Origin of the sequence: Arthrobacter sp. NPDC056691 (genome assembly GCF_042791415.1) — a bacterium.
Taxonomy (GTDB): Bacteria; Actinomycetota; Actinomycetes; order Actinomycetales; family Micrococcaceae; genus Arthrobacter.
Genome location: NZ_JBHTXX010000013.1, coordinates 57,402 through 115,072 on the forward strand (window position 1 = coordinate 57,402; position 57,671 = coordinate 115,072).

The following is a 57,671-nucleotide window of genomic DNA, read 5'->3' on the forward strand; positions in this document are numbered from 1 at the left end:
TGATGCGGGACAAGAACGACAACGTGGTTGTCGTCTGCTCCATCGAGAACTTCGATCCCGTGGGCGTGCACACCGGCGACTCCATCACCGTGGCCCCGGCACTGACCCTCACCGACCGCGAGTACCAGCGGCTCCGCGACATCTCCATCGCGGTCATCCGTGAGGTGGGCGTGGACACCGGCGGCTGCAACATCCAGTTCGCCATCGAACCGGACACCGGACGCGTCGTCGTCATCGAAATGAACCCGCGCGTGTCCCGCTCCTCGGCGCTGGCATCGAAGGCCACGGGGTTTGCGATTGCCAAGATCGCCACCAAGCTCTCGCTCGGCTACACCCTGGACGAGATCCCGAACGACATCACCCAGAAGACCCCGGCCTCCTTCGAGCCCACGCTCGACTACGTGGTGGTCAAGGTCCCGCGGTTCGCGTTCGAGAAGTTCCCCGCCGCCGACAACACCCTCACCACCACCATGAAATCGGTGGGCGAGGCCATGGCCATGGGCCGCAACTTCACCGAAGCCCTGCAGAAGGCGCTGCGCTCCCTCGAACAGAAGGGCTCGCAGCTGGACTTCAGCTCCGTCCCCGAATGGGAAGTGCCGGAACTCATCGAGAAGGCCAAGCGCCCGACGACCGAACGCCTGCATCAGGTGCAGCGCGCCCTGCTCGGCGGCGCGAGCGTGGAGGAACTTTACGAGGCCACCAAGATCGACCCCTGGTTCCTGGACCAGCTCCAGCTGCTCAACGAGATCTCGCAGGAAATCCGCCGGTCCGGCGCCCTCACGCAGGACATGCTCCGCAACGCCAAGCGCCACGGCTTCTCCGACGAACAGATCGGCGCGCTGACCCACAACTCCGAGGCCGTCGTCCGCGGCGTCCGGCAGGCACTGGGCATCCGCCCGGTCTACAAGACCGTGGACACCTGCGCCGCCGAGTTCGCCGCCTACACGCCGTACCACTACTCGGCCTACGACGAGGAGGACGAGGTTGCGCTGCACTCCAAGCCGTCCATCCTCATCCTCGGCTCCGGGCCCAACCGCATCGGCCAGGGGATCGAGTTCGACTACTCCTGCGTCCACGCCTCGATGGCGCTGCGCAAGGCCGGCTACGAGACCGTCATGGTCAACTGCAACCCGGAAACCGTCTCCACCGACTACGACATCTCCACCCGGCTGTACTTCGAGCCGCTGACCCTTGAGGACGTCCTCGAAGTCATCGCGGCCGAGGAGCGCACCGGCGGCGTGATGGGCGTCTTCGTCCAGCTCGGCGGCCAGACCCCGCTGAAGCTGGCCCAGCAGCTGGCCGACGCCGGCGTGCCCATCCTGGGCACCTCGCCCGAGGCGATCGACCTCGCCGAGCACCGCGGCGCCTTCGCCCGGGTGCTGGACGAAGCCGGGCTGGTCTCACCGAAGAACGGCACCGCCGTCTCCTTCGAGGACGCCAAGAAGATCGCGGACGAGATCGGCTACCCGGTCCTGGTCCGCCCGTCCTACGTGCTCGGCGGCCGCGGCATGGAGATCGTCTACGACGAGCCGAACCTGTCCCGCTACATCGCCAACGCCACCGAAATCACCGCCGAGCACCCGGTGCTGATCGACCGGTTCCTTGAGGACGCGGTCGAGATCGACGTCGACGCCCTCTTCGACGGCACGGACATGTACCTGGGCGGCATCATGGAGCACATCGAGGAGGCCGGCGTTCACTCCGGCGACTCCGCCTGTGTCCTGCCGCCCATCACGCTGGGCAACAACGTGCTGGAACGCGTCCGCACCGCCACCCGGGCCATCGCCGAGGGCGTGGGCGTCCGCGGCCTGATTAACATCCAGTTCGCCCTGGCCTCCGACGTCCTCTACGTCCTGGAAGCCAACCCCCGCGCGTCCCGGACTGTGCCCTTCGTGTCCAAGGCCACCGGCGTGCAGATGGCCAAGGCCGCGGCCCTGATCGGCACCGGCGTGACCATCGGCCAGCTCCGCAGCGCCTACAAGATGCTGCCGGAAACCGGCGACGGTTCCACCCTGCCGCTGGACGCACCCGTCTCCGTCAAGGAAGCGGTCCTGCCGTTCAGCCGCTTCCGCACCCCGGAAGGCAAGGTCGTGGACTCGCTGCTCGGGCCGGAAATGCGCTCCACCGGCGAGGTCATGGGCATCGACAAGCACTTCGACACCGCCTTCGCCAAGAGCCAGGCGGGCGCCAACAACGCCCTGCCCACCGAAGGCAAGGTCTTCGTGTCCGTCGCCAACCGCGACAAGCGTTCGGTGATCATGGGCGTCAAGCGCCTCTCCGACCTCGGCTTCGAGATCGTCTCCACCGGCGGCACCGCCGACGTCCTGCGCCGCAACGGCATCCAGGCCACCCCGGTGCGCAAGGTCGCCGAGGGCAGCAGCGCCGAAGGTGAAGGCACCATCGCCGACCTCGTGGTCGCCGGCGAAATCGACATGGTGTTCAACACCCCGTCCGGCGGCGAGGCCCGCAGCGACGGATACGAACTCCGTGCCGCCGCCACGTCCATCGGCATCCCCTGCATCACCACCGTGGCCGAGTTCAACGCCGCCGTCCAGGCCATCGAGGCCCTGCGCACCTACGCCTGGTCCGTGACCAGCCTGCAGGAACACGCCGCAGCGCTCCTTGCGTCGCAGGAGGCGGCCCTGCAGAAGGCAGCCGCGAAGAGCCCGGCAGAGCAGAATGCCTGAGGCAACTGCGGGCGCAAATACTGCCGCAGGCGCCGGCCGGGAGTCGTTCGGCTCCCGGCTGGGCCGGGCCATGGCGGACCGCGGTCCGCTGTGCGTCGGGATTGATCCCCACCCCGCGCTGCTGGGCAGCTGGGGACTGAACGACGACGCCGCCGGCCTGAGGCGCTTTTCACTCACCGCCCTGGAGGCCGTGTCTTCGCTCGCTGCCGCGGTCAAGCCGCAGGTGGCGCTGTACGAACGGCACGGTTCAGCCGGCATGGCAGTCCTCGAAGAGGTTCTCGCTACTGCCCGGGACGAGGGCGTACTGACCATCGCCGACGCCAAGCGCGGCGACATCGGATCCACCATGGCCGCGTATGCCGACGCCTGGCTCAGTGATGGATCTGCCCTCGCCGCGGATTCGGTGACCCTGAGCCCCTACCTGGGCTTCGAGTCCCTGCGGCCGGCCTTGGATCTCGCCGCCGAGCAGGGCCGGGGCGTGTTTGTCCTGGCGCTGACCTCCAACCCGGAGGGCGCCTCAGTGCAGCACGTGGGCGGAAGCGATTCCGTGGCACGCCGGATTGTCCAGGCCGCCGCGGGGGAGAACGAACGGTACTCCGGGCCCCTCGGCTCGGTGGGCCTCGTGGTGGGAGCCACGGTGGGCACGGCACTGGCGGACCTGGAGCTTGACCTCGGGGCCGTCCGGGGGCCGATCCTCGCGCCCGGCCTGGGCGCACAGGGGGCCACACCGGCGGACCTGCGGAAGACCTTCGGTGCCGCCTACCCCCAGGTTCTGGGAACCTCCAGCCGGGACATCCTCAAGGCCGGCCCCGGCGTCCGGGAGCTGAGGGAGGCGGCGGAGCGCACCCTCGCGGGGCTCCGCTCCGAATAGTCCATTGATTTCTCCGGCCGGCAGGGAGTAGGTTCAGGACAAATCCGTGGCTGCTCCAACGCCGCCGGCCGCGGATCCGTTGGCTGACCCCAGGGGAATGACCGTGAGCTTGCGACCCTTGTCACCGCAGGAACGTTCCGACGCACTCAGGAAGGCCGCGGCGGCAAGGGCTGCCAGGGCCTCGGCCAAGGAACGGCTCAAAACGGGTGAGCTGACCGTGGCCCAGATCCTGGACTCCGGCGGCACCGAGGAGGCCATAGCGCGCATGCGCGTTTCGGAACTCCTCGAGGCCCTGCCGGGGATCGGGAAGGTCCGGGCCGCGGCCATCATGGACAGCCTCGGCATCGCCGCGTCCCGCAGGGTCCGTGGCCTGGGCATCCACCAGCGCCGGGCGCTGGTAGATTTTATGAACGAGAAATAGCTTCATCCGAACAGAGTCATCTGTAGACCGTCCAAAGGAATACGTGAGCAACAAACCCGGACTGACAGTCCTCGCTGGTCCTACGGCTGTTGGCAAAGGCACCGTGTCCACCTATATCCGCGACACCTACCCCGAGGTCTGGCTGTCCGTTTCGGCCACCACCCGGGCCCCGCGGCCCGGCGAGGTCGACGGTGTGCATTACTACTTCAAGTCCCAGGAAGAGTTCGAGTCCCTGGTGGCCGCCGGCGAATTCCTGGAGTGGGCCGTGGTGCACGGGCAGAACACCTACGGAACCCTGAAGAGCACCGTCAACCAGGCCATCGCCGAAGGCCGCTCCGTGCTACTGGAGATCGATCTGCAGGGGGCCCGCCAGGTGAAGCAGGCCGTTCCGGACGCCCAGTTCGTGTTCCTGGCACCGCCCAGCTGGGAAGAACTGGTGCGCCGGCTGGTGGGCCGGGGCACGGAATCGGCGGAGGAACAGCAGCGCCGGCTGGAAACCGGTAAAGTAGAGCTTGCTGCTGAACCGGAGTTCGACCACACCGTCATCAATGACGACGTCCGCCGGGCAGCGGACGAGCTTGTTTCACTCATGGGGCTCACGCCGCATCCGCGCCAGTCGCAGACGCCGTCGGCCCGCTAGAAATTTGGAGAATTCGTGTCCACGAACCTTGAAGGCATCATCAACCCGCCGATCGATTCGCTGCTCGAGGCAGCCGATTCCAAGTACGGCCTGGTGATCTTCGGTGCCAAGCGTGCACGCCAGATCAACGCCTACTACGCACAGCTGCACGAGGGCCTGTTCGAGTACGTCGGCCCGCTGGTTGACACCAAGCTGAACGAGAAGTCGCTGTCCATCGCCCTGCGCGAGATCAACGAGGGCAAGCTGGTTTCCACACCGATCGAAGCTGCAGAGTAAACTCCGCAGAGTAAACAGACTGCCTGCTGACGGAGTTCACGTGCGCATAGTCCTCGGAGTCGGGGGAGGGATCGCCGCCTACAAGGTGGCATCGCTCCTCCGGCTTTTTACTGAAGCCGGCCATGACGTCACCGTCATCCCCACGGAAGCAGCCACCCGCTTTGTCGGCGTCGCCACCTGGGAGGCCCTGTCCGGGAACCCGGTGACCAACAGCGTGTTCGACGACGTCGACCAGGTGAAGCACGTCCGGCTGGGCCACGAGGCAGACCTGATCGTGGTGGCCCCCGCGACGGCCGACCTCCTGGCCCGTGCCGCCACCGGCCAGGCCAATGACCTGCTCACCAACACGCTCCTCATGGCGAGCGGCCCGGTCCTGTTCGCCCCGGCCATGCACACGGAAATGTGGCAGCATGCGGCCACCCAGGCCAACGTCGAAACTCTGCGCAGCCGCGGCGTAACCGTCCTCGAACCCGCCAGCGGGCGGCTGACCGGCAGCGACTCCGGCCCCGGCCGGCTGCCCGAGCCCGAGGCCATCTTTGACGCCGCCATGGCACTTGCCCACGGCCTCCAGTCCGACGCCGGGCGGCTCCTTCCGCTGGCCGGCCGCAACGTTACCATCAGCGCCGGCGGCACCCGGGAGCCCCTGGACCCCGTCCGGTTCCTGGGCAACCGCTCCTCGGGCAAGCAGGGCGTGGCGCTGGCCGCCGCTGCCCGCGATGCCGGAGCCACCGTCCGGCTCGTGGCCGCCCATATGGAGGTGCCCGCACCTCCGGGCGTCGAACTCACCGCCGTCGAAACGGCCCTGCAGCTCCGCGAAGTCATGCTGGCAGCGGCAGCGGAGTCCGACGTCGTGATTATGGCGGCGGCAGTGGCCGATTTCCGGCCGGCGCAGGTGTCCGGCAGCAAGATCAAGAAGCGGGATGACACCGCGGACCCGGTGATCACGCTTGTCCGCAACCCCGATATCCTGCAGGAGCTTGTCGCGGTGCGCGACGCCGCCGGCAGCAGCCAGCTCGTGGTGGGCTTTGCCGCCGAGACCGGTGATGAACAGGGCGATGTGCTCTCCTACGCCGAGGCAAAGCTCAGGCGCAAGGGCTGCGACCTGCTGGTGGTGAACCATGTGGGCGCCGACAAGGTCTTCGGCCAGGACCACAACTCCGTGGTCATCCTCTCGCGGGCCGGCTCCGAGCCCCAGTCGGCCTCGGGCTCCAAGCAGGACGTCGCCGCCATTGTCATTGACCGCATCGGCTCCGAACTGAGCCGGGTCTTTCCGCGAACCTGAGGGGCGTAAGCAACGTCTCCTTAGCATGGGGACACACGCTGCCGCCCCTCCGTTTGCCAACCAGTAAGGTAGTTGAGTGACTTTACCGCTGCACATTCCAGAATCCCACGGGTCCGCACCCGCCGCTCTTCGGCTCTTCACCTCGGAGTCGGTAACTGAAGGGCACCCGGACAAGATCTGTGACCAGATCAGTGATGCGATCCTGGACGCCCTGCTGGCCAAGGACCCCGAGTCCCGCGTCGCCGTCGAGACCATGGCCACCACCGGCCTGGTCCACGTGGCCGGCGAAGTGACCACCGACGCGTATGTCGAAATCCCGCAGATCGTCCGCGAGACGATCCTGGGCATCGGCTACGACTCCTCCGCCAACGGCTTCGACGGCGCACGGTGTGGGGTTTCCGTGTCCATCGGACAGCAGTCCAACGACATTGCCGGCGGCGTCTTCAATTCCCTGGAAGCCCGCGAAGGCCGCCAGGAGGACGACTACGACCTTCAGGGCGCCGGCGACCAGGGCCTCATGTTCGGCTATGCCAGCGACGAGACCCCGTCCTACATGCCCGTGCCGATCTGGATCGCGCACCGCCTGTCGGAGCGGCTCACCGAGGTCCGCAAGAGCGGCCAGCTGTCCTACCTCCGCCCGGACGGCAAGACCCAGGCCACCATCGGGTACGACGGCGACCGGCCGGTTTCCGTGGAAACCATCGTGATCTCCAGCCAGCACGCCGACGGCTTCAGCCTCGACCAGCTGCGCGCCGACCTCGCGACGCACGTCATCGACCCCGTCCTCGCCCTCGCCGACCTGGACATTTCGCGCACCACCAACATTCTGAACCCTGCAGGCGCGTTCGTGATCGGCGGCCCGGTGGGCGACGCCGGGCTCACCGGCCGCAAGATCATCGTGGACACCTACGGCGGCATGGCCCGCCACGGCGGCGGCGCCTTCTCCGGCAAGGACCCGTCCAAGGTGGACCGCTCCGCGGCATACGCCATGCGCTGGGTTGCCAAAAACGTGGTTGCCGCGGGACTCGCCAAGCGCGCCGAGATCCAGATCGCTTACGCAATCGGCCAGGCGCGCCCCGTGGGAACCTACGTCGAGACGTTCGGCACCGAGACGGTGGACCCGGCAAAGATCAGCGCCGCGATTGCTGAGATCTTCGATCTGCGCCCCCGCGCCATCATCGACGCCCTGGACCTCAAGCGCCCCATCTATGCCAAGACGGCCGCTCACGGCCACTTCGGCCGCGACGATCCGGACTTCACCTGGGAGCGCCTGGACCGCGTGGACGACCTGAAGGCGTACTTCAACGCCTGAGCCGTCCCGTCCGCGGCCTGAGCCGTCCCGTCCGCGGCCGTCAGCAGCCGGGAATGTCAGACCCGTGTGATTGGCTGATGGGTAACCCAGGACGGAGGTAAGGCGCATGGCTCCAAACGGCGTGTCTTCGCAGTCAACGCCAGAACCCCTGCAGCTCTCACTGCTGCAGGGGTTCCCTGCCACGGCCAGGCCCGCAGGCGGTCCGGCGCTGGCCGCCGTCCGCCCGGTGGCGCGCGTGCTCATCGAGTCCCCGCTGCCGCACCTGGACCGGCCGTTCGACTACAGTGTGCCCGCCGAACTGGATGACGACGCCCAACCGGGCGTGCGGGTCCGGGTGAAGTTCAGCGGCCAGGAACTCGGCGGCTACATCCTGGACCGCGTTGCGGAGTCCGACGCCGGCCAGCCCCTCGTCCCGCTGCATAAGGTCGTCTCGCCGGTCGCCGTCCTGACCAAGGACCTGCAGGAGCTCGCCGGGCGCGTGGCCGCACGCTATGCAGGAACCGTCAGCGATGTGCTCCGCGTGGCCATCCCGCCGCGGGTGGTCAAGGTGGAGAAGGAGCTCGCCGGTGCCGAGCCGGCCGGGCCTCCCGCCCCCCACGACCTGTCCGGCTCCGGCTGGACCGCACCCTCCGGCTGGGACAGGTACCGGAACGGCGCCGCCTTCCTCCGCCATCTTGCGTCCGGAGGCTCGCCCCGGGCCGCCCTCAGCGCCCTGCAGGGATTCGGGCCGGACGGCTGGCCGCGGCTTATCGCGGAGGCCGTGGCGGCGGTCCGGCAGTCCGGACGCGGCGCGGTCGTCGTCGTTCCCGACTACCGCGACCTGGACCGCGTCCAGGCTGCGCTCGAGGACATCCTGCCCGCCGAAGACGTCGCGCGGCTGACGGCCGACGACGGCCAGACGCCCAGGTACCGCAGCTACCTCCGTGTCCTCAAGGGCTCCGCGGGCGTCGCCGTGGGCACCCGCTCGGCTGCCTACGCGCCGGTACACAATCTGGGACTCGTTGTTTGCTGGGACGACGGCGACGACCTCCATGTCGAACAGCGTTCCCCTTACGCCCACGCCCGCGAGGTGTTGCTGCTCCGTGCCGGGCAGGAGGGCGCGGCCTGCCTGCTGGCAGGGCACGCGCGCAGCACGGAGGTGCAAAGGCTGGTGGATGCCGGCTGGGCAATGCCCGTGGAAGCCGAACGCACGGTGCTCCGCCGCACGGTTCCCCGGGTCCTCAACACCGCCGACAGCTTTGAGCAGGAGCGCGACCCGCTCGCCCGGCTGGCAAGGCTGCCGGGTGCCGCGTGGCGAACGGCCAAGGAAGCACTGGAACGCGGCCCGGTCCTGGTGCAGGTTGCCCGGGCCGGGTACGCGCCGTCGCTGGCGTGCGAAACCTGCCGGGAACCCGCGCGCTGCCCGTCGTGCCAGGGGCCGCTCGCCATGGCCGGCAGCGCTGCCGTTCCCCAGTGCCGCTGGTGCTCGACGCCGGCACCGGCCTGGCGTTGCGGGCACTGCCAGGGCATCCGGCTGCGCCGGGGCGCAGCCGGCGTACTTCGCACAGCCGAGGAACTGGGCCGGGCGTTTCCCGGCAAGGCCGTGGTCACCTCCTCCGGCCAGAACGTCAAGGCCACGGTGCCGGATGCCTGTGCGCTGGTGGTGGCCACGGTGGGTGCCGAGCCTGTTGCTGCGGGCGGGTACGCGGCGGCGCTGCTGCTCGACGGCGATTCGCTGCTGCGCCGGGAGAACCTGCGCGCGGGCGAGGACGCCGTGCGCCGCTGGTTCAACGCCGCCGCCCTCGTCCGGCCTGCCACAGACGGCGGGATCGTCGTCATCACCGCCGACGACACCGCCGCCGTCGGCGCGCTGCTGCGGTGGGATCCGGCGGGCTATGCCCAGCGGGAACTGGGGCTGCGCGCGGAGCTGCAGCTGCCCCCGGCGGTGAGGGTGGCCGCCGTCACCGGCGGCAGCACCGCCGTCGGCCATTTCACGGCCTCAGCTACGAAGCTTCTTGCCGCCGAGGGAGTGGAACTGCGCGTCGCGGGACCGGCGCCGCTGCTGCAGACGGCAGGCACCCCGGCAGCCGGCAGCCAGCCAGCGGGCACGGAAGGTGTGGACGTGCGCACGCTGCTGTTCATCCCGTACGCGCAGGCCGCCACCGTGACCAGGGTTCTTCGGGCTACGAAGGCAGCAGGCGCGGCGAAACGCACCGAAGACCCGGTGCAGTTGCGGCTGGACGGCGTTGACGTGCTCTGACTGCCTGCAGTTGGCCGGCTACCGCCGGCGCAGTGCCATGACTTCTGCCGCTACGTCCACCAGCTGGCGGGCGGATTCGTCCCAGCTGAACTGCTCTGCGCGTGCCACGGAGCGCCGGGAGACATCCTGCCAGTGCTGCCCGTCCCCGAGGCTGCGGACGGCGGCAGTGAACTCCGGCGCTGACTCGGCAGCAACGTAGGTGGCGGCGTCCGCCCCCACCTCGCGGAAGATCGGGATGTCGCTGGCGATCACCGGTGTGCCCAGCGCCATGGCCTCCACCAGGGGCAGGCCATAGCCCTCGGCCTTGGACAGCGTGACCAGTGCGGTGGTGCGGTTCAGCAGTGCCGTGTATTCGTCGTCGGTCACGCCGTTATGGAAAACAACGTTTGCGCCGGACGGGATCTGCGCCTCAAGCTCGGCGCGGCGGTGCGGCGTGATCCGGCTGAGCAGATGCAGCGTGTAGTCAGGCAGGCCGGCCATCCCGGCGAGCAAGGTTTCGACGTTCTTGTAGGGCATGAACGATCCCATGTAGAGCAGTGTTTTCTCCGGGGCCGCTGCAGGGTCGCGGGGCTGCTGGGCCGGCTGTGGCGCGTTGCTGACGATGCGGACCGGACGGCTCGTCAGGCGGTACTTGGCCATCAGGGCCTCCGTGGTCCTGCTGATGGTGGCGACGACGTCGGCACGGTTGAGCAGGAGCCGCTGGGGCCAGAACGCCTTGTGGTACAGGCGCCACAGGATCCGGACCGGGGCCGGCAGGAAGCCCGGCGGTGCCGGGTGTTCGTAGTAGATGAGGTCGTGCAGGGTGAGCACCAGTCCGTACTTGCGTCCCCACGTGCCCATGGTCTGCATGGGGCACACCACCACGTCCGCCCCAAGCTGATTGACCTTCCTGGCCACGAAGAGCTCGGCAGGGGAGAGCGGGCTGCCGATGAGCGTGTAGGGGACGTCGGGGAGCAGGGCCAGTTGCCGAAAATCGCTGATGAGCATGGACACATCGGCGATCTTGGAGACGGCCGCAATGAGGCTGGAGCCGTAGCGGCTGATGCCGTCGTGGTGGTCCGTCCGGGTGAAACGGGCATCGATCACTATCTTCACGCGGGGTGGTCCTTAAGGAAGCGGCGGATGAATCCTGCGGCCGGCCCGGGCGTTTCGTAGTGGATCAGGTGGCCGACGCCCGGGATGACATCGAGCGTCGCGTCGGGCAGCAGCGCCGCAAGCCGGTGCTGGTCACGCAGTAAGGCGATTTCGTCCTTTTCGCCGGCGATCAGCAGCACGGGCAGGGTGAGCCCGGCCGCGACTTCGGCCACGTTGCTGCTGACGGAGGCGGTGAAGGATTCCATCAGGCTCTCGCGGTTGGCGAACGCACTGAAGTATGCGTGGTGCTGCCCGTGGATGAACCGCAGCAGGTCCTTGTCCTTCGTCTTCGCCATGGCGATGCTCATCACCCGCACGATGAGCGGGCTGCGGAGCAGGGCCAGGCCAAGTGGACGGGGGAGCCGTGCGGAAAGGCGGTAGTACAGCACGGCCAGCCGGGTCATGACGCCCTTGGGGCCCTCCAGGGCGGGCGCGGCGATGGGGTTGACCAGGATCAGCGGGCGGACCGCGTCCGGCTGGGCAGCGACGAAATGGGCGGCCAGGATGGAACCGAACGAATGCCCCAGCAGCACGGTGTCCGGTCCGAGTCCCAGGGCGGTCATGAAATCGTTGATGAACCGGCCGTAACGTTCCACGCTGTGTGCGCCGTCAGTGAACGCCGCGGAGCTGCCAAAGCCGGGAAGGTCCGGCATGATCAGGCGCATCTCGGGGAGCTGGTCGGCCACCCGGAGCAGGCCGTGGTGGTCGCCGCGGAAACCGTGGATGACCAGGATGGTGCGCGTTTCAGGCGTGGTCCTTGCAGGTTCGTAGACCCAGTAGGCAACGTTGCTGCCCGCCACCCGCACGGTGGCTGCACGGGTGCGGGCGGCGAGTCCGCTGCTGACGAAGGATGGTGTTGTGGCGGGCTCGGAGTCGGCTGTTCTCATCTGCTGGGGGAGTCCTAGTTAACGTTGTCGGGGTGGGAGCCGGTGCGGTGGCCGCGTTCCAGGGCTTCGATGTCCGCTATGTCCAGGGTTGAGAGCTCGAAGCCGAAGACGTCGAGGTTCTCCCGGATCCGGGCGGCGGAGCTAGCCTTGGGGATGGTGACATTGCCCAGCTGGATCTGCCAGCGGAGGACAATCTGGGCGGGGCTCACCTTGTGCTCGGCCGCAAGCGCGCCGATGACGGGATCCTCCAGCACCTGTCCGCGGCCCAGGGGGCTCCACGCCTCGGTGAGGATTCCCAGACCACGGTGCTTCTCCCGCAGCTCGGCCTGCTGCAGCCACGGATGCAGCTCGATCTGGTTGACGGCCGGCACCACCTCGGCTGTTTCCAGCAGCTGGTCCAGGTGCTGCGGCTGGAAATTGGACACGCCGATGGCCCGCACCTTGCCCTCGCGGTAGAGCGTCTCCAGGGCGCGGTAGGTCTCCTGGAACAGGTCCCGCTTCGCGCACGGCCAGTGGATCAGGTACATGTCCACGTATTCCAGGCCGAGGTTGATCATGGACGTGTCGAAGGCGCGCAGTGTCGCGTCATAGCCGTGGTCGTCATTCCACACCTTGGTGGTGATGAACAGGTCTTGCCGCGAGGTGCCGGGGGCGGCCTCACCCGAACCGCCGGCGGCGGTTTCCGTGGCGAACACCTCGACCAGGCCGCGCGCCACCCCGGATTCGTTCCCGTACATGGCAGCCGTGTCGAAATGGCGGTACCCGGCTTCCAGCGCGGTCGCCACCAGGTTGGCGGTGTCTTTCGGCGGAACCTTGTAAAGCCCGAAGCCCAACTGGTCGATCAGCACGCCGTTGTTCAGGCTGAGCCGGGGTGAGGTAGTCATGGATACGACTCTACCGATACCGCGCCGCGCCGCGTGTGACCGGCAGGTTCAGTTTCAGGCCAGGCCGCGGGTTCAGCCCCAGCAGAGGCAGAAGGGGTGGCCGGCAGGGTCCGCGTAAACCTGGAAGCCCTCGGTGGAGGTGATGTCCTCGGCCGGCTTCAGCAGGCGTGCACCGAGGGAGATCGCCTCATCGTGGGCGGATGCGACGTCCTCGACGTAGAGGTCAAGGTGGATCTGCTGCGGGTTGCCGTCAGGCCATTCCGGCGGCACGTGGTTCGGCGCGAGCTGAAAACCCAGACGCGGGTTCCCGCCGACGCTGACGGTGTGCCAGTCATCCTCGGCGTCCACGGTGCCGCCCAGCAGGCCCGCCCAGAAGGCACTCTCGGCAGGAAGGTCGGCGGCGTCGAACACAACGATCTGTCGGGTAATTTTCATGCGGTCATCCTTGCACGCCCACGGTGATTTTCCGAGAGCGTTGCACCGGTTTTCGGTTGTTCGGACGGTGACAGGCTTCTGGGCAGGGGCGGCAACTCCGCGCAAAAGCCTGCGGAGCCAACACGGCGCAGAGGGTGCGAAATAGCGTGATCCGGGCTCGCACCGGCATAGTTAAGCCCTTGGGCTTGCGCGTGTGGGTACAGTCACCGCATGAACGCAGGACGGAAACGAACAGGGGCTTGACTTGGCAGGGAATGCAACCTTCCGGCACAGCAACACCGCGCTGCTGTCGGTGAGCAGTGTCGAAGCTCCGAGGATCGTGAGTTCCACGGATTTCGATCGCAGGTTGGCTTCGACGCTGCAGCGGCTGAAGTTTCCGCCGCGGCTGCTGGAGCGCGTTTCCGGCATCACGCACCGCCGCTGGTGGGCCGCCGGGACATCGTTCGATGACGCCGCGGTCGAAGCCGGCGCGAAGGCCCTGGCCGAGGCTGGCGTCGAAGCGTCCGAAATCGGCCTGCTGATCAACACGTCGGTCACGCGGCGCAACCTGGAGCCGTCCGTCGCGGTGAAGATCCACCACGGACTCGGCCTGCCGTCGTCGGCCATGAACTTCGACCTGGCCAACGCCTGCCTCGGATTCGTCAACGGCCTGACCCTGGCGGCCAACATGATCGACTCCGGCCAGATCAAGTACGCCATGATCGTCAACGGCGAGGACGCCGAGGCAACGCAGGAGGCCACCCTGGCCCGGCTGCAGCGGCCCGAGACCACGCGCGAAGACTTCAGCCGGGAGTTCGCCACGCTCACTCTTGGATCCGGGGCTGCCGCCGCCGTCCTGGGCCCGGCGGACCAGCACCCCGGCGCGCACCGGATCGTCGGCGGCGTGATGCGGGCCGGCACCGAGCACCATGAACTGTGCGTGGGCGGCATCGACGGCATGGCAACGGACACGAGGGGCCTGCTCGACGGCGGCCTGCGGCTTGTGGTCGACGCCTGGCACGAGGCACAGCCGGAATGGAACTGGGGCTCGATGGACCGGTACGTCACGCACCAGGTGAGCAATGCCTACACGAAGGCCATCATTGACGCGATCGACCTGGACCCGGACAAGGTTCCCATCACGTTCCCGCACTGGGGCAATGTGGGCCCGGCCTCCCTCCCGATGACCCTGGCCGCAGAGGCGCAAACCCTCGAAACCGGGCACCGCGTGCTGTGCATGGGCGTCGGTTCCGGTCTTAACACCGCCATGATGGAAATCGTTTGGTAGCCGCCGACTGGCCCGGCGTCGACGCCGCATGGTCACGCGAAATCGATGTGGCCTCAACCTCCGCTGCCGATGAGCCCGGAACCGTTCGCCGCTGGCACCTGCTGGACAACGCTGCGCAGCTCTCCCGCCGCGGCCTGACTCCCGCCGGCACCCTGCTGTGCGTCCACGGGAACCCGACGTGGTCCTACCTGTGGCGGAGCCTGCTGGCCGCCGGATCCGACCCCGCGCATCCCTGGCGGGTGGTGGCGGTGGACCAGCTGGATATGGGGTTCAGCGAGCGCACCGGCGCCTTCCGGCGCCTTGCGGACCGGATCAACGACCTGGGTGACCTTACCGACGCGCTGGGCCTGGCCGGGCCGGTCGTTACGGTGGGCCACGACTGGGGCGGGGTGATCAGCCTGGGCTGGGCCCTGGCGCACCCGCAGCTGCTCGCCGGGGTGGTGCTGACCAACACCGCCGTCCACCAGCCCTCCGATTCGGGGATCCCGCCGGCCCTGCGGCTGGCCTTGCACCCCGCCGTGCACGGGTGGGGAACGACGACGTCGGACGCCTTTCTCCGGGTGACGCATTCCCTCGCCCACCCGCCGCTTCCCGCCGCCATCCGGAAGGCCTACATGGCCCCGTACCGCGGCGCCGGCCGGCGCGCCGGCGTAGGGAACTTCGTCGCGGACATTCCGGCCGACGCGTCCCATCCCAGCTTCCCTGCGCTTAGCGGCGTCGCCGAAGGGCTGCGCGGGCTGAAGGTTCCGGCCCTAATGCTCTGGGGACCGAGGGACCCGATCTTTTCCGACCGGTACCTCAAGGACCTCATCACTCGGCTGCCGCACGCGACAGTGCACCGCTTCGAGGGGGCCGGCCACCTGGTCGCGGAAGACCGGGACATCGCCACTCCCGTTTTCGAATGGCTCCCCGGGCCCGGCCGGGACAGTGGAACTGCCGTGCAGGAGATACAAGCCGAGGACGACGGCGTCCCGCCCCTTTGGGGGCCTCTCACCGAACTGGCGGCAGGAACCGCTCGCGGGGACACCGCCGTCGCGGAAATGGCCGCGGACGGCAGCGTCGCCCGCTGGCTCAGCTGGCAGGAGCTGGAAGGGAACGTCACCGCCGTCGCGGCGGGTCTGAGGGAGGCCGGCGTACGGCGCGGCAGCCGGGTGAGCCTGATGGTTCCGCCGGGCGTAGACCTGACCGTCGTCCTCTACGCCTGCCTGCGGCTCGGCGCGGTGGTGGTCGTGGCAGATGCCGGTCTGGGCACCCGCGGCCTGAGCCGCGCTGTGAAGGGCGCCACCCCGGATATCCTCATCGGGATCGACAAGGCGCTGGCAGCTGCCTCAGTCCTCGGCTGGTCGGGACGGCGCATCAGCGTGCAGGACCTGTCCGCCGCCCGCCGCCGCCTCCTCGGCGTCGAAACCTCCCTCGCCGCCCTCGCCCGGCGCGGAGCCGGACTCAGCCCGGAACCGCCGTCGGCGGGGCCGGACCCGGACGCCGACGCCGCCGTGCTCTTCACCTCCGGTTCCACCGGTCCGGCCAAGGGCGTGCTCTACACGCACCGGCAGCTGGCTGCGATGCGGGACACGGTGGCGGAAACGTTCGGGATCCGTTCCGGTGCCCGGCTGGTGGCGGCCTTCGCGCCGTTCGCCCTGCTGGGACCGGCGCTCGGGGCCGTCTCGGTGACGCCCGCCATGGACGTCACGCTGCCCCGAACCCTCACCGCCCACGCGCTGGCGGACGCCGCAGCGGCCATCAACGCCACAGTCGTCTTCGCCTCGCCGGCGGCGTTGCGCAACGTCATTGCCACCCGGGATGGCGTGAGTGAGGACCGGCATCAAGCCTTGGGACGCGTGGAGCTGCTTCTCTCCGCCGGGGCGCCCGTCCCCGAAGCCCTCCTCACCCGGGTGCAGCGGCTGCTGCCCCGGGCTTCGCTGCACACGCCGTACGGGATGACCGAGGCACTGCCCGTTACCGACATCAGCCTCGAACAGATCCGGACGGCGGAGGCTGACGCCGCCGCCGGTACAGTGCCGGGGGCCGGCAACGGCGTTTGCGTGGGCCGGCCGGTACACGGCGCCCGCGCGGCCGTCATCCCGCTTGCCGCAGACGGCACCGCACCCGGGAACGAGCCGGTCACGGAACCGGGAGTGACCGGCGAGATCCTCGTCAGCGCCCCGCATGTGAAGGAAGCCTACGACAGGCTCTGGCTGACCCAGCGCGAGAGCGTCCGAACGGCCGGGTGGCACCGCACCGGCGACGTGGGGCACTTCGACGCCGCCGGCCGGCTCTGGGTGGAGGGACGTCTCGCCCACATCGTGACGGCGCCCGGCGCCGTCGTGACGCCCGTGGGCACCGAACAGGCCATCGAACGCCTGGACAGCGTTGGCCAGGCCGCCGTCGTCGGCGTCGGTCCGCCGGGGACGCAGGCTGTGGTCGCCGTCGTCGAGACCGTGCCGCCCGCCCGCAAAGCCGGCCCGGCTGCGCCGCAGTTGGCCGGGCGCGTCCGCGGGGCGGCCCTCGAGGCGGGCGTCAACATCTCCGCCGTGCTTGCAGTCCCCGCACAGCCCACCGACATCCGGCACAACGCCAAGATCGACAGGACCCGCCTGGCCCGCTGGGCTTCACGCTTGCTGGCCGGCGGCCGTCCGGGAAAGCCATGAGGGTCCTCGTCACCGGCGCAAGCGGGCTGCTCGGACGGGAAGTGGCCCGGCTGCTGGTCCGCCAGGGCCATGCCGTGGCGACCTTCCAGCGCCGTCCTTCAGGAGTCGACGGCGCTGCGGACTTCTGCGGGTCCGTCACGGACGACGACGCCGTTCGCCGCGCCGTCGCCGGCGCCGAGGGCGTCATCCACCTGGCCGCGAAGGTTTCCTTTACTGGCCGCGCCGTGGAGTTCAACGAGGTGAACGTCGAAGGGACCCGCCAGCTGCTCCGCGCGGCCCGCGACGCCGGCGTACGGGACGTGGTGTTTGTCTCTTCCCCGTCCGTTGCCAACTCCGGTGCCGCCATCGCCGGGCTGGGTGCGGAGCCGGCTGACCCGGCGCACGCGCACAGCGACTACTCCCGCACCAAGGCCGAGGCGGAGCTGCTGGCGCTGGCCGCGGACGCTCCCGACTTCCGGGTCGCGGCGGTGCGCCCGCACGTCGTCTGGGGCCCCGGCGACACCCAGCTGGTGGAACGGGTCCTCGCACGGGCAGGCCGCAGCCGCCTGCCGCTCCTCGACGCCGGTGCTGCCCTGATCGACACCACCTACGTGGACAACGCCGCCTCGGCCATCGTCGCGGCGCTGCACCGCATGGAACACATCCACGGCAGGGCCCTGGTTGTCAGCAACGGCGAACCCCGCCCGGTCGGCGAGCTGCTGGCGGGCATATGTGCTGCCGGCGGCGTCCCTGTGCCGTCGTGGAGTGTGCCGGGCGGGGCGGCACGGGCGGTTGGAACGGTGGTGGAAATGGTGTGGACCTGGGCCGGGCGGAAAGAGGAGCCGCCGATGACCAGGTTCCTTGCGGAGCAGCTCTCCACTGCCCACTGGTTCGATCAGCGCGAGACCCGTGAGCTCCTCGACTGGACGCCCGCTGTCTCGCTTGATGACGGTCTGGCGAGACTGGCCCAGCACTATGGTTCCCTCAGAAGCTGACTGCCGCTTAAGTCCCGCCCTCGAAGCTGACCAGACGCCGGGCCGAGGCCTCATCGAGGATCAGGTCAGTGGCCAGCCCTGCCACCAGCGCCCCGCGCAGGCCGTTGATCTTGGACGCGCCGGATACCACGCAGATCCGCCGGCGCACCTGCCGGAGCTGGTCGAGCGAAGGTCCCGTGGAGCGTTCGTTCAGGGTGATGCCGTCGGAGGAGCCGTCGCCGCGGAAGAAGACAGTGGCCACGTCCCCGACGACGTCGGACTTTGCCAGGGTGACCAGGTCGTCCTCGTCGAGGTAGCCGCCGGCGTACACGTGGCTGGGGTAATCGGCGTCCACCGAGCCCACGCCAAAGATCGCGATGCTCATGCGGGACTGCAGGTCCAGGATGCGCTGCACGCTCCGCTCATTCCACATCGCGGTCTTCGTTGCCGCGTGGTCGAAGAAGGCCGGCACGGGAAACTGTTCAACCCGCGCCCCGTAGGCGCTGCCGAAGCGCCGCATGATGTCGCTCGCGTAGGTGATGCCGGTGGTCTGCATATTGCCCGCACCGTTCAGCTGCACCACCACGCTGTCGTGGGTGATCTTGCGCGTCAGGTGCCGGCTCACCGCGCTGAGAGTAGAGCCCCAGGCCACGCCGATGATGGCGTTGGAGTCCACCAGCGGGCCGATGGTGCGCGCTGCCTGCATGGCCACGCGGTCCAGCGTCTCGGCCTCATTCAGGGTGTCCAGGACGGGCACCACGTGCACATCCACCTTGTACTGCGCCCGGATCAGCCGCTCCAATTCAGGTCCCGTGTCGAGCGGACTCCGGATCTGGATCTGCACCAGGCCCGTTTCGCGGGCCGTTGAAAGCAGCCGGGAAACCGTGGAACGGGAGGTCCGCAATTCCCGGGCGATGGCGTCCATGGTGAGGTCCTGCATGTAGTACAGCTGGGCGGCGCGGAGCGCGTCGGAGTGCCGGGGGCGGGGCATGCAGCATTCCCTTCTGCACGTTTGTGCATAGTGCTTGACGTTATTTTCCAATAGTTCAAACAATAGTGGTGAACGGTCCCGCACCAATCGGTGCGCCGCCTGCAACAAGCCTTTCCGAACCAAACCCAAAGGAGCAGATTTGGGACTCAAGGATTCATCCGGCCATACCACCAGCGCCACCGTCCCCGGTGCGGAGCGCGCGTCCGTCTCCGGGCTGCGCCAGCGGCCCAACGCCCGGGTCCTGATCATCGGTGGCGGCATCAACGGCGTCGGAACATTCCGTGACCTCGCGCTGCAGGGCGTCGATGTGGCGCTGGTGGAACGCGGCGACTACTGCCAGGGCGCCAGCGGCGCCTCGTCGCACATGATCCACGGTGGCATCCGCTACCTGGAAAACGGCGAATTCCGGCTGGTCCGGGAATCTGTCGTTGAGCGCAACAGGCTCCTGCGGATCGCGCCCCATTACGTGAAGCCGCTGCAGACCACCATTCCGATCTTCAGCACATTCTCCGGCGTTCTGGCCGCACCCCTCCGGTTCCTGACGCACAAGCAGCAGGGCAGGCCCAAGGAGCGCGGCGCGTTCCTGATCAAGCTGGGACTCAGCCTCTATGACTCCTTCTCCCGCGACGGCGGCAGCGTCCCGCGCCACCAGTTCCGCTCACGGCACAAGGCGCTGGCCGAGCTCCCGATGCTGCACCCCGGCGTCAAATACACCGCGACGTACTTCGACGCGTCCGTGCACAACCCGGAGCGCCTCACTCTTGACGTCCTGCAGGACGGTGAGAAGGCGGGCGGACGGGCCAGCAACTACCTGTCCCTGATGTCCGTCAGGTCCAACGCGGACGGTTCCAGCACCGCGGTTCTCCGTGACCAACTCACTGGCGGGGAGTTCGGCTTCACCGCGGACGTCATCGTCAACACCACCGGCGCGTGGGTGGACCTCACCAACCAGGCCATGGGTACCCCCACCACCTTCATGGGCGGGACCAAGGGCTCACACATCGTCCTTGACAACCCTGGCCTGCTCGCTGCCTGCGACGGACGCGAGATCTTCTTCGAACACACCGACGGCCGGATCGTGCTGATCTATCCCATGGGTGACCGCGTGCTGGTAGGAACCACCGACGTCGACGCCGACATGTCGGAGGACGCCGTCTGCACGGACGAGGAAATCGACTACTTCTTCGACCTCATTGGCCACGTGTTCCCGGACATAGCCGTGAACCGCGGCCAGATCGTCTACACGTTCTCGGGCGTGCGTCCGCTCCCGCGGCACGACGCCACTCAGCCGGGGTTCGTTTCGCGGGACTACCGCATCGAGCGCCGCGCTGCCGAACCAGAGGCCCCGGAGGGCGGCGGCGCCGTCGTGCTCAGCCTGGTGGGCGGAAAATGGACCACGTTCCGTGCCCTCGCCGAACACCTGGCCGACGACGTCCTCGCTGAACTGGGAACGCAACGGAAAATTTCGACGGCGAAGCTCGCCATCGGCGGCGGCTCCGGGTTCCCGGAGGGCGAAGCCGGGATCCAGAAGTGGATCAAGGCGCACATGACAGCCACCCGCGACGCCGACCGGACGGCCGGCCTCCTCACCAGGTATGGCACCCGCGCCGAGGCCGTCATCAGCTATCTCGACGCCGGCCCCGACAGCCTGCTGCGCTCCACCCGTGAACTGAGCGTCAGGGAACTGCACTTCATGGCGTCCCACGAACAGATCGGCCACCTCGTGGACGTCCTGATCCGGCGTACATCGCTCGCCTTCCGCGGCCTGGTCACCGGGGAACTGCTGAACGAGGTTGCCGAGGCCTTGGCCGGCCCGCTCGGCTGGGATGCGGCAGGGGTTGCCGCCGAGATCAACCACGCGCAGGATGTGCTCAAGCGGTACCACGGCGTCGAAGTCCACAGCCTCGTCGCCTAGCGGGAAACCGTCCTTCAAACAAGCGAAGGACTGACAACAGAAAATAGAGGAGTCAAAGATGTCTCTTGGATTGGTTTTTCTTTCCGAAGTGTTCGGGACCGCGATGCTGACCCTGCTGGGTTGTGGCGTGGTGGCCAACGTTGCGCTCAAAGGCACGAAGGGCAACAACGGAGGATTCCTGATGGTCACCTGGGGATGGGGCATCGCCGTCTTCGCCGGTGTCTACGTCGCTGCCAGGTCCGGCTCGCACCTGAATCCGGCCGTCACGCTGGGGCTCCTGGTCAACGGCAAGGCCGAATACGCCCCCGGGGTTCCGGTGGACTTTGCCTCCACGCTGACATACTTCGGCGGCGAGCTCACCGGCGCATTCCTGGGCGCCGTGGTCACCTGGCTGGCGCACAAGCAGCACTTCGACGCCGAACCCGAGCCCGCGAACAAACTCGGCGTTTTCTCCACCGGCCCGGCGATCCGCTCCACGCCCTGGAACCTGATCACGGAGATCATCGGCACGTTTGTGCTGGTCTTCGTCATCCTCACCTTCGGCGGAACGCCGTCGGGGCTCGGCCCGCTGGCAGTGGCGCTCCTCGTCGTCGGCATCGGTGTCTCGCTGGGCGGACCCACCGGGTACGCCATCAACCCCGCGCGTGACCTCGGGCCGCGCATCGCCCACGCGGTCCTGCCCATCAAGGGCAAGGGATCCAGCGACTGGAGCTACTCCTGGATCCCGGTGGTCGGCCCGCTTATCGGCGGTACCCTGGCCGGCCTCGTGGGGCTGCTGCCCATCGTGTTCACTGCCGCCACCTGAGCCGCGGCACCGTTTTCGAAACCACATCCATAACCACATCTGTTCAAACGCAAGCACAACGACAAGGACGTCATCATGAGCCAATACGTAATCGCCGTCGACCAGGGCACCACCAGCACCCGCGCCATCGTCTTTGACCAGAGCGGCAGCATCGTCTCCTCAGGCCAGATGGAACACGAGCAGATTTTCCCGCAAGCCGGCTGGGTGGAGCACAATCCCACGGAGATCTGGGACAACACCCGCGAGGTCATCGGCTCCGCCCTGTCAAAGGCGAACCTGACCCGGCACGACATCGCCGCCGTCGGAATCACCAACCAGCGCGAGACGGCCGTGGTCTGGGACAAGACCACCGGCAAGCCGATCTACAACGCGATCGTGTGGCAGGACACCCGGACCCAGCCCATCGTCGACGAACTGGCGAAGGACGGGGGAGCGGACCGGTTCAAACAGAAGGTGGGGCTGCCGCTGGCCACGTACTTCTCCGGAACCAAAATCAAGTGGATCCTGGACAACGTCGACGGCGCGCGGGAAAAGGCCGAGGCCGGGGACCTGGTCTTCGGCAACACCGACTGCTGGGTGCTGTGGAACCTCACCGGTGGCGTGGACGGCGGCGTCCACGTCACCGACGTCACCAACGCCTCGAGGACCATGTTCATGGACCTCGACACGCTGCAGTGGGACGAGGAGATCCTGGGGATCTTTGGTGTTCCGGCGTCCATGATGCCCGCCATCAAGTCCTCCTCCGAGGTCTACGGCACGGTCCACACCTCGCAGCTGCTGCGGGAGGTTCCGGTGGCCGGCATCCTCGGCGACCAGCAGGCAGCCACCTTCGGCCAGGCGGCGTTCGAGACCGGTGAGGCGAAGAACACCTACGGCACCGGGTGCTTCCTCATCTTCAACACGGGCGAGGAGATCGTGCACTCCAAGAACGGCCTGCTGACCACCGTCGGCTACAAGCTGGGTGACGCGGCACCGCACTACGCGCTCGAAGGGTCGATCGCCGTCACCGGGTCGCTCATCCAGTGGCTGCGCGACAACCTGAACATGATCAGCAGCGCCCCCGAGGTGGAGTCGCTCGCCGCATCGGTCGAGGACAACGGCGGCGTGTATATCGTCCCGGCGTTTTCCGGGCTCTTCGCGCCGTACTGGCGCTCGGACGCGCGCGGCGCCATCGTGGGCCTGACCAGGTTCGTCAACAAGAGCCACATCGCCAGGGCCGCGCTCGAGGCCACCGCCTTCCAGACCCGCGAGGTGCTGGATGCCGTCAACGCCGACTCCGGCGTTCCGCTCACGGAACTGAAGGTCGACGGCGGCATGGTCGCCAACGATGCCCTCATGCAGTTCCAGGCGGACATCCTCGGCGTTCCGGTCATCCGTCCGAAGGTGGTGGAAACCACGGCGCTGGGCGCCGCGTACGCGGCCGGCCTCGCCGTCGGCTTCTGGAAGGACCTCGGCGAGCTGTCCGCCAACTGGTCCGAGGACAAGCGCTGGGAGCCGAACCTGGATTCGGGGGAGCGGGAACGGCAGCTGCGGCTCTGGAAGAAGGCCGTCACCAAGTCCATGGACTGGGTCGACGAGGACGTGAGGTAGCCAGCCCGCTTCAGAGAGGAGGCCGCACCCGCCCGCCCGTCCCTGGCCGCTCCCTGACAGTCGCAAGCTCGTGTCGGGGCCCTCGCGGCCAGGGGCCCCCGCGAGCTGCCCACCACACCCTGGCGGGGTGCGCCCTCCTCTCTTCCGCTGCGTCTGCTACTCAGCCGCTCCTGGCGACTGGGCTGGGAGTGCCGGGAGGGGGATGCCGGTGCGCTAAAGTGGTTGTATGCGTGCGATCCTTCTGCTTAGCTAGCCGCTTGGTATCCCGAACAAATACGGATAATCGAGCGGCCGCCCCTCCATGTCGAGGGGCTTTTGTGTGTCCGGGGAGACCTTCCCGGCGGGCGGCGGGGATCAGACCGTTGTGACAGGACAGAGGTCATGACAGAACAGAAGAGGGCAGCAGTGAGCGTTCAGCCGGAGACCGAAACCGAAACCGGAACAGCAGCAGGTGGTGCGGAGGCGCCCGAAGAGGGCGCGTACAGCTTCGCGGCGATGGAGGCCCGGTGGCCGCAGGTGTGGGAAGACCTGAAGGTGTTCACCCCCGCCGACGACGGATCCCGGGAGCGCCGTTACGTCCTGGACATGTTCCCCTACCCGTCCGGCGATCTCCACATGGGCCACGCTGAGGCGTTTGCCATGGGCGACGTGGTGGCGCGCTACCTGCGCCAGCAGGGCTACGACGTGCTGCACCCGATCGGCTGGGACTCGTTCGGCCTCCCGGCGGAAAACGCGGCAATCAAGCGCAACGCCCACCCGAGCGAGTGGACCTACGCCAACATCGACACGCAGGCCGCGTCCTTCAAGCGTTACGCCATCTCCGCTGACTGGTCCCGCCGGCTGCACACGTCCGATCCGGAGTACTACCGCTGGACGCAGTGGCTGTTCAAGCGCTTCTATGAGCGCGGCCTCGCTTACCGCAAGGACTCGCCGGTCAACTGGTGCCCCAAGGACCTGACCGTGCTGGCCAACGAGCAGGTAGTCAACGGCGCCTGCGAACGCTGCGGCACGGCCGTGACCAAGAAGTCGCTGAACCAGTGGTACTTCAAGATCACCGACTATGCAGACCGGCTGCTGGACGACATGTCCGAGCTGCAGGGACACTGGCCCGAGCGGGTACTGGCCATGCAGCGGAACTGGATCGGCCGCTCGGAAGGCGCGCATGTCCGCTTCGTGATCGAGGCGTCTGACGGACGTGCCGAGCGCGAGGTCACCGTCTTCACCACCCGTCCGGACACCCTGTACGGCGCCACCTTCTTTGTGGTTGCCGCGGACGCTCACCTGGCCCTCGACCTGGTCACCCCTGAACACCACGACTCCCTCATGGCCTACCGTGAAAAGGTCAAGGCCCTGTCGGACATCGAACGCCAGTCCACCGAACGCGAAAAGACCGGCGTGTTCACCGGCCGCTACGCCATCAATCCGCTGAACGGTGAAAAGCTGCCTGTCTGGGCGGCGGACTACGTCCTGGCCGATTACGGCACCGGCGCCATCATGGCCGTCCCGGCCCATGACCAGCGCGACCTCGACTTCGCCAAGGAGTTCGGCCTGCCGGTGCGCGCGGTGCTGGACACCGGCGAGGAGGATCCGGCCGTCTCGGGTAAGGCAACGTCGGGGGAGGGCACGCTGATCAACTCCGGCTCGCTGGACGGGCTGCCCAAGGGCGATGCCATTCCCGAAGCCATCAGGATCCTCGAGCAGCAGGGCACCGGAGAGAAGTTCGTGAACTTCCGCCTGCGCGACTGGCTCCTGAGCCGCCAGCGCTTCTGGGGCACCCCGATCCCCATCATCCACTGCGCCGAGTGCGGCGAAGTGCCTGTACCCGATGAGCAGCTGCCGGTGACGCTTCCCGAGGACCTGCGCGGCGAGGCGCTGTCACCGAGGGGCACCTCGCCCCTGGCCGCGGCCGCCGAATGGGTCAATGTCGAGTGCCCGAACTGCGGACGTGCAGCGCAGCGGGACACCGACACCATGGACACCTTCGTGGACTCGTCCTGGTACTTCCTGCGCTTCGTCTCGCCCCACTACACCGACGGTCCGTTCGACCTCACAAAGATCAACGACTGGATGCCGGTGGGGCAGTACGTCGGCGGCGTCGAGCACGCCATCCTGCACCTGCTCTACGCCCGCTTCTTCACCAAGGTCATTCATGACATGGGCCTGCTGGCCGCGGACGAGCCCTTCAGTGCACTGCTGAACCAGGGCCAGGTGCTCAACGGCGGCAAGGCCATGAGCAAGTCGCTGGGCAACGGTGTTGACCTGGGCGAGCAGCTGGACAAGTTCGGCGTCGACGCCGTCCGGCTCACCATGATCTTCGCCTCCCCGCCCGAGGACGACGTCGACTGGGCGGACGTTTCGCCGTCGGGCTCCGCGAAGTTCCTGGCCCGCGCCTGGCGGCTCGGCCAGGACGTGTCCAGCGCCCCCGGTGTTGACTTCAGCACCGGTGACCGCACGCTGCGCTCGGTCACGCACCGGACCATCGCAGACGCCGTGGAGCTGCTGGACAACAACAAGTTCAACGTCGTGGTGGCCAAGCTGATGGAGCTGGTCAACGCCACACGGAAGACTATCGATTCCGGTGCCGGCGGCGCCGATCCGGCCGTCCGTGAAGCCACCGAAGCGGTGGCCGTCATCCTGAGCCTCTTTGCGCCCTACACGGCGGAAGACCTGTGGAACGTCCTGGGGCACCCGGCGTCGGTGGCCAACGCCGGCTGGCCTTCGCATGACGAGGCCCTGCTGGTGCAGGAGACCATCACAGCGGTGGTCCAGGTCCAGGGCAAGGTCAGGGACCGGCTCGAGGTCTCGCCGGCCATCTCCGAGGACGAGCTGCGCGAGCTTGCGATGGCCTCTGAGAACGTTCAGCGCGCCCTCGATGGCCGGGGCATCCGTACCGTCATTGTGCGGGCACCTAAACTGGTGAACATCGTCCCGGCCTAGCAGGGCGACTGGATAGCAGGACTGACTGATTGGCCGCGTCCGGCCGCCGGCACTGCCGGCGGCCGGACACAACCGCAGGGGGTGCGCCGTGATTGACCGAGAGCCGGCAGCCTGGCTGTGGTTAAAGGAGCACCTGGTCCGCCTCCGCCAGGCCACCAGGCCTGGCCAGGTCCCGCCTACGGGTGAGCCCGCCGTCGTCGTGCGCACCGCCGTGGTGACCGACTCCGCCGCCGCCCTGCCCGCCGACTGGGTCCGGGCTTTTTCCATCAACGGCCGGCTGGCCGTCATCCCCATGCCCGTCATGGTGGGCGAGGAGATCTACGGCGAAGGCGAGGACGACATCGCCGGGACCATCGCCGTGGCCCTGGCCGCCGCGACGCCGGTCAAGACGTCCCGGCCGTCACCGGGCCAGTTTGAGCAGGCCTACCTTGCCGCCGAACGGCAGGGCTTTGAGTCCGTCGTATCCATCCATATTTCCGGTGGCCTATCCGGCACCGCCGATGCCGCACGCCTCGCTGCCGGCCGGGTGAAAATACCCGTGGAGGTGCTGGACACCCGCACCGTGGGAATGGCGCAGGGGCTGGCCGTCCAGAGTGCAGTGGTGGCAGCGGCGGACGGCCGCGGTGCCGGCGAAGTGCGCCGGCTCGCCGAGGAACGCGCGGCAAGGTCCAAGGTGTATTTCTACGTGCCCAGCCTGGAGCAGCTGCGGCGCGGCGGACGTATCGGCGCCGCGGCCTCGCTCGTCGGGGCCATGCTGGCCATCAAGCCGATTCTCGCGGTCGACGACGGCAAGATCGTTCCGCTGGAGAAGGTCCGGTCTGCGGCGAAAGCCATCGCCCGGCTTGAAGAGATCGTGGTGGCGGAGGCCGCGGGCCGGCCACGGGGGGAGGCCCGGCTGGCCATCCACCACTTCGGCAACCGGCCCGAGGCCGAGATGCTCGCGGCCCGGCTGGCGGCGAAGCTCCCGGCTCTTCCACCGGCACAGATCAGCTCGCTGCCTGCCGTCTTGGCAGCCCACGCCGGGCTTGGCGTTCTCGCCGTGATCGTTGGGGAGAGCAGCTCGTCCGTGGCCGGTTGCCTCGCCGCCCCCTCGAAGGCAGCCGGCGCCAGTGGTACTGAGGCCTCCACCTAACCGCTCGCAAGCATCGGCCTGCCCTTTCCGATGTGCTGTCTGGGCGCCAAACGGGATCCAGCGCCGTGCAGCGCGTGGTGCATCCGGGCCACTTCTGTGGAGCGGCGTTTTTGTCATAGCCCCCTGTCATGCTGTGGGTATGGGAAACAGTGTGGCTGCTGCGGAGGTGTTGGAGGCTATTGGTGCCTCTGCCTTAGCGCTGGCCGCCGAGTTGCGCAGACTGCTGGCGCGGCTGTCCTTGATCCTGCCCCGGCGGGCGCTGATCCGCTGCCGCATCACGCAGACCCACTTGGGGAGCAGGCGGCTGCGTTCCTGGACGGCCTGACGAAAGTGGCCGGGTTGGAAGCCCGGCTTGCGGCGGTGAAGGTGCACCTCGCTACCGGATACGTCACCGCGGACGCGGCCATGGCGCCCCCGGCTCAGAAGCCGCAGGACCGTACCGTGCGGCAGATGTCCGTGACGGCGGAGGTGGCCGGCGCGCTGACCATCAGCGAAGGAGCGGCAGCGCGGCTGCTGGTTGAATCGAGCATGCTGAGCACGGATCTGCCGCTGACGCTGGCCGCGCTGGGGTCCGGAAGTCTGTCCTGGCAGCACGGGCGGGTCATGTGCGATGAAACCGACGGGCTGGATCGGGCGGCCGCGGCGGCGTTGGAAGCGCACTTCCTGGATCCGGACGCGCCGGGGTTTGCACGGGGTTGCCCGGCGGGGGAGCTGACCCCGGCGAGGTTCCGCGCCAAGGCACGGTATTGGCGGGAACGGCACCACCAGGACAACATCGAAACCCGCCACCGCAACAGTGCGAAGGACCGGCGCCTGGAGTACGTCCCGGCCCGGGATGGCATGGCCTGGCTCTCGGCGTTCCTGCCCGCGGACCAGGCCGCCGGGATCTGGAACCGCTCCACCGCCGCCGCACGCGCAGCCCAGGGCCCGACCGAGACCCGGACCCTGAGCCAGCTGCGGGCCGATGTCTTTTCCACCGGCATGCTCGGTCCCGTTTCGGGGATTGATGGCACGGGCGCAGCATTCTTCGCCGGCCCGGTGCCCGCAGGTGTTGGGGCCGCAGGTGTTGGGGCCGCGAGTCTTGGGGCCGCGGGGGACGGGCCCGCTGCTGATGGGGCGGCTCGTGGTGTGCCGGTGGGTGATGTGCCGTCCCCGAGGGCGCAGGTCCTGGTCACGGTTCCGGTGTTTTCGCGGCTCGGACTGACCGAGGAACCGGCCACACTGGACGGGTACGGGCCGGTCCCGCCGTCGATGGCCCGCCGGCTTGTCGCCGACGGCGGAACCTCGTTCCTGCGCGTGCTGACGGATCCGCGGGACGGGGCTCCGCTGGAGATCGGACGCACCAGCTACCGGCTCACCAAACCGATGCGTCAATGGCTGCGGCTGCGCGATGCGCGGTGCACGTTCCCGGGCTGCAACAACCACTCCCTGGACAACGACGCCGACCACATCCTGGCCTGGGCAGCCGGCGGCGGCACCGGCGTCGCCAATCTTGGCCAGCCCTGCCCGAAGCATCACCGCCTGAAACACACGACGGCGTGGAGACCGGTCGGCGCCACCAGGGAGAGCCCGCCCGGCTGGATCTCACCCGCGGGTCGGTCCTACCCGGCCGAATACCAGGACTGGGAACCACCCCACTGGCCGGAGGCGCAAGCCTGGTCGGTGCCGCCGCCCGGCCAAGACTTGCGGGAACCGCCACTCAGCGAAGACTCTCCGGAACCCGCCGGACTGGCACGCCCCACCGGATCGTCCAGACGTGCCCGACTGCTTCGACGAATTCGAGGGCTGCCCAGGCCTGGGCGGTTACCAGTGCCCCGAACCTTCGGAAGCTCCAGATGACATTGACGGTGGTGAGAGCTCGACGGCCTTCGACGGCGTTGAACCACCGCTGCCGGAGGATCCGTGGCCCTGCTGGTCATCGTCAGCAGCAGCCTAAGAGGACGCCTGCCTTGTCAGGCCCGCGGCCCCAACACCCCGGCAGGCGGGGCATCCAAACTGTTGCCGCATGCCACGGCTAGCAGTGTCTGCTCGCCGGTAGTACAGTCTCCCCACCGAGCAAGGAGGCTCCCATGTCCATGCAAGTCCACCACGTCGCCCAGCTGGACCGGGATGTGGCCGACGAAGTCACAAAATGGCTGAAGTACCTGAAGGGCCAGGTGACCAGCGTCCAGTTCCTCACCACCACCATTCCTGATCCCAAGGAGCCGGAGAAGTGGCGTGTGCAGTACGAGGCGTACATCACCTACCAGCGGTAACGGCGCTGTGCACATGGCGCAATCCACATAGGGCATCACGGGACTGTCGGAAGGACTGACCGTTTCCTAGCGTGGTGAATATGTCACGCCGGACCGCTGGAGCCTCAGCCAGTGCTCAGCCGCGCGCTGGCGAGAGACGCCCAGGCGAGGGGCGCTCCAGGAGTGGACTTGGCTCCGTGCAGGCGAGTTCAACAGATGGGCGGGCGGCCAGAAGGCTCGCCGCCACACTCGGACCGCCTACCACGTCCTGCCCTACCGGTGATGGAGAGCCCACACTGCAGCCGGACGGTGGCACCACGGGACTGCTGGACGCGGGAACGGCAGGCGGCTTTACCTATGGCCGCCAAGCCGGTTCCGCCGGGTCTGCGGTGCCAGGCGAAGTAGCCGAACCTCGGTTCCGGTGGCGCCTGGGCATCCGTGCAGCGGCATTGGTGAGCGTGCTGTCGCTGATTGCGGGGGCCTTGATCTGGTGGCAGGTGGCTGCCAACGGACCCGAAGTCCTTCCGCTCAGCACCGTGACCCACGGTGGGGCCGAGAATCCGGCCGCCGGTCCCTCTGACCAGGGGAGCAAGCCGGACAGCGGCGGCCCGGACAGCAGTGCGCCGGACAGTGACGGGAACGATTCCCACGGGAAAGATGCCGACGGGACAAACAGTGAGGGGGCGGCCGGGATTGTCGTGGTGCATGTTGCCGGAGCCGTGAAGAAGGCCGGAGTAGTCCGGCTCCAGCGGGGAAGCAGGGTACATCAGGCCATCGCCGCCGCCGGGGGAGCCCGCCCAGAGGCCGACCTCGATCGCCTCAACCTCGCTTCCCTCTTGGAAGATGGCCAGAAAATCTACGTACCACGCCGCGGTGAGCCGTCGCCGGCCGGCACGTCCGGTGCTGCACCAGCTGACAAATCCGCCCCGGCCGGCACATCAGGATCGGCCGTCGAAGCCGATGGAAACGGCGGGTCTGCAGGCGACGGTGCCGGCGGCAAGATCAACCTCAACACCGCCACCGTGGAAGAACTCGGCGAGTTGCCGAGGGTTGGGCCGGTGCTGGCCCAGCGCATCGTCGACTGGCGCACACAGCAGGGCCCCTTCAAGTCCCCTGAGGAACTGGACGCCGTCGACGGAGTCGGCCCCAAAATGCTGGAAACGTTGCTCCCGCTGGTGACCGTCTGACATGGAGGGCAGGAACGGACGACCGCCCAGCCGATGGCACCGCTATGTCCAGGCGGCCGTGGACTTCCCAAGGGCCGACTCGGCGCCCGCTGATTCCGGCTCCGGCGATGCTGCCCCTGCTGAATCCCTACCGTCACAGCCGCCGTCCCGTCCGATGCCAGGGGGTGCCCTCGCCCAGAAGATCCGCGCCGACATCCGCCGTCGGTTGCTGCCGGACGGACAGGACACGGCCGCAGCCGAACCGAACCGGCGCCGGACCGACCTTCGCCTCGCCCCGGCCGCACTGCTCGTGTGGGCGGCGACCGTCTCGGGCCCATGGCTGACACCGGGCATCCTTTTGCTTGTGTGGGGCAGTCTCGCCGCGTGCGCCGGAGTGCTGCTCGCCATGCTTCTGCGGAGGAAGAAGACCGGAGGACACTGGCGGCGCAGTTTCCTGACCACCCTGACGGCAGCACTCATGCTTGCCGCAGCATCAACTGCCCATTCTGCAGTGTCGGCGGCCCAGCGCCACGACGAACACATGGCAGGACTGATCGCCGCGCGTGCATCAGTTGTGGCGGAAGCCGAGATCACCGGAGCCCCGCGAGCCCTCAAGACGCCTGGCCCCTCTGGGCGTGCCGAACGCTGGGCTGTCGGGGCGATAGCCCGGTCATTGACGTCGGGAGGTCAGGTTACACATGCCCATCTGCCGGTGGTTATCATCGGCGGCCAGGAGTGGCAGCGCGTCGGTGCCGGCCAGCTGCTCCGGGTCACGGGAAAGCTCCGGCCTCCGGACGCCGGCCGGGTGGAAGCGGCGATGTTGAGTGCGTCATCACCGCCCGTCCGGCTTGCAGCAGCGCAGGATTGGCAGCAGGCACCGGCCGTCCTGGGCAAACGGTTCGCCTCGGCGTCGGCCTGGCTGGCCCCTGACGCGCGGGGCCTTCTCCCCGGTATGGTCACGGGTGATACCGGCGGCCTCAGCGAAGAGCTCGAGACAGCCATGAAAACCGTGGGCCTTACTCACCTGACGGCGGTGTCGGGGGACATGGTTAAAAAGGGGGGTGGGTCGGGTTTAGGCATATTTTGGATGGTTTGCCTGGGAAGTGTGCTGCCCCGGAAGTCGGCGTTCCTGCAGGTCGCCGAGGGGTTCCACGATACTCTGCACGGCCGAGTTGCACACCAAAATTTTTGTCGTTGCCGCAGTTTCGCATGGCGAGCTACGTGGGTCTGTGGCACAGCAGCACTGACTGTTTTGGGAATTCCACCCATGTCCTGTACGGTGCAGGACCGGTAACACCCCTCAACCAACAGAGAAGAGAAATACCTCCGTGGCAACCGATTACGACGAACTGCGCACCGACGTCAAGGAATCTCAGGAGAACTCTTTGGAGGCCCTGAAGACTGCCAAAGCGCCCGACGCCAAGTCGGTCGTTCAGGAGCTCGATGAGGCTGACACTTCGGATGGCCTGACGCCTGGCGGGGAGTTCATCGCCGAAGAACTCATCGTAGAGGTCGTTCCCCAGGCTGACGACGAGTTCACCTGCTGGTCCTGCTTCCTGGTCCGCCACCGTTCGCAGAAGGCGCGCGAGAAGAACGGCCATGCCTACTGCGTCGAATGCGAGGGCTGAGCCCCACTACTGGCCGGCTGTTCCGGAGCACATCTGGGACAGCATCTGCGAAGAGTTCGCCCTGCCGACCGCATCGGATCTGGAGGCGCACGTCCCGTCGCTCGGTGACATTGAGGCGGTACGTCGGGCAGTTCGCGTGTTCATCGGTGAGGGAACGCTCTGGCCGGGCTTCCAGCTCAATGATGGCCTTCTTCATGAACCGGTGCCGCGGCTGTTTGATGTGGCGATGAGCCTGAAGATTGCTCACAATGTGTTCGCCGCCTGAATGGTCAGCCCGCTGCCTGATCAGCCCAGGTCTAGGCCGGTAGACATGCTGGACAGAATGACCCGGCTTCAGGGCGCATTGGTTGCCTTCGGCAACAGGTACAGACCGGTCGAAAAGCGCGGCTGACGGCTCGGAGTTTCCGGTCTTCCGGGCCAGTTTGGTCAGCCGGACGGCCCGGCGCAGTTGAGGAGCGGGATGCATCAATTAGCATTGCTCCCAATTGACCAGCGATGGAAGGAAGCCCTGAATGCACTATGTCGTCCTGCAGGTGATCCTCAAAGAAAAACTGTGGGGAACAGGTTCGGGCAACCTGACCGAACTGGAGAAGACCATCAACGCTCAGGCCGCGAAGGGCTACCGGCTCCACACCATAACCACCGCGAGTAGCGGGAGCAAGGGTCTCGGCGGCGGTGACCGCATCCAGGCGACGATGGTGTTCGAGAGCCTGGGATAATCCCACATCACCATGCGATCTGGGCTATCTGTATAGTCCGGCACCGCGATGAGTCAGCTCGCTGTCCGAAGTGCCCACCGAAGATGGATTCGAACCATAGCCTGGATCCTGCTCGCCTTCAGCTCGATGGTCTTGATCGGCTATGGGAACCCCATCGCCGCCGCTTCCTGACGATCGAGTACGCGGCGGAAGAGCTGAACGCCAGGCCGCTCGGGCCAGGAGCTCCGGAGGCAAGCCGTGTGCCATCCTTTGATGATGACGACCGTAAATTGGCAACGCGAATCCGGCGATCGCGTGGAGGAATTCGTGGCAGCCCTGATTCTTCTGGACCACCCTCACGGAAATCGAATTACGCCGTCGCGCGGTGACCGGGGCATCGATGTCCAGGTTGAAACGGACGGCGAATGGGACATTTACCAGATCAAAAAGTTTGCCCAAACGCTCGGAACGTCACAAAGAAATCAGATCAAGAAGTCCTGGGAGACATTTGTCTCACAGACCCTCGCAGGGCGGAGCATTCGATCCTGGACCCTCGTCATGCCATGGGACCCGACAGTGGAGCAACATGCGTGGCTTGCTGATTTGACTCAGGGCTATGACTTCGAAATTCGTTGGTGGGGATTGAGCCAGTTGGACGGCCTTGCGTCCAAACACCCCCAGGTGGCTGAGTATTACTTTGGCGACGGCCGACAGGAAATCACCACGCTCATGGCGAACATGTTGGCCCTAACCCGGGATGTTTCTAGGGATAAGCCAGACGATGACCTGATCCATCTTTTAATCGAGCGTCAGAGCCAGATAACGGAGGCTCTGACCCAAATCGACCCCTTCTACAGGTATGTGATTGACATCCGTTCCGGGGACGTCGAGGACATGGACGAAGATCAGAGGCAGCGTGACGCGAGGGGAGCAGCGCTCGTCAGCTATCTCCCTCTGAGCGGCGAACAATATGCCGTCACCAGGGTGCTGCCACTCTGCGCTGAGTCTTCCTGGCTCAGGCCGATCAAGGGAAATCTTTCGTTCCGCCCGGAACCGGGTACAAGTGAGCATGCCGCACTGACAGATTTCCTGGAATACGGTACTCCGTTCAGCGGAATGCCCGGGGAACTGACGGAGGCGGTAGGTCCTCCCGGTCTACTGCCGCCTGGTCCCGGCACATTTTCGGTCTCGGCAATGGCCGGTGGCGCAGACACCCCTCCCCTCGAACTCCAGTTGAGCCGTCCGGGGTTCGGTGTGATCCAAAGGCTGCCTCTTGCAAACGTCACGGTGACGCAGGGCCCGCGTGGCAATGGCTTCGCCGTAACCGCAACCGATATCGGCGGATCCCTGGGCTTCACCCTCAAGTACCGAAAGGAAGCCGGCAAGGGCCAAGAAACGTTCCAATTCAAGAGAACTCCTGTCCCGGGGAGGTACCCGGGCGATATCAGAGATGCAGTGAGCTTTGTCGCCCAGTTCGATGGACGCAACGAGATCAATTTAGGGATCAAGGGTGGCCCCCCACTCACGCATCCCTTGGCCCCTGACGGGGGTGCGACGAGCAAGCATGCGCAGGAATTCCTGAAGCTTCTCGACGACCTTTTGCTCATTCAGCTCCACACCCTCACGGCCATCAGAGTGCCTGACCTCTCAAGCTCCACTAAAGAGGAATACGACTCCTGGGAGACAGTTGCGCGCTTGCTCAGAGGAGAAACTATAGAGGGGCGGTGGGAGAGCATCAGACCTTCTGAAATAGACCCTCACGATCCCGTATTCAAGGGCCCGAGTGCGCTCACAATGACCACTCAGGAGCCAATGTACGTGCTACTCAACGGAGGCCGGGTCGAATTGAGCACGTGGATGCAGGAGACATACTCGGGCGGCGTGCTACGAACTGACGATGAAGGGTTTGTCTTGGTACCCCTCTCCGAGGGAACAGTAACTGTCCACATGATCGATGGACCTTCGGCCGACCTGCCGGGCGAGCCTTCATTAGGTCGGCCTGAGTCCTCCTAGGCAAGTGGACTGCATAAGTCCAGAGGTGCTGAACACGGTATCCTAGAGCCCAGCGCCGGCCGGTGAATGAGAGTTCCCTGGAGGAAGTACGGGCGTCCGGGGAACAGGAGATGGTTTTACCCGTTTCCTTACAACCGCGCCTCCGCGAACCGGGGCGCCATCGACTCCATTTGCTCCATGACCAGCTTGATCGCCTCGGGCTGCTGGTCCGGCGGGTACCCGAACCGGACCAGGAGGCGCTTGATGGAGGAGCGGAGCTTCGCCCTGACATCATCGTGCACTGTCCAGTCTGTCCGGATGTCCCGGCGCATCACGGAGACGAGTTCGCGGGCGATGTCAGCGAGTATCCCTTCGCCCTGGGCCTCCACCGCGGACTCATTCAAGGCCACGGCATCGTAAAAAGCCAGCTCGTCTGAGTTGAGCGGGGGAGTGAAGTGCGCTCCGCGGTTTCCTTCGGCGGCCACCTCACGGGGCAGCTCTACCAGCTAAGCAGCAATAACCTCAACCGACGTCAGCTGCTGGTTGGTGTACTTCCTCATCAGCTCGGTAATGCGTTCGGAGAACGCCCGCTGCCGGAGGATGTTGTTGCACGTCGCCACGCCGACTCGTCGGCGATGAGCTTGCGGAGTGCTTCGATCGCCAGCTGCGGATTCCGCGCTTTAGGGTCTTGGCGATGAACTCCGGCGTCAGGTCGTCCAGCGATGGCTTCGGCATCCCGGCTGCCTCGTAGATGTCCTGCCCCTCGCCGGACGATGTTGCGGAGGCGATCAGGTTACCGAGCAGCCGCTGGATCTCCTCGGGCACCGGCTCGCCGCTGGCCTGGCGGTCTGCGGCGTCGAACATGGCCATGTACACCCGGGTCTCCTCGCAGACCTGGATTTCCGGCCGCAGCTCGGCCGAGAAACACTTTGCCTGAGCTGACCTGTGGCCGGTGAACAGGGAGTTCCGTGAGCGCCCCTGGGCTCAGTGCCTGACCTCGACATCGAAGTCGTGCTGCGGGCGCCCGTGCTCGGGGACCTGTCGCCGGCCGGCGCCGCGCCCCAGTTACCGGTATTCGCCACCCCCTATCGGTCTGGCACGGTCCAGTGCACCTGGCGACTTGCCCCAGTTCATCCCCGACTCCAGGGTTGAGTCTCACCGTGAACCAATGCCGAATCCGCAGTTCGACACAGTTCCTATGCCGTATCCGCACTTTTCTCGAGGGGATCTTTCGAAGCCGTCTACGATCAGTGCATGCCGTCGAACCTACCCACCACTCTGGCTGTATCTGATGCGATCACGCACTACCGGCAGCTGCGTGAGCTGAGCTGCGACGAGCTGTCCTACGTGCTCTCGATGCTGGGATACACGCTGTCTTCCGACGCCATCGCAGCGGTGGAGAACCGGGAGCGCCCTGTCACCGTCGATGACCTGGTGGCCATCTCTTATGCACTTGGCACCTCACCGGCCGTGCTGCTGACCCACATACCCATCGACATGCCCGCGCCCGAGGGGCCGCTTGCAAGCGGCCTGCCTGCCGACGTCGAGCCCTTGGAGCTGCGTGCCTGGGCTGAAGGCCGCACGGCGCTTGACCCCCGGTCCCGGATCGGCTGGTGGCAGGACAAGGTGAGCCGGCTCCGTGTGCTCTCGATGCACTACGAGGAGCAGCTGCAGGGAGCCTATGAGGAAATCCGGGAGTTGGGTGAGCTCGCACTGCAGGAAGCAGACGCTCCGCCGGTGCAGGTCCTGCAGTCCCGGATCCGTGACGGTGAGTACGCGCTCCACCAGGCCGATCTTGCGCTGGCAACGGCCGAGCAGCAGCTGGAAGCCTTGCGCGGGGAGGCCTGAAATCGCGTTACGGCCGAATTGCCCACTGAGATCCACTGTGATGACACGCCTGCCGGGGCTGGTACAGCTGGTACAGCGGCCTGTAATACTGGAGTTGGATTGACGGTGTGTTCGATGTCTGGGAGTCGTCCAGGTGGTCCTCAAGGGTCCAGCTTCGGCTCCCGGGCTTGGCTGGGATCCGGGACTCGGGGATGCGGTGTTGAACTGTGGAGCCGAGACGCTGGACACTCAGTCGGGAAAACACCTGGACATAAGTCGGGACGAAACGCTGGGGGTGGCGTTCATGAACGATCCATGGATCGCGCACCGTGACCTGGACGGCAGTCTCTACTGCGTCGGGACGGGTCCTCCGTCTGTGCGGGGCAAGCTCGAAACCAGCGCGCGCATGTCAAAGAACGCCCGGGACTTCCCGTTGCCGGAATTGCAATCAATATCGTCATCCTTCTACCTGGTATCGGCGCAGTTGTGATGATGAGCTCCTAGATGCTGGCCACCATCCTGATCCTGATCAGCGCTGGGTTCTGGTTCGCCGCCGGACAAGCCTGGCAAGCTTTTGCGCGGCGGGTTGAAGCCTGCTCGGAAAAGGTCCGTCGTTCAGTCGCTGCATATCGCCGGCATCAGGAAAAGCTTCCCTCGCAGCAGACAGGCAGCACCGCGCGGACATGCATCCGAGGGGACCTTGAATTTCCAGCATTACCCCACGCAACATCCATCACCGTCAATTGAAAAGGACGTGCACCATGAACACCACCAAGACCGCACGTGCGAGGCGGCACAGGGTCGCCGCGACCGCCGCGGCCCTGGCCGGGCTCGTCCTCATGCTTACCGGCTGCGGCGGAGGAACCAGCGCCAACGGGAACAGCAGCGCTGAAACCAGCGCCGCCAGCATCACTGGCAGATGGATCGCCACCGAAGACGAAAGCGGCGACATCGTTGTGATCGATGGCGACAAGATCACATACATCGATGTCCTGAGCCGGACTGACGAGGCAGCCTGCCAGGTCACCAACGGTATTCTGGATGACACCGAGGGAACAATCTCCGCTGGGGCATCCGATAACGCATTCCGAGTCATCTCAACGGGAACCATCAACAACAACCAGACTTCAGTTCTTTGGAACGACGTCAACGGAGCTCTGCGCACTGGCGACGAGTCTGGTACCGGCTCGATCTCGGTTGCGCCCGATCTAATTTCGCTCGACTACACTTTTGCTGCCAACGCCGACCCTATTTCGCTGGTACCTGTCGACAGTGCTCAGGGCAAGGCGATGATCGACGGATATTGCGCCTAGCCCCTGAAAGGCGCTTCGCCCAGCCGTGGGGTTGGAGAATTTGGATTCTCCGTGTCTGAAGGAGCCGGGTCTGCAACGCGGCGCGGCCGCGGAGCAGCCTGGTTGCCCGGACCCCGCGCCTTCAACTGCGCGGGTGCACTGACCGGTCTCGTATGCGGACGGCCTTGTGGGCGCGGTGCCGGAGTTGTCGAATACGTTTCCCTCGCAGCGCGCTGAATACCCTGTCGGGACGGCATCGGCGCATTGCTCGGAGCCGGAGCAGCAGTTTGTGCCTGGGGATGATGGGCTGAAGCCCGGGGTTGCGTTACTGCCTGCCCCTGAACAGGAGCCGCAGCCGCCGTCGCTGTACTCTGGGAACGCTGTACCGGAACCTTCGTCTGTGCCGATGGAAGCTGGGATGGGTGCTGGGCCTGAACCGGCTGCCCCTGTCCGGAGCGGCTTGATCGCTTGCTCGCTGCATTTTGACCGCCGGGCGTACCAGAGGCTACCGGCTGACCCGGAAGGGACACAGCTCTGCCGCTGAAGTGCTGCGGGGCGACCTGTCCGTCCGTTCCCTGCCCAACCCGTGAACCAGCACCGAATAGCGTCGGAGCCGACTGGCCGACGATCGTCTTGGGGCCACCTCCAGGCCGAACGGGGCGGTCGGAACCGACCTGACGCTGATCCGGGTCCTGGGATCCGGAGCGTGCAACAGATCCGGAAGAGACAGGCTGAAACACACCGTTTGCGCCGCGCTTCATGACGATCGGGTCGCCGCTGGCGCCGTTAGCTCCACGGCTGTACCCAAGGTTTGACAGACCGCCCTGGCTGCTGAGTTTCTGCGCCGTCTGTTTGTCCAAGCGGGAGCTGCCCGCCGATCCACCAGCCAGTTGCAGTGGACCGCCCTTGTCGTCAGGACTATCGCCGGATGCCCCCAGCGCACCGGCTGGACCGCTTCCGCCGGGCAGAGACCTGACAGGACCACCGCCACTACCGCCACCCATACCACCCGCGGGGCCGCCGAAACCATCAGCTTCATCCGGCCCTCCGGGACCGAGCGCGAGCATCTGGTTTCCTGCTGGAAGCGGCTTCATCTCACCGTTGGTGCCACCGGCGTTCGTCGGCACCGTCGAGGACGATAGCTTGCCACCGGTCTTCGGCGGGGTCAGCCCACCGGCCCTGCTGTCGAAACCGGAAGCAAGCCTCTGGCCAGCAGCCATACCTGCCCCGGCACCGAGACCACTGGCCAGAGCAGGCATCATGCCGCCGCCCGTGTCCGGCCGTGGAGCCGTGTTCGTGTCCAGGAACTTGTCCACGAGCTTGGTGAAGACTTCATCCATGGCCTGCAGGACTACCTTGCGCACCTTCAGCAGGCCAATCGTGACACCAGTGATGACCAGCGAGGAGATCAGCGTGAGGATCACCACGACAATCCCGCCAAGCGAGACATTGGCAAACAGGCCGTTCGACGTCATGAGGTTCGACATGGGTCCGGACATGATGTCCGGAATCGAGATCAAAAACTCGGAAACGAACTGGTAGATGAACAGCGTGACGATAACCTCAAGGATCAGCGCCGTCGTGTAGACGAGCACCTTGGCGATCGCCTGCACCGCGCCCAGGGTCGCGAAGGGTACCGCGGCCACGAGGCTGAAGGTCCGCCGGACGGCCCCGACAAGCATGCCGATGGCGTACCACAGGCCAAGCAATGCGATGCTGCCCAGGATTGTGGCCGCGTTGTGCCAGTACATGAACTTCGCTGGGCCCGTACCCACCTGGCTGACGGCCATGTGGTTCTCGCGGGTAAAGCCGGAAGTGGCATTTCTCGACGAAAACATCGTCAGAGAGTCCGGTTCGAATCCGGTATCGAGGTAGTTGAAGGCCGCCAAGGGAGACAAGTTGCACGAAGCAGGGTTCTCGGTGCCATTCTCGACGATCATAAAGCCGCAGCCGGACTTCGCCCCGATAGTTGTAAACGTCGTGTTCCCACCGGAGTTACTCGAAGTCAGCCCGTCCTGGACAGAAATCACAGGATGCTCAAGCGGAGCAGGCCCTGCCTCTTCACCGAACTTCTGGGGATCGTCATAGCCTTTTCCGGAATCGTTGACAAACCACTCTTTCTTGTTGTCAGGGTCGATGTCCAGCTTGGTGATCGAGGTCTTGATGCCCGACTCGAAGTCGGACGCCGCGACCTCCCGGCTGCCAATGTAGTCGTTGATGATTCCGAACGTCGCAAACACAGCTCGCACATCGTCAGCAGCCCCACCGTTGGCCGTAACGGTTCCAGCCCGCCAGGCACTCTCGGCGTCACTGGTCTTCGTACCGATATTGATGCCGTTGAAAGCCGACCCGTGGGACTGCGAGTTGATCGCCAGTGCCGTGGTCCGGACCGACAGCATCGAATTCGAACCTGCCTGCTCGCCGTCCCAGGAAATCGAGGCAGCGTCAGGGATTCCGAGCCGGTCATTCATCATCCACGAGTGGAAGTCGACGTAGGTGCTCAGCACCACTCTCGTAGGGCCTGCGTTCGAGCCCAGCATCGAGTCGTCGAACTTGTCCAGCACGCCGGTATACATGCTGCCGATCAGTGGCAGACCGACGCCGATGAAAACGACTCGGACGACGAGCTTCTTGATCGCCGAGCCACGATCCATTTTCTTGAAAAGCACCAGACTGATGAGCAGGAAACCGATGAACAAGGGCACGAGTGCCTGCCACGAAATGTCCTGGAGCAGTCCGTACCATCCTGCGATCCAGTGCTGGAGACCGGCAAGCACTCCGCCACCGGAGTCGAACCCGGTCATGCCGTCGGCCATCGACGCACCGTTTTCGCCGCTGTCGGCTACAGCCTGGTAAAACCATACGAACGGGTTCATGAGCTTCAGCAGCTGAATGATGAAGTAAAACAGGCTGCTGACGGCCAGCGCCAGGGCATAGAGGATCCAGATGACCGACCCGCCCAGAACACTCACGATCTGACCGCCGATGCCCGATGACATCGTGTCCAGACCCAGGTCCTGGTTGGTTGCGCCGAAGTGGGCGTAGTCAAGCATGCCCGCGTAGGTGCCCGCTGCTTCGTCACCACCGCCGGCGTTGTCGAAAGTTGTATACATGACCGTCTGCGAGGAACCTGAGACCTCGGCGAAGAACCAGCCCACAACGTCGCCCACGCTGAATTCGGGGTCCGCATAGCCAAGCATTGAACCACCTGAAGAGGGGCTACTCGTGACCGCCCGCCATTCCGCCGTCATTCCGCCGTCTGCGGCCGGTGAGTTCTTGTCTCCAAAGTACGTGCTCGCGCTCGAGGCGAGCTTGTAGAGACTATAGTTGTCCCGCTCATCCTCCTCCGCGGCGCGCGCCGACGACGAGGACACCGTCATGAACATCGGCATCAGCAGCGCAGCCATCAGTGCAAGGACCAGCAGGCGCGTAAGCCTGCTACGACGGGCCTCACCCCAATCACGTACACTTGCCGCCGTCGTCGTCCGATTCAACCTGTTCCCTTTGCTCCCCGTCTCCGGCCCGTCCGCGCTGCTCACTGCTTTTACCGTCCGTCGGGAACCCGCCTTCTGTGCCTGTCTCGTCAGCACAGCAGCCGGCTGCTCAAGTTCCCTTTTTCCGCCGTCCCGGTGTCGTCCGGCTGCGGCACCCTGTTGACTCTCATCAACCTTGCGGATGCTGGTCAGGTTCGCGCCCGCCACCGGCTTGTCCTTCATGATCAAAGCCATCCGTGCCGCCTCTTCGGCCTGGCTGCCTCAAGTCGGACCTGCCTGCGCTGGGCCTCACGGTAGGGGTTGATCCCCAGCGCGAGGTCAAGATGGAACACCACATTGGATACATCCCGGCGCAGGTAGGCCAGGTTCCCGCCCTTCTTCGTGATGAGCCGGGCCAGGTCCGGCGGGATTCGCTGGTGCAGCTGCTTCTGGTACTCTGCCACCGTCTTGTCGCGCATCGGACCGAAGAGCGTGTAGTCCGCGGCGTCGAAGGCATTGAAGTTTGAGTCCATGAGCATTCTGTCGACGTCGTTGTAGCTGTACACCACACGGCCGCCGCGCTCGTGCAGGCGCCCGAACTGGTCCATGATGTACTTCTTCACCCGCTCATCAATGTGTTCTGCTCCGTGGATGATCACCGTGTCCCCGGCGCCGAGCCTGCCGACGGCGAAGCCCACGATGTTGACCAGCTGGGCCATGGCCACACCCTTGCCGCGGCGCATCAGCCGCGAAAAGTCGTAAACCACCCGGCGGGAGTCCCGGACGCCGTCGACTGCGTTCACCGTGTGGTTGTTGAAAAGGTCGCCGTTGGTGCTGAGCATCGTGTTTGCGATGCCCTTGAGCACGTTGTAGGCGCGCAGCTGGTCCGGGTCCGTCTTCCCGGAGTTCAGCAGCGCCTTGTGGGCGGTGGCGATGTACGAGACGAACATCTGCAGCCGCGGAACCTGGGCGTGCGGAATGTTCACCACGCGCAGTCTGTTTCGGTGCTCTTTGGCGTTGTGCCGCCACATGCCCTGATCGACGTAGAAATCCGTCGCCGTGTCTTCGAGCGCGCTGCGGATAATCGAGCCGATGGCACCATCGGAGGTCCCATAGAGCTGCTCGAACATGAGCTTGAGCTTCTCCATCTGGGCCGAAAAGATGGTCAGCTCGTCATCCTGCTCCCCGAACATCTCGAACATGTTCACATCGCCCCGGTTCAGGTCCACGCGCGAGGTGAGTCGCTCGAATTTCGGGCCGAGCCTGTCCAAGTCCGCACCGTCGAGGACGAGGTGGACAACCCGGCTGTTACTCAGCAGGGCCGATTGGCTGATCTTCGAGCACCACATGTTCGAGATCCGCTGGCGGTCCAGGTAATCGCTGACCGTCGCATCGGCCACGACGACGTGGTGGCTGTAGGCGTTGACGTCCATCAGCACCGCACTGTTGTTCACATCGCCCACCATGTAGCCGACGTACTCGCCGCCCTTGTCGTTGAGACCGTTGGTGACCAGCGAATACGAGCCGGCAAGCTCGGTTGAGGTGAAGTGGAAGCCCTTGCCCCGTTTCCTGGCGTTCGGCTTGAACAGCCCCGAAAGCTCCTGGCGCTGTTCGCCGGGATACGGCGCGGCCTTGAGTGTGCCGAAGCGGTCGATGTACAGGCGCGTCACGCGGTCGATCGAATCGTCCAGGGTCCCCAGGTCCGGTGCCTTGAGGAAGAGCCTGGTGTGCACCGAGAGGTAGCTCGCCCCGTCCTGGATCTCGCCGATGGTGACCTCCAGGTCACTGGAGATCTTCGCGGCCTTGCGCCTGGAGCCCGTCGTCCCCGATTCGTCCTGCTCAGCCGCGTCAAGCCTGTCGAGCCTCTCCGACTGCTTCGTGAAGGAATCGATCCACTTGTCGTCCATCCGCTTGACCTGTTCAAGGACCACGGCTGTGACCCGTTCGTCCAGGCCGTCCGGGATCCGGTCGATACCCCAGAACGCAGCGAAATTGTCGTGGGCCGCATCATCGTGGAAGTACGCCAGCACGCAGCCAAACGACCCGTCGACCTCGAAGTAGTCGGAGCGGAAGAGATACCGCTCTTTCGGCTTGAGCGCGAGCAGGTGGGGGTAGGAGTCGAATGAGCCGGCGAGCTGCCTGAACTCCTGACGGCGCTTCCACCAGTTCTTATTGGGTTCTGCCGCTTCGGTGCCCGTCGCAGCGCTTGCCGTCTCCGCGGGGCCCCGAAGGGCGATGCCTTCCCGAGCGGTGCCGTCTGCACGCACGTTGGCGGCCGGAACCGTCCCGGCCGGCTTCTTACCGGGAATGCCGAGCTGTCCCCGGACCTTCGTCATCAGCTTCATGGTGTCCTTCGTTCGTTGCCCGCAGTGTCGTTTTTGTGGGGGAGCAGGGCCGTCAGCCCAGTGACGCCCTGGGCGTCACCAACCCGTGGTCGATGCCCTGGTAGAAGACCCGCAGCATCGGCAGGGTTTCGTCGCGGTCGAGCATCGTGGCTTCCCTGATCATGTGGGTGGACCCCTCGACCTCTGCCTGGAGGACCAGATGTCCCCGGCGCAGGGCGTCGGCACTGGTGCCCTTGAGCAGCAGATACTGGTGGATGGAAGTGAACTTTCCGCCCACATGCCGGGTGAGGATGTCGTACTGCTCGTTCTGCAGCTCGATCAGGTCAGGATCGCGGACCTCCAGCGCCTGGTTGCGGGCCTCGAGGTTGGCCACCTGGTGATAGACCCTCTGCGGTTCCTTCGTGGTGATGAAAGACCACTCGCAGTTCGTATCGACCTTCCGCCAGAAGGCGTCCACCCTGTCCAGAATGCTGATCCGGTCCTCATCGAAAAGCAGGTAGCTTGCCGAGCCGACGATTAGGATGACCTGTCCCTGGCTGCCGTCGGAGTATTGGATCCGGCCGTCCTCTTCGATGTCATTGATGCCTACGATCGAATGGAAGTCCGAGGGATTGGAACTTCGCCGGGTTAAGACATGGCGCGCGCTCCTGGGCAGATATGCCAGGAACGCGGGCACCTTCCTGATCCGCAGCTCCTTGGTCTTCATCAGGCCGCCGAAGTAGATGACCGCCAACAGGCCCCAGATGACGAATAACGTGATGAACACGGGCCCCGAGCTGGAGATGAACGTGGACGTCGACGCCCACAGGACGGCGAGCCCGCCTCCGCCGAAGAACAAAAGCTGCTTGAGGGGAGACGGCTTCGCCGCCCATCCGCCCTTGCTCAGGCTGATCTCGTGGTCGAGGAAACTTCGGCTAATCGAGCTCGGCACCTTGAACGACATTTTCGCCATGAAATTTCCCCCTGTGCCTGCTGATAATCGACCCGTCTCTCGAATGCCCTCTTACATGAGAGTCCCAGAAGACAGCCTATCGTGAGAGACTTGTCAAGTCGATAACGAAAGAACTGTGAGTCGCTTATTGAATAAGCGGATCAATGCGACAAAACGCCGGACCGGTGAATATCCGCCGACCCGGCATCAGTGCAGTCGCGCGATAGGGTCAGTGATCAGGCAAACGAAGGGATGATCTTCTTTTTGCCACCCTCATCCCGCCAGCAAATTCGTGCATCGAACGACTTTCCGCGGGCCGAAACGAAACCCGATCCCTGAATCGTCTTGCCCGCGGCCAGGTCAGCCCGTTGCTGCCGGGTAAACTTCACCTGGCACCACGAGAGCGGCGGCTCGTCGCCCGAGCCGAAGTCGGGCCTGATCTTCTTCGCCTTCGCGTCCCAGCTGACCTTGCATCCAAAGCGCTTGCCTGACCGTGCGCTCACGAAGTCGGCGATCTCAAGAGTGTGCCCGGCGAGCAGGGTGTCGATCTCCTCCGGAGTAAAGATGCGGCCTGACCACTTGCCAGGCTTGTCCGGGACCTCTGGCTGGAACCCGACGAACTTCCGGCCCTTGAAATCGCCGATGCCAAGAGCGCCAGTCGCCGTATAGGGCTTGCCTGCCTTGCTGGTGGCCTGGAATGAGATCGTCTCGCCGGCCAGCAGCCGCACGACCTCATCCCCGCTGAATTCGTGGCCGGACCAGATCCTCCTGAATGCGATCTTCTTCGGCCCGCCCGGGGCCTGCAGCCAGATGCCCTCGGCGTGTGCTGACACCTGGGTTTCCTTAAGCCCGAGGTCGGAGCGCATGGCCGCTGCGTTCTTCTGCATGGTGGCGATGTCCTCGCGGACCCAGTCAGCGACAACCCGCAGGCACGCCTCGCCGGTGGTCTTCCCGCCGGCGATGTCGCGCATGTCCTGGTGGACCTTCTCGGTGAGGCTGAGGGCGCCGATGTGCGTGCCGGGCAGCAGGCGCCAGCTCATCTCTCCGGCCTGGGCCAGAGTGAGCTTCCGGCCCTGTTCGGACAGCAGCGGGTACTTCGCCGTGGTGCTCGTGACCTCTGCGTACGTCGAGGTGCGCGTCGCACCCGTGCCGACGTCGCGCTTCTCCAGTTGCTTCATCAGCCATTTCATCGACGGATGCTCGGGCCGCTTGTTGGCACCTTCGAAGACAAAAGGCTCCGCGTTCGAGCCCAGGCCCTTGCTGTTCGCTCCGTCGTTGTCCTCTGCCGCGTCGTCGCCGGCCTCCGGATCGAACACTGCCTTCCAGCCCTGGCTCTGCGGCACGTTGGCGATCCCGACGAAGTCCGGGTACCTGGCCACGTGCCCCTTCTGCTGCTCATAGAGATAGTCGCCGGCGAGCATGGCCAGGTAGTTCCTGGCGAGGATGCCGTAGATGAGCCGCCCGACCTTGCCGTAGCGCTGCTCTATGTCGTCCAGCGAGGCCGGAACCTTCGGGCCCGGACGGTTCGCACCGTGTGCGCCGTCCGGCTTCACATGGGTGGGCCGGGGCTTGCGGTGCGTCAGCAGCGCCGTGTCGACGCCGGCGACGGCAGCAATCCTGTCGACAAGCGGCGCGTGCTCATCGAACTGCCCGGGCGTGATGGTCTTGTCCCCGGTGCGCGGATAGGACACGACCTGGTCCTCATACATCTTCTGGTACGTCGCCAGCGTGAGCTTTGCCTTCACGCCTTTTCCGACGAGCATCGAGGACAGGGCTGCCAGGTCAAGCAGCTTTGGGGGAGCGGTGCGCTTGTCCGTCTTGGTGTCCAGCGCGACAGGGGACGGACTGTACTGCTGCGGCACCTGGTCCTGCTGGCTGAATCGCGGTTCCCCGGGGTTCGTGTACATGACGCCGTTCTCGTCGCGGAATCTGGACTGCCAGAACGGTCGCTTGACGTAGTCGATATGCGCCTTCTGTTGGTCACCGACGAGTTTGACCATCGCCGACTTCAGGCGGCCCTGGCGCAGCACGAGGTCCTGCCCGGACTGGCGAGCCAGGACGGAGGCGAGTCTGGTGAACTGCATCGAGGCGAAGTCGAACGATGCACGATAGGACGCCGTCCTGAACGGCGGGTAGTCCGCCAGCGACGCGATCGGTGTGCGGTTCACGAACGCATGCTGAAGCGATTTGGGCGATTCATCGGTGAAGAACAACCTGGAGAACTTCACCCCGGGCTTGTCGAGCCCGAGCTCGATGATCGCCCGGATGGCGATGGCGTCACCCTCGAAAGTGCCCGGATCATTGTCCGTCGCGATCGCGATCTCGTCGCAGCCGGCGAGCTTTGCCCGCAAGTCACCCCGCACCGACGCCGTGTCCCTGATGGGCTCGAGCGCCCACGAGAAACCATCGAGGTCCCACGGCAGATTCGCCAGGTCCCACTTCGCGTACCTCTCAGCCAGCGGCAGATCCACCATCCTGTCCGGGGCTGCGAACTCGTAGAGGTGGCCCCGCGCGTGCGCGACGACGAACTTCTCCCCGTTGAAGGTGCCCGAGGCGCCACCCCAGGCTGCCTGGCCGTTGCGCGCGGCGCTCGGCTTCTCCATTAAGATCCCGACAGTCATACCTGCCTCCCAGAAGTTGTCCGCCCACGAGTATTCGTGGTCCCGGTCCTGACCGTCGGGACACCCCGACTCGAACCGGATAACGAGTCGCGAGTTAGTGAGAAGTCTATCGGAGAGGTCAGTCAATAAGGTGACGAGAGACGCTGAAAGGAGCGAAAAATATTGCCTCGGTACTGAACCGGGTCGCGCCGGCACCGGCTGCTCAGGCGTCGAACTGCTGGGATGGCGTCAGGTAACCGTCGTTTCGCACTTGGCCAGAGGGCCAGTCTCATGCCCGCCGACTGCGGCTTACTTCACTCAGTCCAGGACTTCGGCGGTGTCCTCCCGAGGCTCGGGAACTGGCCCGGCGGTGTGTCCACGCGTCAACCGCCGGAGAGGGCCGTCACCCGCGGGTTGTATCCCGTTGCAGGTCCCCGTCAAAGGGCGCGCCTGCTACTGGCCTGCACGCCGCGGGCAGTGTCAGGATTGAAGACACCACACACGATGAGGCCAGAGGAGGCTCGTGGATGACTGACGAGACGACGCCAGCGCCCGAAACAGGATACGCGCCGGTCAACGGGCTCCGGATGTACTACGAGTTGCACGGCGACGGCGGGACCCCGCTGTTGCTCCTGCACGGCGGGCTCTTCGACATCGAGCAGCAGTTCGGCGCGTTGATCCCGAGCCTGTCGGCCGGGCGCCGGGTGATCGCCACGGACTTCCAAGGGCACGGACGTACCAACGACACCGATCGGCCGCTGGACACCCCCGGCCTGGCATCCGATGTCATCGGGCTTCTCGAGCACCTCGGTGTCGACAACGTCGACGTGTTCGGGTTCAGCGTCGGTGGTGCCGTCGCGCTGGAAATAGCGGTCCACCACCCGGAACTCGTGCGCAAGCTCATCGTTTCGTCGGTGTCGTTCCGGCCAGAGGGCGACCGTGGCGGCAACGCCGAGGCGGTCGCGGAGATGACGGTGGACATGATCGCGGGAACCACGATGGAGGAACGCTACCTTGCCGTGTCGCCGCATCCCGACCGCGAGCACCTGCAGGGCCTGCTCGACAAGCTCGCACGCTACGGCGCGGGCGAGACCGGGTGGAGCGACGACGAGATCCGCGGAATCGCCGCCCCGACGCTCTTAACGGTCGGCGACTGCGACATGGTCAAGCTCGACCACGCGGTGAAGTTCCTGCAACTGCGCGGGGGAGACGTGAACGGCGACTTCGAGGGAGTGCCCGCGTCGCAGCTCGCTGTGTTCCCAGGCACGACGCATTTCTTCGGGCTCGCGCGGACCGACCTGGTGCGCGACGTCGTGATCACGTTCCTCGATACACCCGTGACCACCGACTAAGGCCAATCGGTAAGCGGCGCACCGAAGTACGATGACAGCGTCACGCCGGCCGCCACCTGACCTGTCTCGCAACCAGAGAGTTGCAAGACGGAGTGATGAGACACTAATCGCCCAGCATTGGCGCTGAAGAAAGTGTCTCGTTGCCATGTGTCAGTAACCCGCGCTCGAAATCGTGTCATCGCAGAGTGCCACGAGACAGGCTTTGGCAGAACGAAGGGGATGGAACTGATCTGCCACATGACCGATAGCCCGCCCGGGTATGAGTCGATAGTGTCAGCTTGGGATCTGAGAGTTTTGTTAGCGGCCATGAAAAACTGCCCGTAGATGGCCACGGAATTGCCCTGGGCAGTTCTACTGGCCACCAGCGGGCACAAATGCTGGCCGCCCATGGGCAATTCCCAGGGCCGTTGACAGTTGCCAAGGGAATTGGCGAAAACTTCCATTCCAGCTGCGTTCAGGATTATCCCACGCCGCGGTCAAGCCGGAGTTTGGTCCAGTACGCAGCATGCGAGGTTCCGGTTAAGTGAGCCGCGCTATGGTTCGCCAACTCGCTGGCAGGATTCGCCAGATCGTTTGGCAGTCGCCAACAAGGCCGGCAAGCCACACAGCTGCGGGGTTCTCGCATCTAACGAGGGTTCGGACGGAACGTCGATAGTGGAGATTTCGTTTCGTTGTCGTCTATCAGTCCCTCGACCTGGGTGTGGTTGAACCCGGAGCGGGCCTCGTCGAGGACCAGCCGGAGCCGTTCCTCGAAGGTCATGCAGAAATTTATGGGGTCAGCCCCAACAGGATGCCCTCGTTATATCTAATCTGCTGTTCAGCCGCTCCGTGCTCCTCTTCCCACAAGCTAGCCAGGAGACGGCAGGCTTCAGCTACGTCCCAGGGCTTGCTACTAGTCTGACGAAATTGCGTAAAGGGGCCGTCTGTTTCAAGCACTACCCGGTTCTTAGGCATTTTTGCCACTAGGCTCTTGCCTTTTGCTCCTGCCAGCATTGAGGGGCCAACGCTGAACCAGCAGTCGAGGCCGACGGCACGTTTGAGCTGGCTCTGAGTCCCGGAGAACCAGTGAAGGATTGGCGTGTTCGGTCCCCCATGTTTTTCTAGCATGTCCAGTACAGGGTCAGCTGCGCGTCTGCTATGGATCGATAGCACTTTGTCCCCGGCTTCACTACTTGCCCGAAGGAGGCGTTCAAAAACAAGCTCTTGATCTGACCAGGATGCTCGCAATTCCGGTGAGCCATCAAGCCCAATCTCACCGACAAACTGGGTTTCCGGCAGGTACCGCTCAAATAGTCCAATCTCGTGCTTTCGTTCCACAGCAATTTGTGGATGCAGGCCAATAGCCGTCTTGATCGCTGGTCGCCCAACGGCAAGCTTGGATGTTCCCTGCCATGCGGACGGTGTTGTGGTCACAGAAAGAACGCCAATGTTGCGGCGTTGAGCCTCTGCGGCTACTTCGTGGGGATCTGGATACAAGTCCAGATGGCAGTGAAAATCAATCACGACAGTCCGTACTTGGTGTGTAGGGCGCCTAATTCGTCGAGTCCTCGTTGGAGCATTTTCCGGAGTCCAGGCCTGTTCTCGACTAGCGGCGAGCTCAAGGCTGGACCTAGCCAGCGGTCCAAGCCATCTTCTTGGACAGTAAGTCGAGCAAAAGCGACTGAACGAACGTCATCAAAGGCCGCATGATCCTCGTCAGGTAGGCCGAGATTGCCGAAAACGTAAGTGGTTGCGTCCTCTTGACCCCAGGCGATGAATGCGGATCGCCGAATCTGACATGGCACACAGCGCCCACAGTGCTGGTAGTTGAATCGTTGAAATCTCCCGCAGCTCGTGGAAATTGGCGCCTCGCTGAGGAGAAGCACCTGATCGAGGCATTCCTTAAGCATCTCCCCCTTGGTTTTCTCGGCGTAAGGGTTTTCGATACGAATTCGGAGTCCTGCCGCGTCGAGGATTTGCTGGATTCTGCCAAGGAACTCGGGATGGGCGGTGCGAGTGCTAAGGCTACCTATCCGGGCGTTGGTCAGTGGAGGATTGATGGCAATGAATCCGTTTTCACACACATAAACGGGTACCGTTTCACCATCGCGATAACGCTGCGTGGCTGTGGCGGCAAGAACCGCAAACGCGAGAAAGATCAGCGATCGGGAGCGTTGAGAGGTTTCCTTGTCACCCCGGGGCGTACTTGCGTTGTGGTTGACCTGCAAATGTTCGAGAACCCCGTCAATGCGTTTCGCGAAGCGTTCTTGCTTCTCAGCGTCACCACGGACTGTCTGGCTGACAGCGAACAGGGTACGACCTTGTGCCGACAAGTCAATTGCGCCGACGAGGGAATCCAAACCTCCGGAAAGTAGTGCGACGGCCTCTGTGGCTGGGTATCGAGGCTGTTTGGGGGCATTGGGGAGTACACCGCCCGGGCGGTACGACATGGTCCACAGATCAGTTGTCAGAAACCTCAACGCGGACTCAAAGGCGTTGGATATTGACGTCCAACGGTCGGGGTCGTGGAGGGCGATGTCCATTTCGAATTCGCGAGTCCACCCATCCGGGCTACAGGATCGTCTATTCTCGCCATCGGCGACAACCACCGACAATGCGATAGCCAAAAGGTCCCATGCGGCTGGGTCGGGCAGTAGTTGTTGGCGCCGGACAGCGTCGCTTGCAGACCAGCCGGCGGATGGGGCCTGCCCCGACGATTCCTTTTCGAAAAGGAGGATCGGTGTGATCGCTTCCCCAGGGTGGGCGGAAACTGTCAGCGAACCACTCAGGTACTTCACGTTGTGTACTCCTCGAACACGGCCAAGGTCTCTTTCAGCGCTTCACTGGTCAGCCGAGCAATACTTCTAGTGGTAGTCACTGAGCCGCGTTCACGGACGGCCCTGAAAGCAGCGGCGACTTGTTGGACGACGAATTCTCGGATGCTCTTCAACCTGCGGAGCCCGGTTGCGGCGTCCGCGGCTTTCTCCATGACCGTTTTCTGGAGATCCAGACAAAATCGCCCGTACACATCCAATGCTGCGTAACGTTCGATAACGAACAGTCGCTGCACGTCGGTGAGCGCTGCCAGATCTGCATCGGGATACTTTACGAGCAGTTCTGACAGGGAATCGCGTACTGCTCGGCGAGATGCTTCTTTGTCTTGGGTCCCGTCAATTGGGCTAGCTGCATCCGCAATGGCGTCTAGAACAACGTTGACGTCGTTGCCGCTGGCGATTATGGTGTCGCGAAGTTCAGTGCCGTCGGGCATTTTGCCCGATTGCAGCACTCCTCCCAGCCGATTCGCAGTCGCGGCCGTTCCTCCGAGACGTCGGGTCATCGTCCCGGAACCCCCATATCCGGTCCGGACATAGTGCCCCAAAGCTCGACGCAGTTCGCGGCTGTCGCCATTGCGGGCATATTCACCAAGAGATCGCCTTGCGCCCCGGAATCTGGCTGGAGGCGCCAAGGGCGTCAGTTTGGTGTCAGCTTGCTCTTCACTGTCACCTCCTTCGGCCTCGGGGGGAACTGCCTGCGCTCCTGCGTCTACAGAGTCGACGTCGTCCGCCCACGGCGGGACCAGAGCCACGCCGGCACCCGGCCCGTTACTACTTTGAGACGTACCCACGAATAGCCTTCTTGACGGTATTTTCTACCTCCGCTGAACCCAGCCAATGTTCAAACACTTCCTGAGCCCAGGGTTGGGATCCAATTTTCGGCACGATGCCAGGTTGGATCTGCTGACCAGGGCGGTTCATGAGGAATCCTGCAAGCCGGTTGCCTTGATTCCGATCAGCAGTTACAACGGTGATGCAGGCATCCAGTATGGGAGGCGCCCCCCATTCCTGCGCCCTTCCTGCCTCGACCAACAATCGATCCATGATGATCGTGAGTTCCGCTCGTTGTATATGAGTAAGGCTGTCGACAAGCACGTCTGCTTCGGTGGGGCTTTCCAGTAACGCGCTTAGGTACCCCGCTGCTTCGGAAGATAGCCTGTCGGCAGCAGTAATCAAAGGAGCCTGTTCGCGCCCTACATATAGGGCGCCCCGCAGATCTTGGTCAGCCAGGGCTGGAGGGAGGGCGATCCATTCCCGGACGAAATCGTCGTCCCATGGAGTTTCGAGTGAGAACTCTTCGTTCTTGGAGGCCGCCTCTTCCCAGGGCGCCAGCATTCGCGGCTTGCCGTCCGTATCCGTATTGACAGCTTTGCTGAGCGCCGCGTAGGCAGCGGGAGTGGCAAGGCGTTCGAAGAGAAGTAGCTTTGTGAGCACCGCCTCATCGACGCCGACTCCTTGCGCTTTTGAAATACTCATTCGAATCGACAATGCATTGAGAAACCGCTTGATGAGGCGTGGATTGCCAGCGATCCGGTTGGAACTTGCCATCAATGGCGCGAGGCGCTCAGCGGTCTCAAGCCGTCCGACTAGTGAGGTGGGAAGTTCGATGCCGCGACTGGCAACAAAAGAGCGGTCGACCCGCTTCCCCTTCCACGTCTCCCGGAGTTGACCGGCGATAGCGGTCCTCAATGCATCCTTGTGTTCGTCGCTGAGTTCGCTGTTATCGATGAAAAGCATCATGAGGTAAGCGCGAACTTCTTGGGTCCCCGGCGCGGGCACCCGAATCGGGATCTGAACAAGTTTGTCAAAATAGTTGGTGACCAGCTCATCATCGTCTAGTCCCTCAAAATGTCTTCTGACCGCATGCTTGATCATGGTGTCGTCCGCCGCAATGACAAAGGCTGTGTTTTTCAGGAACAGGAAGAGACGAATTGCTTCGAGGGTGGATATGGTTGTTCCCGGCATGCATCGATCCAGATCATCGATAAGGACGACAAGAGTAACTCCGATGCCCTCCAAAGCCTTTTCGAAAGAGTCCCGCAGCGCCTGTATCTCCTTTGGAGGTGACGAATCGTGCTGGGGGTCGAGCAGAGCTTGGCCCGCAGCAGAAATCTTTCCAGCCAGCGTGCCGGCCTTCTCTAAATCTTCGCCGTCCAGCTGGCCTGCCATTCCTTCTTTGACCAAACTTGCGATCTCTCCAGGAAGCCCCACCGGAGGAATGCCGAGAGCCAACGAAGCTGCTGGCACAGCCAGCAGCTTGGCAAGCCTGAACCATTTGACCCGGCCTATGAAGTCGCGGGCTTTGTCCATACCCGTTTGCCGTTGGGCCGCTTCTGCCTCCAACTTGTTGGCGATAACGTCCAAAAGAGCGGCTCGGGCGTCGTCGTAGCCCTGATAAAGCCAGGCGTTGAACTCGACGAAGAGATACTTCCCGTGGCCTTCCTCGGGTTGATGCTGTACAAGAGCCGCCTTTGTAAGTTTGATCATGGAGGATTTGCCAACACCCCAGGCGCCTGAAACACCGATGGAGACTGGCCTGCCGCTGGCGCTGACGATCACCTCAGCGATGGTGTCCGCAACACCTTCGAAATTGAGGAAGTCGCGGTCCGTCTCGCTGTCGAGCCACATGGCAGGATCGCCTTTCTAGTCCCCAGCCTCTGATCGGCGATCTGAGTAGCAATTGGTCCATCTCAGAATGCCACGTGCGCTGGGGGTCCGAGCGTTAGGCGCGCCACTTAAGCTGGCTAGTGCACGGCATGACCCCGGCTGTACGGGTATGGAGGCGATGCGGCTTTTCGGACGGATCACTTCGGAGGGCAGCCAAAAGGACCGGACGCGGCCCAAGCAGACAATCCCGGATGGGTCGCTGTCTATAGGTTGGGTTCAGCATCTCGGCTGACCATGAGCAGAGGAACCGAACCACCAGAGAAGAGCCCCGCTATGTGACCCACCAGGCGGGGCTCTTCGCTCTCCCTGGCTGGATTCGCCAGATCGCGTGGGATCATTCCGACTCGCCTCCAGAGTTTCAGGGACTGACGGTGCCAATTGGTCGCCCGTGAGCTTCCACTTGACGGCCCTGGTGATGCCGGATGGCTGGCGCAAGGTATCGATCTGCTGCTCCAGCTACGTAGTGAGCTGGGCGATGGCGCTGAGATCCGAGCGACGGAGCCCTCGTGGGGTTAAGCGGCCAGCCAGCAATAGCGTCGCTTGACTAGGAAACCATGGGCTGGCTGGCCTATCTCCAAGTCGTGCAAACCTGTATTAGATGCAGGAAGCCTTAGCTCAAGCGCTGCCCGCCGCCAGTTCGGCGATGTCAGCTCCGAACCACGATGGAATGTAAGCCGCTAATGCGCGTACAGCCGGCAGTACGTGCCACATCTCAGCCACAAGATCCGGGCGTCGCGTTGTTATTTAGCCGACCATTGACAGGATCTGGGACTTGCCCACCTGCCACACAAAAAAGCAGAGTTCCATGACCAGTGCGTTCCTCATTAAGAAGCGGAAACATCCTGGCGAAGGATGAGTCCAAGGCGACGTACGTAGAACTGCTTATCGTGAAAGGCGGCCCCCTTGTCTATTCTGGATTTGCAGGGACAGGACTACGCAACCAGGTCCCACGGGTCCTGCAGAGATTTTCAATAGGAGCCCGCGCTACATCAATGTGCTCCATCGGTTTGACTTGCGAGAGCGAACCGGAAATTCACCGCGTATCGGCATTGTCCATTAGCTCGTGAAGAGCGGGTGGGAACCGATCCCTATTCAACTGGCAAAATCACTTAAATGGGATCGGACTAGATTTCCGCGCCCTTCAATTTTCCCCGCAGGTCGCACTAAGAATTAGTCTAGCAACTTCACAACCGTTTCGAATTACTTCAATGCTAAAATGCTGGTCGCCTAATCCGGCAGTACGCAAATATGACATTGATGAACGCTTGGCGCAGGCATTTCTCGAATCAAAGGCTTCCCGTCTAAGGACCTTCAATGAAAAAGATAAGCTCCACAGTACGCCTACTTTCAGCCCTCTCAGCCGCAGTGCTGTCAGTTGCGGGTGCTACACCAGCAGTGGCCGGTTCCACAGGATCCCCGGACCAGAACCAGCCTGCGTCGGCGTCAGTCCTGAACGCCGACGATCCTTCACTTGGTGCCGATGTAAATGGGGACGGGAGAGCGGATATCGTCGGATTCGGCGAAGCCGCGACCTACGTATCCCTCGGCCGGACCAACGGAACTTTCGCCCCTTCAAAAAGGTCTCCGGAGGCTAATTTTTCCTATGCCCTAGGTTGGAGGGTGGGTGTCCACCTACGGCTCCTAGGCGATGTCAACGGTGACAAGAGGGCGGATACAGTCGCATTTGGGAACGCATCGACCTATGTTGCTCTTGGCCAGAGCGACGGAACCTTCTCGCTTCCAAAGAAATTCAATGAGTACTCCCTCGCGCAGGGGTGGACATTGAGCAAGCATGTTCGGCTGTTGGCCGACGTAAACGGCGATGGCAGAGCAGACATCGTAGCGTTCGGAAACTCGGCGACCTATGTGTCCATGGGGCAGGCAAACGGAACCTTCGCTGGCGCCAAGAAATCACCAGGTGCCAATTTCTCCTACGATCAGGGGTGGAGGGTCGGAGTGCACCTCCGACTGCTCGGTGACGTCAACGGCGACAAGAGGTCTGACATCGTCGCATTCGGGAACACGGCGACCTATGTTGCCCTTGGCCAGAGCAACGGAACTTTCGCCGATGCAAAAAAATTCAATGAGTACTCAATCGCACAGGGATGGACGCTCGGCAAACATCTTCGACAGTTGGCCGACGTGAACGGAGACAGTAGGACGGACATCGTCGCGTTCGGGAACACGGCAGCCTACGTGGCTCTTGGGCAGGCCAATGGCAACTTCGCCACCTCAAAGAAGTCGCCGGGCGACTTCTCCTACGCGCAGGGCTGGCGGGTTGACAAGCACATCCGATTCTTGGCTGATGTGAACGGGGACAGAAGGGCCGACATTGTTGGGTTTGGCGACAAGGCGACCTATGTAGCCAACGGGCAAAGCAACGGGACCTTCTCGACCGCCTTTAAGGCAGTGAGTCAGTTCAGCATTGCCCAAGGATGGACGCTGGACAGAAACCCTAGGGCCCTCGGCGATATGAATGGCGACAATAGAGCGGATATTGTAGGTATCTCGGACAGGGCAACGCACGTTGCGACGTACGACACGCAGAAGAAGGCGTTCGTAGTAAAGCCAGGCGGACTGAGCGAGTTTTCACTGGCCCAGGGGTGGCAGGTTGGCCGACACGTCCGCATTCTAGTTGGATGATTCAACCTCCTCGGTCAGCTCGGAGGTCATTCAGCCAGCGTAAGGTGCTGTTGCGTTTGTCTCCACCTACCGCAGAAGCCTGTCAGCATTTCGCTGACAGGCTTCTGCGTCTCTCCCACAATAACCGCAAAAGATTAGCTGTGGCCCCCAGCGATAACTGGATCTAAAATTCACGCGTGGCCCGAGACGCGCAGTACAAGACGTGGCTGGAGTTCCTGGGGGACATCCTTCAGGAACCGCTTCATACGTGCCCACCATACGAAGGACAGCTCCTGAACCTTCTCAACCAGACGTTTAACTCTGCATGCACCACGCGGAACCGTGTAAGACGCGGATGGGAGAATAAAATCCTTGCCTGCTGGCCCACGAATTACATTCCCGATGAACCGCCGGGGAACTACGACTATAGGCAACAGCCGCTGTTGCGATGGTACGCGTTTTCTGGTCAGATCGGACCGCAGTCTTTAGGACGTGTTCCCGACGCTGTGGCCAGCTACAACATAAAAAAGGCTTGGGAGGAGCTGGCTAGCCCCTGGAGCGTCGAGCAGCAGTTGTCCATACCGTTGAAAGTAGGCGGTGGCGACCTTAACTCCTACCTTGTCCAACGACCTGATGATGACTTCACTCAGCAAGAACTTGACCTAGCCAGACTGCTGCAACCAATCCTGACTGGCCTTGCTCTTGGCTTTGGGCTTGCGAAGACC

The 57,671-nt window shown here is 64.7% G+C and carries 43 protein-coding genes and 1 pseudogene (1 of these 44 only partly in view); 29 read left to right on the forward strand and 15 right to left on the reverse strand.

The window, feature by feature from the left end; genetic code table 11:
• The 8 genes from carB to ACFRAU_RS12585 form a co-directional block, all read left to right on the forward strand.
• Window positions 1–2,687, forward strand: the 3' portion of a protein-coding gene (carB, locus tag ACFRAU_RS12550; RefSeq protein WP_378000166.1) for a carbamoyl-phosphate synthase large subunit. It extends 658 nt beyond the left edge of the window; 2,687 of the gene's 3,345 nt are visible here — the last part of the coding sequence; its start codon lies beyond the left edge, outside the window; it ends in the stop codon at window positions 2,685–2,687.
• Entirely contained in the window at window positions 2,680–3,558 is an 879-nt protein-coding gene (gene pyrF / locus ACFRAU_RS12555) for an orotidine-5'-phosphate decarboxylase (protein ID WP_378000167.1), read from the forward strand. Before carB ends, pyrF begins: the two co-directional genes overlap by 8 nt.
• A 97-nt stretch (window positions 3,559–3,655) precedes the next feature.
• Entirely contained in the window at window positions 3,656–3,979 is a 324-nt protein-coding gene (gene mihF, locus ACFRAU_RS12560; RefSeq protein ID WP_377994325.1) for an integration host factor, actinobacterial type, read from the forward strand.
• Window positions 3,980–4,022: 43 nt separating this feature from the next.
• Window positions 4,023–4,619 (forward strand): guanylate kinase, encoded by a 597-nt coding sequence (gmk, locus tag ACFRAU_RS12565; RefSeq protein WP_377994275.1) that lies wholly within the window; start codon window positions 4,023–4,025, stop codon window positions 4,617–4,619.
• Between the two features lie 15 nt (window positions 4,620–4,634).
• The gene (gene rpoZ / locus ACFRAU_RS12570) at window positions 4,635–4,895 is read left to right on the forward strand and encodes a DNA-directed RNA polymerase subunit omega (RefSeq protein WP_003800778.1); all 261 of its coding nucleotides are present in this window, start codon (window positions 4,635–4,637) and stop codon (window positions 4,893–4,895) included.
• 40 nt (window positions 4,896–4,935) lie between these two features.
• Entirely contained in the window at window positions 4,936–6,177 is a 1,242-nt protein-coding gene (coaBC, locus tag ACFRAU_RS12575; protein ID WP_378000168.1) for a bifunctional phosphopantothenoylcysteine decarboxylase/phosphopantothenate--cysteine ligase CoaBC, read from the forward strand.
• A 76-nt stretch (window positions 6,178–6,253) separates the two neighbouring features.
• Window positions 6,254–7,489 carry a methionine adenosyltransferase gene (metK, locus tag ACFRAU_RS12580; RefSeq protein ID WP_377994273.1) on the forward strand — a complete coding sequence of 412 codons (1,236 nt, stop codon included), beginning with the start codon at window positions 6,254–6,256 and terminating at the stop codon, window positions 7,487–7,489.
• A 106-nt stretch (window positions 7,490–7,595) separates the two neighbouring features.
• Complete coding sequence (locus ACFRAU_RS12585; RefSeq protein ID WP_378000169.1) at window positions 7,596–9,728, forward strand: primosomal protein N'; 2,133 nt, start codon at window positions 7,596–7,598, stop codon at window positions 9,726–9,728.
• An 18-nt stretch (window positions 9,729–9,746) separates the two neighbouring features.
• Here the strand turns inward: ACFRAU_RS12585 and ACFRAU_RS12590 are convergent, their stop codons facing one another.
• From ACFRAU_RS12590 to ACFRAU_RS12605, 4 genes are all read right to left on the reverse strand, one after another.
• Window positions 9,747–10,823, reverse strand: coding sequence for a glycosyltransferase family 4 protein (locus tag ACFRAU_RS12590; protein WP_377994271.1), 1,077 nt, complete (start codon window positions 10,821–10,823; stop codon window positions 9,747–9,749).
• Window positions 10,820–11,749: an alpha/beta fold hydrolase gene (locus ACFRAU_RS12595; RefSeq protein ID WP_378000170.1), complete on the reverse strand. Its 930-nt coding sequence runs from the start codon at window positions 11,747–11,749 to the stop codon at window positions 10,820–10,822. Before ACFRAU_RS12595 ends, ACFRAU_RS12590 begins: the two co-directional genes overlap by 4 nt.
• Before the next feature lie 14 nt (window positions 11,750–11,763).
• Window positions 11,764–12,633 (reverse strand): aldo/keto reductase, encoded by an 870-nt coding sequence (locus ACFRAU_RS12600; protein ID WP_378000171.1) that lies wholly within the window; start codon window positions 12,631–12,633, stop codon window positions 11,764–11,766.
• Window positions 12,634–12,705: 72 nt separating this feature from the next.
• Window positions 12,706–13,068 (reverse strand): VOC family protein, encoded by a 363-nt coding sequence (locus ACFRAU_RS12605; RefSeq protein ID WP_378000172.1) that lies wholly within the window; start codon window positions 13,066–13,068, stop codon window positions 12,706–12,708.
• A 244-nt stretch (window positions 13,069–13,312) separates the two neighbouring features.
• Between ACFRAU_RS12605 and ACFRAU_RS12610 the strand changes: the two genes are divergently transcribed.
• The 3 genes from ACFRAU_RS12610 to ACFRAU_RS12620 are packed head-to-tail and all read left to right on the forward strand — an operon-like array spanning window position 13,313 to window position 17,957.
• A complete protein-coding gene (locus ACFRAU_RS12610; RefSeq protein ID WP_377994267.1) occupies window positions 13,313–14,335 on the forward strand; it encodes a 3-oxoacyl-ACP synthase III in 1,023 nt (340 codons plus the stop codon).
• Window positions 14,329–16,983 (forward strand): alpha/beta fold hydrolase, encoded by a 2,655-nt coding sequence (locus tag ACFRAU_RS12615; protein WP_378000173.1) that lies wholly within the window; start codon window positions 14,329–14,331, stop codon window positions 16,981–16,983. Before ACFRAU_RS12610 ends, ACFRAU_RS12615 begins: the two co-directional genes overlap by 7 nt.
• On the forward strand, window positions 16,980–17,957 hold the full coding sequence (locus ACFRAU_RS12620; RefSeq protein WP_378000174.1) for an NAD-dependent epimerase/dehydratase family protein: 978 nt from the start codon (window positions 16,980–16,982) through the stop codon (window positions 17,955–17,957). The genes ACFRAU_RS12615 and ACFRAU_RS12620 overlap by 4 nt, the downstream gene beginning before the upstream one ends.
• A 7-nt stretch (window positions 17,958–17,964) precedes the next feature.
• Here the strand turns inward: ACFRAU_RS12620 and ACFRAU_RS12625 are convergent, their stop codons facing one another.
• The gene (locus tag ACFRAU_RS12625) at window positions 17,965–18,927 is read right to left on the reverse strand and encodes a sugar-binding transcriptional regulator (protein ID WP_377994264.1); all 963 of its coding nucleotides are present in this window, start codon (window positions 18,925–18,927) and stop codon (window positions 17,965–17,967) included.
• A 139-nt stretch (window positions 18,928–19,066) separates the two neighbouring features.
• Here ACFRAU_RS12625 and ACFRAU_RS12630 point away from each other — a divergent pair, with 139 nt between their 5' ends.
• The 13 genes from ACFRAU_RS12630 to ACFRAU_RS12690 all read left to right on the forward strand — a co-directional run bounded on the left by ACFRAU_RS12630 (window position 19,067) and on the right by ACFRAU_RS12690 (window position 35,045).
• Window positions 19,067–20,842, forward strand: coding sequence for a glycerol-3-phosphate dehydrogenase/oxidase (locus ACFRAU_RS12630; protein WP_378000175.1), 1,776 nt, complete (start codon window positions 19,067–19,069; stop codon window positions 20,840–20,842).
• Between the two features lie 58 nt (window positions 20,843–20,900).
• On the forward strand, window positions 20,901–21,647 hold the full coding sequence (locus ACFRAU_RS12635; protein WP_378000176.1) for an MIP/aquaporin family protein: 747 nt from the start codon (window positions 20,901–20,903) through the stop codon (window positions 21,645–21,647).
• Between the two features lie 75 nt (window positions 21,648–21,722).
• Entirely contained in the window at window positions 21,723–23,237 is a 1,515-nt protein-coding gene (glpK, locus tag ACFRAU_RS12640; RefSeq protein WP_378000177.1) for a glycerol kinase GlpK, read from the forward strand.
• A 405-nt stretch (window positions 23,238–23,642) separates the two neighbouring features.
• Complete coding sequence (gene leuS, locus ACFRAU_RS12645; protein WP_378000203.1) at window positions 23,643–26,174, forward strand: leucine--tRNA ligase; 2,532 nt, start codon at window positions 23,643–23,645, stop codon at window positions 26,172–26,174.
• Between the two features lie 88 nt (window positions 26,175–26,262).
• Complete coding sequence (locus ACFRAU_RS12650) at window positions 26,263–27,306, forward strand: DegV family protein (protein WP_378000178.1); 1,044 nt, start codon at window positions 26,263–26,265, stop codon at window positions 27,304–27,306.
• 330 nt (window positions 27,307–27,636) lie between these two features.
• Window positions 27,637–29,145 (forward strand): DUF222 domain-containing protein, encoded by a 1,509-nt coding sequence (locus ACFRAU_RS12655; protein ID WP_378000179.1) that lies wholly within the window; start codon window positions 27,637–27,639, stop codon window positions 29,143–29,145.
• A 230-nt stretch (window positions 29,146–29,375) separates the two neighbouring features.
• On the forward strand, window positions 29,376–29,561 hold the full coding sequence (locus tag ACFRAU_RS12660) for a hypothetical protein (RefSeq protein WP_307103089.1): 186 nt from the start codon (window positions 29,376–29,378) through the stop codon (window positions 29,559–29,561).
• A 368-nt stretch (window positions 29,562–29,929) separates the two neighbouring features.
• Complete coding sequence (locus ACFRAU_RS12665; RefSeq protein ID WP_378000180.1) at window positions 29,930–30,727, forward strand: helix-hairpin-helix domain-containing protein; 798 nt, start codon at window positions 29,930–29,932, stop codon at window positions 30,725–30,727.
• Window positions 30,728–31,658: 931 nt separating this feature from the next.
• Window positions 31,659–32,000 carry a ComEC/Rec2 family competence protein gene (locus ACFRAU_RS12670; RefSeq protein ID WP_378000204.1) on the forward strand — a complete coding sequence of 114 codons (342 nt, stop codon included), beginning with the start codon at window positions 31,659–31,661 and terminating at the stop codon, window positions 31,998–32,000.
• Between the two features lie 34 nt (window positions 32,001–32,034).
• A complete protein-coding gene (locus ACFRAU_RS12675) occupies window positions 32,035–32,334 on the forward strand; it encodes a DUF4193 domain-containing protein (protein WP_378000181.1) in 300 nt (99 codons plus the stop codon).
• Window positions 32,306–32,599 carry a hypothetical protein gene (locus ACFRAU_RS12680; RefSeq protein ID WP_378000182.1) on the forward strand — a complete coding sequence of 98 codons (294 nt, stop codon included), beginning with the start codon at window positions 32,306–32,308 and terminating at the stop codon, window positions 32,597–32,599. Before ACFRAU_RS12675 ends, ACFRAU_RS12680 begins: the two co-directional genes overlap by 29 nt.
• Before the next feature lie 247 nt (window positions 32,600–32,846).
• On the forward strand, window positions 32,847–33,053 hold the full coding sequence (locus tag ACFRAU_RS12685; RefSeq protein WP_378000183.1) for a DUF4177 domain-containing protein: 207 nt from the start codon (window positions 32,847–32,849) through the stop codon (window positions 33,051–33,053).
• 306 nt (window positions 33,054–33,359) lie between these two features.
• The gene (locus ACFRAU_RS12690; protein ID WP_378000184.1) at window positions 33,360–35,045 is read left to right on the forward strand and encodes a hypothetical protein; all 1,686 of its coding nucleotides are present in this window, start codon (window positions 33,360–33,362) and stop codon (window positions 35,043–35,045) included.
• Window positions 35,046–35,173: 128 nt separating this feature from the next.
• Here ACFRAU_RS12690 and ACFRAU_RS12695 read toward each other — a convergent pair.
• Window positions 35,174–35,936 (reverse strand): annotated as a pseudogene (locus tag ACFRAU_RS12695) (DUF3387 domain-containing protein); the annotation flags it as partial.
• Between the two features lie 342 nt (window positions 35,937–36,278).
• Between ACFRAU_RS12695 and ACFRAU_RS12700 the strand changes: the two are divergent.
• From ACFRAU_RS12700 to ACFRAU_RS12710, 3 genes are all read left to right on the forward strand, one after another.
• On the forward strand, window positions 36,279–36,872 hold the full coding sequence (locus ACFRAU_RS12700) for a hypothetical protein (RefSeq protein WP_378000185.1): 594 nt from the start codon (window positions 36,279–36,281) through the stop codon (window positions 36,870–36,872).
• Between the two features lie 483 nt (window positions 36,873–37,355).
• On the forward strand, window positions 37,356–37,598 hold the full coding sequence (locus ACFRAU_RS12705) for a hypothetical protein (protein WP_378000186.1): 243 nt from the start codon (window positions 37,356–37,358) through the stop codon (window positions 37,596–37,598).
• A 14-nt stretch (window positions 37,599–37,612) separates the two neighbouring features.
• Complete coding sequence (locus ACFRAU_RS12710; RefSeq protein WP_378000187.1) at window positions 37,613–38,164, forward strand: hypothetical protein; 552 nt, start codon at window positions 37,613–37,615, stop codon at window positions 38,162–38,164.
• Here ACFRAU_RS12710 and ACFRAU_RS12715 read toward each other — a convergent pair.
• From ACFRAU_RS12715 to ACFRAU_RS12730, 4 genes are all read right to left on the reverse strand, one after another.
• The gene (locus ACFRAU_RS12715) at window positions 38,161–41,871 is read right to left on the reverse strand and encodes a hypothetical protein (RefSeq protein ID WP_378000188.1); all 3,711 of its coding nucleotides are present in this window, start codon (window positions 41,869–41,871) and stop codon (window positions 38,161–38,163) included. The two genes, ACFRAU_RS12710 and ACFRAU_RS12715, sit on opposite strands and share 4 nt — an antisense overlap.
• Window positions 41,862–43,961 carry a hypothetical protein gene (locus tag ACFRAU_RS12720; RefSeq protein ID WP_378000189.1) on the reverse strand — a complete coding sequence of 700 codons (2,100 nt, stop codon included), beginning with the start codon at window positions 43,959–43,961 and terminating at the stop codon, window positions 41,862–41,864. Before ACFRAU_RS12720 ends, ACFRAU_RS12715 begins: the two co-directional genes overlap by 10 nt.
• 52 nt (window positions 43,962–44,013) lie before the next feature.
• Entirely contained in the window at window positions 44,014–44,913 is a 900-nt protein-coding gene (locus ACFRAU_RS12725; RefSeq protein ID WP_378000190.1) for a hypothetical protein, read from the reverse strand.
• 215 nt (window positions 44,914–45,128) lie between these two features.
• Window positions 45,129–47,513 (reverse strand): DNA topoisomerase, encoded by a 2,385-nt coding sequence (locus ACFRAU_RS12730; RefSeq protein ID WP_378000191.1) that lies wholly within the window; start codon window positions 47,511–47,513, stop codon window positions 45,129–45,131.
• Window positions 47,514–48,019: 506 nt separating this feature from the next.
• On the opposite strand from ACFRAU_RS12730, the gene ACFRAU_RS12735 reads away from it, so the two are divergent.
• Entirely contained in the window at window positions 48,020–48,844 is an 825-nt protein-coding gene (locus ACFRAU_RS12735) for an alpha/beta fold hydrolase (RefSeq protein ID WP_378000192.1), read from the forward strand.
• 625 nt (window positions 48,845–49,469) lie between these two features.
• Here the strand turns inward: ACFRAU_RS12735 and ACFRAU_RS12740 are convergent.
• Genes ACFRAU_RS12740 through ACFRAU_RS12760 form a run of 5 tightly spaced genes read right to left on the reverse strand, consistent with a single transcriptional unit; the run spans window position 49,470 to window position 54,285 of the window.
• Window positions 49,470–49,604, reverse strand: coding sequence for a hypothetical protein (locus tag ACFRAU_RS12740; RefSeq protein WP_378000193.1), 135 nt, complete (start codon window positions 49,602–49,604; stop codon window positions 49,470–49,472).
• An 8-nt stretch (window positions 49,605–49,612) separates the two neighbouring features.
• A complete protein-coding gene (qatD, locus tag ACFRAU_RS12745) occupies window positions 49,613–50,347 on the reverse strand; it encodes a Qat anti-phage system TatD family nuclease QatD (RefSeq protein WP_378000194.1) in 735 nt (244 codons plus the stop codon).
• Window positions 50,344–51,621, reverse strand: a complete 1,278-nt coding sequence (gene qatC, locus ACFRAU_RS12750; RefSeq protein WP_378000195.1) for a Qat anti-phage system QueC-like protein QatC — start codon at window positions 51,619–51,621, stop codon at window positions 50,344–50,346. The genes qatD and qatC overlap by 4 nt, the downstream gene beginning before the upstream one ends.
• Entirely contained in the window at window positions 51,618–52,448 is an 831-nt protein-coding gene (qatB, locus tag ACFRAU_RS12755; protein ID WP_378000196.1) for a Qat anti-phage system associated protein QatB, read from the reverse strand. The genes qatC and qatB overlap by 4 nt, the downstream gene beginning before the upstream one ends.
• The gene (locus tag ACFRAU_RS12760; protein ID WP_378000197.1) at window positions 52,429–54,285 is read right to left on the reverse strand and encodes a P-loop NTPase fold protein; all 1,857 of its coding nucleotides are present in this window, start codon (window positions 54,283–54,285) and stop codon (window positions 52,429–52,431) included. Before ACFRAU_RS12760 ends, qatB begins: the two co-directional genes overlap by 20 nt.
• 1,353 nt (window positions 54,286–55,638) lie before the next feature.
• On the opposite strand from ACFRAU_RS12760, the gene ACFRAU_RS12765 reads away from it, so the two are divergent.
• Window positions 55,639–56,967: an FG-GAP repeat domain-containing protein gene (locus ACFRAU_RS12765; protein WP_378000198.1), complete on the forward strand. Its 1,329-nt coding sequence runs from the start codon at window positions 55,639–55,641 to the stop codon at window positions 56,965–56,967.
• Window positions 56,968–57,671 lie beyond the last annotated feature (704 nt).

What these genes read in the sequence shown, in the direction of transcription:
- ACFRAU_RS12600 (WP_378000171.1), bottom strand. Translation starts at nt 12,633, where the DNA reads ATGACTACCTCACCCCGGCTCAGCCTGAACAACGGCGTGCTGATCGAC.
- ACFRAU_RS12725 (WP_378000190.1), bottom strand. Translation starts at nt 44,913, where the DNA reads ATGGCGAAAATGTCGTTCAAGGTGCCGAGCTCGATTAGCCGAAGTTTC.
- pyrF (WP_378000167.1), top strand. Translation starts at nt 2,680, where the DNA reads ATGCCTGAGGCAACTGCGGGCGCAAATACTGCCGCAGGCGCCGGCCGG.
- ACFRAU_RS12710 (WP_378000187.1), top strand. Translation starts at nt 37,613, where the DNA reads ATGAACACCACCAAGACCGCACGTGCGAGGCGGCACAGGGTCGCCGCG.
- ACFRAU_RS12595 (WP_378000170.1), bottom strand. Translation starts at nt 11,749, where the DNA reads ATGAGAACAGCCGACTCCGAGCCCGCCACAACACCATCCTTCGTCAGC.
- ACFRAU_RS12740 (WP_378000193.1), bottom strand. Translation starts at nt 49,604, where the DNA reads ATGACCTTCGAGGAACGGCTCCGGCTGGTCCTCGACGAGGCCCGCTCC.
- ACFRAU_RS12720 (WP_378000189.1), bottom strand. Translation starts at nt 43,961, where the DNA reads ATGAAGCTGATGACGAAGGTCCGGGGACAGCTCGGCATTCCCGGTAAG.
- glpK (WP_378000177.1), top strand. Translation starts at nt 21,723, where the DNA reads ATGAGCCAATACGTAATCGCCGTCGACCAGGGCACCACCAGCACCCGC.
- ACFRAU_RS12670 (WP_378000204.1), top strand. Translation starts at nt 31,659, where the DNA reads ATGGTCACGGGTGATACCGGCGGCCTCAGCGAAGAGCTCGAGACAGCC.
- ACFRAU_RS12625 (WP_377994264.1), bottom strand. Translation starts at nt 18,927, where the DNA reads ATGCCCCGCCCCCGGCACTCCGACGCGCTCCGCGCCGCCCAGCTGTAC.
- ACFRAU_RS12715 (WP_378000188.1), bottom strand. Translation starts at nt 41,871, where the DNA reads ATGGCTTTGATCATGAAGGACAAGCCGGTGGCGGGCGCGAACCTGACC.
- ACFRAU_RS12700 (WP_378000185.1), top strand. Translation starts at nt 36,279, where the DNA reads ATGCCGTCGAACCTACCCACCACTCTGGCTGTATCTGATGCGATCACG.
- ACFRAU_RS12760 (WP_378000197.1), bottom strand. Translation starts at nt 54,285, where the DNA reads ATGTGGCTCGACAGCGAGACGGACCGCGACTTCCTCAATTTCGAAGGT.
- ACFRAU_RS12660 (WP_307103089.1), top strand. Translation starts at nt 29,376, where the DNA reads ATGTCCATGCAAGTCCACCACGTCGCCCAGCTGGACCGGGATGTGGCC.
- ACFRAU_RS12605 (WP_378000172.1), bottom strand. Translation starts at nt 13,068, where the DNA reads ATGAAAATTACCCGACAGATCGTTGTGTTCGACGCCGCCGACCTTCCT.
- ACFRAU_RS12705 (WP_378000186.1), top strand. Translation starts at nt 37,356, where the DNA reads ATGCTGGCCACCATCCTGATCCTGATCAGCGCTGGGTTCTGGTTCGCC.
- mihF (WP_377994325.1), top strand. Translation starts at nt 3,656, where the DNA reads ATGACCGTGAGCTTGCGACCCTTGTCACCGCAGGAACGTTCCGACGCA.
- ACFRAU_RS12735 (WP_378000192.1), top strand. Translation starts at nt 48,020, where the DNA reads ATGACTGACGAGACGACGCCAGCGCCCGAAACAGGATACGCGCCGGTC.
- ACFRAU_RS12730 (WP_378000191.1), bottom strand. Translation starts at nt 47,513, where the DNA reads ATGACTGTCGGGATCTTAATGGAGAAGCCGAGCGCCGCGCGCAACGGC.
- ACFRAU_RS12635 (WP_378000176.1), top strand. Translation starts at nt 20,901, where the DNA reads ATGTCTCTTGGATTGGTTTTTCTTTCCGAAGTGTTCGGGACCGCGATG.
- ACFRAU_RS12685 (WP_378000183.1), top strand. Translation starts at nt 32,847, where the DNA reads ATGCACTATGTCGTCCTGCAGGTGATCCTCAAAGAAAAACTGTGGGGA.
- ACFRAU_RS12765 (WP_378000198.1), top strand. Translation starts at nt 55,639, where the DNA reads ATGAAAAAGATAAGCTCCACAGTACGCCTACTTTCAGCCCTCTCAGCC.
- ACFRAU_RS12620 (WP_378000174.1), top strand. Translation starts at nt 16,980, where the DNA reads ATGAGGGTCCTCGTCACCGGCGCAAGCGGGCTGCTCGGACGGGAAGTG.
- ACFRAU_RS12680 (WP_378000182.1), top strand. Translation starts at nt 32,306, where the DNA reads ATGCCTACTGCGTCGAATGCGAGGGCTGAGCCCCACTACTGGCCGGCT.
- ACFRAU_RS12585 (WP_378000169.1), top strand. Translation starts at nt 7,596, where the DNA reads ATGGCTCCAAACGGCGTGTCTTCGCAGTCAACGCCAGAACCCCTGCAG.